Below are 51,546 nucleotides of genomic sequence, written 5' to 3'. Positions count from 1 at the left end.
CCCTCCTCGGCCCGGCGCCCGCGGCGCGTACCTGGCCGTCCCTGTTCACCGCGGTGGGGCTCGCGGCCTGGGCGGCGGCAGCGGGGGCTGCGGCTTCCGCCATGTCGTCGGCGAACTCCGCCGTCACGATGGTCCTCATCCTGCACGCGGCCACCCCGCTCTGAGCCGCCAGGAACTGTTTCGGGCCGACAGGACCTGGCGTACCCGGTTTGCCGTTCCTTTACAGTGTGTGTAGAAGCAACACCGCTTCCACGCCACCGCCCTCGTACGACACCGCGTACGAGTACGAGAAGGAGCCACGGACCCGCAATGGGTGAGCCTCCCAGTACGAACCGTGCCATTTCCCGCCCGCTGTCCGAGCGTGAGGGAACGGGGGTGGCACGGTGACCGAGATCCTGCTTCTGCTGCTCGCCCTGCTCCTCACACTCGCCTGCGCGCTGTTCGTCGCGGCCGAGTTCTCCCTGACCACCGTCGAGCGCAGCGACCTGGAGCGCGCCGCCGAGGCGGGGGAGAGGGGTGCCGATGGGGCCCTGAAGGCGGTCCGGCGCCTCACTTTCCAGCTGTCCGGCGCCCAGCTCGGCATCACTGTCACGTCCCTGGTGATCGGCATGCTCGCCGAGCCTTCGCTCGCTGCTCTGCTGCGCGGGCCGCTCGAAGCGGCCGGGCTCGGCGGAGCCGCGTCCCCGGTGGCGAGCGTTCTCGGCGTGATCGTCTCCACCGTGGTCCTGATGGTCGTCGGCGAGCTGGTGCCCAAGAACTGGGCGATCTCCCGTCCCCTTGCCGTCGCCAAGGTGGTGGCGGCGCCGCAGCGCGGCTTCACCGCCGCCTTCGGCCCTTTCATCCGGCATCTGAACAACACCGCGAACCACGTCGTACGCCGCTTCGGCCTTGAGCCCGCCGAGGAGCTGGCCTCCGCGCGCACCCCCGAGGAACTGGTCGCCCTCGCCAGGCGCTCGGCCGCCGAAGGCGCCCTGGAGGCGGACTCCGCCGAACTGTTCGTCCGCACGCTGCACTTGAGCGAACTGACTGCGGAGAACGTGATGACCCCGCGCGTGGACGTACGCGCTCTTGAAGCGCACGCCACGGCCGCCGACGCCGCGAACCTGACGCACGCCACGGGCCTGTCCCGTTTCCCCGTCTTCCGCGACAGCCTGGACGAGGTCATCGGCACCGTGCACATCCGCGACGTGCTCGCCCTCGCCCCCGAGAAGCGGCAGCTCACCCCGGTCACCGAGCTGGCCACCGAGCCCCTCCTCGTGCCCGACAGCCTGCCCGCCGACCGGCTTCTCGAGCGGCTGCGGGAGACCCGCACGATGGCCGTCGTGATCGACGAGTACGGCGGCACGGCCGGTGTGGCGACGGTGGAGGACATCGTCGAGGAGGTCGTCGGCGAGGTCCGCGACGAGCACGACCCCGTCGAGGTCCCCGACCTGCTGCCCGCACAGGCCGCCCCGGACGGCCGCACGGTGTGGGAGGCCGACGGCGGCGTCCGCATCGACCAGCTCGCCGCGATAGGACTCACCGCCCCCGAAGGACCGTACGAGACCGTGGCAGGCCTGATCGCCACCCGCCTGACCCGCATCCCGGCCAAGGGCGACGCCCTCGACCTCGACGGCTGGCAACTGTCCGTTCTGACGGTCGAGCACCACCGCGCCGACCGGATCAGCATCACCGAACCGGCACTCCAGGTGCCCCGCCAGGCCGTGGAGGAGGCACGATGACCACGATCCAGCTCACCATCGGCGCCCTGACGCTGCTCACCAACGCGTTCTTCGTCGGCGCCGAGTTCGCCCTGATCTCCGTACGCCGCAGTCAGATCGAACCCCGCGCCCAGGAAGGCGACAAGCGCGCCCGCATCACCCTGTGGGGCCTGCAGCACATCTCCGCGATGATGGCCACCGCCCAACTCGGCATCACCGTCTCGTCGTTGGTGCTCGGCGCGGTCGCGGAACCCGCCATCGCGCACCTCCTCGAACCCGGCTTCGAGGCGATCCACATCCCGCACGCGCTCGTGCACCCGATCGCCTTCGTCATCGCCCTGACCGTGGCGACGTATCTGCACATGCTGATCGGCGAGATGGTCCCCAAGAACATCGCGCTCGCCGCGCCCGCCCGTACCGCCCTGCTGCTCGGGCCGCCGCTCGTGGCCCTCACCCGCGCCCTCAAGCCGGTCATCTTCGGCATCAACGCCTTCGCCAACACCCTGCTGAGGCTGCTGCGGGTCGAACCGAAGGACGAAGTCGAATCCGTCTACACGGACGACCAGCTCGCCCGCATGGTCATCGACTCCAGCGCGGCCGGGCTCCTGTCGGCGGCCGACGGCGAGCGGCTGCGCGACGCCCTGGAGCTGGGTACCCGGCCGGTGGGCGAGATCCTCGTGCCGATGGCCAGGATGCGTACCGTCGAACACTCCGTCACCCCGGCGCGCCTGGAGCGGGTGGCCGCGGACGCGGGCTTCTCCCGCTTCCCGGTGACAGGGCCGGAGGGCACCCTGCTCGGCTACCTCCACATCAAGGACACCCTGGGCATCGCCGAGCGGGACCGGCCCTTCCCGCGCGGCGCCCTGCACGCGGTCACGCGGGTGCACATCGACACCCCGCTCGACGACACCCTCACCGCGCTGCGGGCGGCGGGCAGCCATCTGGCCGCGGTCACCGGCGAGAGCGGCACGGTGCTCGGGTTCGTCACCATGGAGGACGTCCTGACAGAGCTGGTCGGTCCCTCTCCGGCGGCGTTCGGCTGATTCACAGGTGGCGTGACTGTACGTGCGGGGGCTTCGGTGGCTAGGGTGCCGGTGATGTTCTACACAGGTGTAGCACCCGCAACCGACGTAAGACGCGAGACCGCGGGCCCGGGTTCCCCCGGGAGGTCCCGTGAGTGAGCCTGTCCGGTCGATGGACCAAGCCGGGGCGCTGCGGACGCCGTTGCCCGCCGCGCGCAGTGCCCCGCCGGCGGCGCCACAGGCCCCCACCGTGGCGCCGAAACCGCCGGTCAAGCGGCGGGACGCGTTCTTCGACAACGCGAAGTACCTGGCGATCGTGCTGGTCGCGATGGGCCACGCGTGGGAGCCGCTGCGCGGTGACAGCCGGGCGGCGGCCGCGCTCTACATCACCGTCTACACCTTCCACATGCCGGCGTTCATCGTCATCTCCGGCTACTTCTCGCGGAGCTTCGACGCGAGCCCCGGCCGCCTCAAGCGCCTGGTGACCGGCATCGCCGTGCCCTACGTCATCTTCGAAGTCGCGTACACCTTCTTCAAGCGCTACGCGGACGACGACCCCACGTACCCGATCAGCCTGCTCGACCCCTGGTACCTCACCTGGTTCCTGATCGCGCTCTTCATCTGGCGGCTCACCACCCCGCTGTGGAAGCTGGTCCGCTGGCCCCTGCCGCTCTCGCTCGCCATCGCCGTGCTCGCCTCGGTCTCGCCGGACATCGGCGACGACCTGGACCTCCAACGGGTGCTGCAGTTCCTGCCGTTCTTCGTCCTCGGCCTGTGCCTGAAGCCCGAGCACTTCCAGATCGTGCGCCGTCGCGAAGCCCGGCTGATCGCGTTGCCCGTCTTCGCGACGGTCCTGCTGTTCGCGTACTGGGCGGCGCCGCGCATGAACGCCGCCTGGTTCTACCGCAGGGACAGCGCACAGGAGTTGGCCGCGCCCGGCTGGACCGGGGGCGTGATGACGCTCGCGATGTTCGGCTGCTCGGTGGTCCTCGTCGCGTGCTTCTTCGCCTGGGTCCCCGGGCGCAAGCTCTGGTTCACCGCCCTCGGCGCGGGCACGCTCTACGGCTATCTGCTGCACGGCTTCCTCGCCAAGGGCTCCCGCTTCTGGGACTGGTACGACATCGACTGGCTGCACACGCCGCTCGGCGAGATCACGGTCACGCTCGCCGCGGCGACCGTTATCACGGCGCTGTGCACACCGCCGGTCCAGCGTCTCTTCCGGTTCGCGATGGAACCCGACATGGAGTGGGCGTTCAAGAAGGACGCGAAGGCCCTGGCCCGCGGCCGGGGCACGCACCGGCGGTGAGAGGCAGGTAGCCGGGCCCTGCATCTACCTCCTCGGCACGCTCAGCCGTGCGCAGGCAGTTGCAGGGCGAAGCGGCGGACGGCATCGGTGAAGGCGGCCGGGTCGTCGAAGTTCGCGAGGTGTCCCGCCCGCGGGATCAACTCGACGCGGGCGTGCGGATGCGCGCGGACGAAGTCCCTCTCGCCGGTCCGGAAGACGGTGTCCTTCTCGCCGTTCAGGATGAGCACGGGAGCCGCCACATGACGCATCGCGTCCGCGTCGAAGCGGCCAAGTACCTCGCCCCAGGCGTGCGGCAGCGTGTGGAAGGCGTAGCCGGAGCGGATGGTGGCGTCCACCACCTCGGGAGGATAGAGCCGACGCAGCAGCCTGTCGTTCCAGCGGGTCAGCCGGTCCTCCGGTATGCGGGGGACAAGCCCGGCGGCCCACCGGTACGGCGTCGCCCACGGACCACGAGTCGAGGAGCTGGCCCCCGCGAGCACCAGCCCCCGCAGCCGCTCCGAGCATCGCCGCGCGAACTCCAGCGAGGCGTACCCGCCGAGCGAGTGCCCGACGACCAGGGCAGGCCCATGGCCGAGGGAGTCCACCGCGGAGGCGATGATTTCCGTCGCCGCGTTCAGACTCCAGGGCTGGGCAGAGCGGGCACCGTGGCCCGGTAGGTCGACGGCGGCTACGCGGAAGTCCTTCTGGAGCGCGGCGAGCTGTGGGCTCCACTGTCCCGCGCTGAACCGCGTCCCGTGCACGAAGACGATGGGCGGTTGTACGAAGACAATGGGCGGTGCGTCCGCAGCCGTCATAGTTCCCCCGGATCAGAGTGATGTCAGCCCGCGTCAGTCCGGCGCGGGCCCGAATCGGCGTCGGTACGCCGAAGGCGTCAGTCCCGTCCCGCGACGCATCAGGGCGCGCAGATTGGCGGTGGTGCCGAGCCCGCTGCGCCGGGCGACCGTCTCGAAGGGGGCCACACCCCGCTCGATCAACCGGCAGGCCAGCGTAAGGCGTTCGCCGGTGAGCCAGGCAAGCGGTGTGGTGCCCAGTTGGGCCTGGAAGCGGCGGTGCAGGGTCGCGGGGCTGAGTGCGGCACGTGCGGCGAGACCCGGCACGGAGAGGGCCGAGTCGAGCCGTTCCTGGGCCCAGGCGAGGACCGGGGCCAGGGACTCGTCCGGCACTTCGGGCACAGGGCGTTCCACGAACTGCCGCTGTCCGCCGTCCCGGTGGGCGGCGAAGACGAGGCGGCGGCTCACCGCGTTGGCGACCTCGGCGCCGTGATCGCGGCGGACCAGGTGCAGTCCGAGGTCGAGCGCGGCGGCGCTGCCCGCTGCGGTGAGGATGTCGCCGTCGTCGACGAAGAGCACGTCAGGTTCGAGACGTACGCCGGGGAAGCGGGCCCGGAAGTCGTCCGCCCACTGCCAGTGCGCGGTGGCGCGGCGCCCGTCGAGCACTCCGGCCTCCGCGAGCGTGAAGGCACCGCTGCAGAAGCCGACGAGCCGGGCTCCCCGGGTGTGCGCCCGGCGAACGGCATCCAGGACGGCCGGGCGGCGGGGGACCTCGACGTCGGGACGGTTGGGCACGATCAGGGTGTCCGCCGAGTCGGCCGCGTCCAGTGCGGCGACGCCCGTGAGCGTGAAGAAGCCGTCCCGCATCAGGGTGCGCGGCTCGGGCGCACAGAGGCTGAACTCATAGAGGTCGCGCCCGAGTTCGGGCCTGCGAAGGCCGAACACCTCGGTGGCGCAGCCGAGCTCGAAGGGGTTGGAGTTCGCGTCGACGATGACGACGACGCGGTGCAGGGGCCCTTCTGCTGCAACCTGAGAGGATCCTTGCGGCATAAGCTATTTCTACCACTCACGGGGTGGGCGGCGACCACCGGATGCTGGACCCATGAGCAACGAACCCATCGCCCTCAGCAAGGCCCTCGCCTCCTTCGACGCCCTGTGGAGCCCCCGCATCGTCACCCGCGTCAACGACTACGACGTACGTGTGGCAAAGGTGGAAGGCGACCATTTGTGGCACGTACATGACGACACCGACGAGTTCTTCCTCGTCCTTGAGGGCGAACTGCTCATCTCCCTGCGCGAGCCGTCCGGCGAACGCACGGTCACCCTCCCCAAGGACGCCGTCTTCACGGTCCCGCGCGGCACGGAACACAAGCCGTCGGCCCCGTCCGGCGCAAAGATCCTCGTCTTCGAACCCACGGGCACCCCGACGGTCGGCGACCGCCACGAGGAGGTCCCGGACCACGTCGACGCGACGACGGGTCACAGCCTCGATCTCTGAGAGCGGCCCGGTGACCCCCTGGGCACCGGTACCTGACAGCGGTATGCCAGGTGTTGACCCGTCAATCACGAGAGGGTGGGCCAGACATGTGGACCGCTGGATTCTGGAAGGCCACCGCGGAGCGAGCGCTCCGTACCTTCGCGCAGTCGCTCGCCGCCGTCCTGGTCGCCGGGGCGACCACGCTCCTGGACGTCGACTGGAAGGCGGCGCTCGCCACCGCGGGGATGGCGACGCTGCTCGCCGTCCTCACGGCGGTCGGAGCCGCGAACTTCGGGTCGCACGGGCCCGGCCTCACGGAGACGCCGACCGCCCGCGCGAGCAAGACCGCACCCTGAGAGACCTCAGGCCTCAGGCCTCACGACCGGACCAGTCGGCCTGACTCCACCGAGATCCGCTCGCCCCGGAACCGCTCCCGCAGCCTCCGGTCGTGCGACACCACGACCAGCGTGCCCCGGTACTCCGCCAGAGCCTCGTCGAGTTCCTCGACCAACGCGGGGGAGAGGTGGTTCGTCGGCTCGTCGAGCAGGAGGAGGTCGGCCGGGCGCGTCACCAGGCGTGCGAGCGCCAAGCGGCGGCGCTGGCCCACCGAGAGCCCCTTCACCGGCACGACCAGGTCCTCCTCGCGGAAGAGGCCGAGGGAGAGCAGCGCCTGCGCGTGGTCCTCCGGCAGTCCCGCGAGGCCCGCCGCGAAGGCGTCGAGCAGCGGCCTCGCCGTGTCCTCGTAGGACCCGGTGATGTACTCGATCTCCTGCGGCAAGTAGCCGACGCGGGAGGGGATGTGGGCCTCCCCGCGATCCGGGGAGAGCACCCCGGCCAGGACACCGAGCAGCGTCGACTTGCCCGCGCCGTTCACCCCGGTCACCAGCGTGCGCGACCCCGGTTCGAGGTGCAGGCGGTCGACGGCGAGGCGCTCGCCCACTACGACATCCGTCAGCACTGCCGGGCGTACGAAGGGGTGGTCGCCGCCCTCGATGCCCTCACCCGGCGTGAAGTGCAGCGGGTCGGGCGGGCGCGGCACCGGCTCCGCGTACAGCCTGCGAAGCCGCTCGCGCGCGTTGCGCACGATGCCGGAGAGCTGGCCCTCCACGGACCGCTGATGGCCCGCGAAACGAGGGCTCTCACTCATCCGCCAGCCCACAGAGAGCCGGTCGGAACCGCCCTCCGCGAGCCGCTCCTGGCGCGCGACCTCCTCGCTCCACTCGCGGTAACGCTCTTCCCAGCGCCGCCGGGCCGTGGCGCGCTGCTCCAGATAGCCGTGCCAGCCGCCGCCGAAGCGGGCCACGGTCCTGCGGTCGCCGTCGACCTCGACGATCACCTCGGCGACCCGGTCGAGGAAGACACGGTCGTGGGTGACGGCGACGACCGTGCCCCGGTGGGCGCGCAGCCGCTCCTCCAGCCAGCCGAGCGCCTGGTCGTCCAGGTGGTTCGTCGGCTCGTCGAGGAGGAGCAGCTCGGGCTGCGGGGCCAGGACGCAGGCGAGCGCGAGGCGCGCGGCCTCGCCGCCGGACAGCGATCCCAGGGTCCGGGAACGCTCAAGGTGCGGTACGCCGAGACCGTGCAGGGCCGCGTCGAGGCGCGCGTCGGCGCGGTAGCCGTCACGCGCCTCGAACGCGGCGATGAGGTCCCCGTACGCGGCGAGTTCGGTCTCACCCGCCGAGCCGAGCGACTCCTCCGCCTGCCGGATCCGCCGCTCCAGATTCCGCAGTTCGGCGAGCGCGTCGTCCACCGCGTCCTGCACGGTGGCATGCGGCGGTAGGCGCAGGGTCTGTGCGAGATAGCCGGTGCCGCCGTCCGAGACGACGGCCACCTCGCCGTCGGCGGGCACGAACTCGCCCGCCATCAGGCGCAGGAGCGTCGACTTCCCCGAGCCGTTCTCGCCGATGACACACGCCTTCTCGCCGGGCCGCACCGACAGGGAGACCTGTTCGAGCACAGGCCGCTCCGGATAGCCGTACGACACGTCGCGCAGGACGAGTTGACTCACGGTGCGCATCCCCCTCGCTTCAGAGCTTCAGCTTCACACGGGCTGACCGAACAGCTCCCGCAGTACGTCCTCCATCGTGACCATGCCGGCCAGCCTGCCGTCCGAGCCGAGCACCGCCGCCACATGTGTGCGGCTGCGGCGCATCGCGGTCAGCACGTCGTCAAGGGGTGTGGTCTCGCGCACCTGGGCGATCTTCCGCATGTCCGGCACCCGGAACGGCAGATCGCGCGGCATCCGGTCGAGCGCGTCCTTGACGTGCAGATAGCCGACGATACGAAGGCCGTCGTCCACGACGGGGAAGCGCGAGAAACCGGACTCCGCCGAAAGCCGCTCCAGCTCCTCAGGCGTCACACCCACCCGGGCGTAGACCACGCTCTCCAGCGGGAGCACCACATCCCTGACGGGACGGCGGCCCAGCTCGAGGGCGTCGTGCAGCCGCTCCTGGGCACGGTCGTCGATCAGACCCGCCTCACTGGAGTCCTTGACCATACGGGCGAGCTCGTCGTCCGAGAAGGACGCGCTCACCTCGTCCTTCGCCTCGACCCTGAGCAGCTTCAGAAGGCCGTTGGCGAACGCGTTGATCGCGAAGATGACCGGGCGAAGGCCTCGCGCGATCGCGACGAGCGGCGGACCGAGCAGCAGCGCCGTGCGCACCGGCTCGGCCAGCGAGATGTTCTTGGGGATCATCTCGCCGAGCAGCATGTGCAGATAGGTCGCCACGGTCAGGGCGATGATGAACGAGATCGGGTGGACCATGCCGTGTGGCACCCCGACCCCGTCGAACAGCGGCTCCAGGAGATGCGCGATCGCGGGCTCGGCGACGATGCCGAGCACCAGCGTGCACAGGGTGATGCCGAGCTGGGCGGCGGCGAGCAGCGCGGATACGTGCTGAAGACCCCACATCACGCTCTTGGCGCGCCGGTCGCCGTCCTCGGCACGCGGCTCGATCTGGCTCCTCCGTACGGAGATGAGGGCGAACTCGGCGCCCACGAAGAAGCCGTTGACCACGAGGGTGGCAAGGCCGATCAACAACTGGACGGCGATCATCGCTCCTCCTCCTGGTGGTCGTCGTGCAGGGGCGCGTGCAGCAGGACGCGGGCCGCGCGGCGGCCGCGGGCGTCCACGACGTCGAGCCGCCAGCCGTCCACGTCGAGGCTGTCGCCCTCGGCCGGGATACGGCCGAGCTCGGTCGCGACGAGCCCGGCCAGGGTCTCGTAGGGCCCGTCGGGCGCGCGCAGGCCGACGCGGGCCAGCTGGTCGGTGCGGGCCGAGCCGTCGGCGGAGTACTGCGTCCGGCCGTCGTCGTCCGTGCCTGCTGCGGCGATGTCGGACGTCTCGTGCGGGTCGTGCTCGTCCCGCACCTCGCCGACGACCTCCTCGACGATGTCCTCCAGGGTCGCGACACCCGCCGTGCCGCCGTACTCGTCGATGACCACGGCCATCGTGCGCTTGCCGGAGAGCCGGTCGAGCAGCCGGTCGACGGTGAGCGTCTCCGGTACGAGGAGGGGCTCGCGCATCAGCTCGGCCACGGGATAGCGGGCCCTGCGCTCGGCCGGTACCGCGAGGACGTCCTTGATGTGCGCGACGCCGACGACGGAGTCGAGGTTGCCGCGGTAGACGGGGAAGCGTGACAGACCCGTCGCCCTGGTGGCGTTCGCGACGTCCTCACAGGTGGCCATCACGTCGAGGGCCATCACCTGGACGCGCGGCGTCATCACGTTCTCCGCGGTGAGGTCGGCGAGGTTCAGGGTGCGGACGAACAGCTCGGCGGTGTCCGCCTCGAGGGAGCCCTCCTTGGCGGAGTGCCTGGCGAGCGCCACCAGCTCCTTGGGGCTGCGCGCGGAGGCCAGCTCCTCGGTGGGCTGGATGCCGAAGCGGCGTACGGAGCGGTTCGCGGTGTTGTTCAGATGCGCGATGAAGGGGCGGAACAGGGAGCTGAACAGGCGCTGCGGGGTCGCCACCCGTTTGGCGACGGCCAGCGGTGACGAGATCGCCCAGTTCTTGGGGACCAGCTCGCCGACGACCATCAGGAAGACCGTCGACAGGGCCGTGCCGATGACCAGGGCCACCGATGAGGCCGCCGACGAGGGGATGCCCATCGAGCGCAGCGGGCCCGCGATCAGCTTGGCGATGGAGGACTCGGAGAGCATGCCGACGACCAGGTTGGTGACGGTGATGCCCAGCTGGGCCCCGGAGAGCTGGAAAGTGAGGTTCTTGACGGCCTTGAGGGCGCCTGCGGCGCCGCGCTCGCCGCGTTCGGAGGCTCGCTCCAGTTCGCTGCGTTCGACCGTCGTGAGGGAGAACTCGGCCGCGACGAAGACGCCGCAGGCCAGCGAGAGCAGCACCGCCACGAGGAGCAGGAGCACTTCGGTCATCGGGTCACCTCCGTCCCATGATCGGGCAGGGACCGGGGGAATGCGCGATGTCGGGTACTGGGAGGCTCGCCCATGGGCGGACGCTCACACCTTTCGTTGACGTTCGAGTGGTCCGTCCATTTTAAAGGATCAGCAAAGCCCACTCCTGCGGCTTCCCGGGCCGGCCGGGCTGTCTGCGGGTACCCATGGCTCGGCCGCTCAGTCGGCGAGATGCTTCACCCAGCGGCTCCACTGGGGCTGGGGCGCGTAGCCCGCGGCATACCACGTGTGATGGGCCTGCTCATTGCGGTCCAGGACCATGGCGTCGCCGCGCCGCCCGCCGAGCCCCACGAAACGCTCCTCGGCCGCGGCGAGCAGCGCGGAGCCGATGCCCTGGCGGCGGTGGTCGGGGTGCACGGCGAGACGGTAGAGGTGGCAGCGCCAGCCGTCGAAGCCGGCTATCGCGGTTCCGGCGATGAGGCCGTCGCGCTCCGCGATCAGCAGGGCCCCGGGGTCCCGTGCGACGAGGCGGGCCACGCCGTCGTGGTCGTCGCTGATGCTCGTGCCTTCCGCGGATTCACGCCAGAACCGCAGCACGGTGTCGATGTCCGAGGGGGTCGCGTTGCGGATGTGGAGATCGCTCATGGGAGAGATGTAAGCAGTGCGTCCGCCTGCCTGGCGAGCGGTTTCCGCGGGCCGGGCCCGTGTGCTGTCCAGAGCGCCGTCAGGTGCCCGCTCTCACTCGCCGCGCAGCTCCTCGATGACCGGACCGAACGCCTCAAGGTACGGCTCGAGGACGGTGATGTACGAGAAGCCGTACCGCTCCCGCTGGGCGCGCAACTGGTCGGCGATCTGCCGGACGGTGCCGATCAGCAGGAGTGGCAGGGCGAGCGCCGCGTCCTCGGTGAGATGCGGGATGTATTCGAGGACCGGCTGTATCGCTCCCCGGCGGTCGCCGGTCACCTCGACCAGCTGGATCAGCAGGTTCAGCTCCGCCGGTTCTGAGCGGCCCGCGGCGAGACGCCGGTAGGTGGCGATCCGCTCGTCCAGCTCCTCGGGCGTGAGGTGGCTCATCTTCCCGCTGCTGTCACCCGGGGCCACCTTGGCGCCGGTGAACGCCGCGATGTCGGCGTGCTCGGCGGTCAGCTTCAGCATGCGGTCGCCGTTGCCGCCGACAAGGAGCGGTGGCCGGGGCTTCTGCAGGGGCTGCGGTCGGTGCTCGTCGGAGCCGAAGAGTCTGCCCAACTCCTCAATGGTGCGCCGGAGATGGTCCACGCGCTCACCGGGGGTGCCCCAGGGCAGTCCGGCCGCGTCGTGCTCCGGTTTGACGTAGCCCGTGCCGAGCCCCAGCTCGAGGCGGCCGCCCGTGAGCGCGTCCGTGGTAGCCACCTCGCGGGCGAGCAGCATGGGGTTCCAGAACCCGGCGTTCAGTACGAACGTCCCGACGCGGGGCCGCTCGGTGGCCTCGGCGGCGGCGACGACCGAGGGGAACGGGGCGGGCATGCCGAGATGGTCGGCGACCAGGATGACGTCGTAGCCGAGCGCCTCTGCCTTGCGGCACTTCTTGCGCCACTCGTCCCCGGTGGAAGCGGTGACCATGTTGACCCCGAAACGGAACGGGCGGGCCATGAACTCTCCTCATGAGTACGGACAGTTGGGCACAGCCGCCCCAGTTCATCACTCGTGCGCGATGGCCGCCAGCACATTCATGCGCGATGCACGCAGCGCGGGCAGCAGCGCCGCCGCGAGGCCGACGACCACCGATCCGATCAGGACCGCGATCACCGTCGTCCAGGGGATCGCGAACGCCGTCATGCCCTGCAGCGCGAGCACCTGCTGTGCCGCGACGCCCCACACCAGACCGAGCGCAAGGCCGAGCAGCGCGCCGAACACCGCGATCACCACCGACTCCAGGCGGATCATCCGGCGCAGTTGTCGCCTGGCGAGCCCGATGGCGCGCAGCAGACCGATCTCGCGGGTGCGCTCGACGACGGAGAGGGCCAGGGTGTTGACCACGCCGAGCACCGCGATGATGATCGCGAGGCCGAGCAGCGCGTAGACGAGGTAGAGCATCACGGCGATCTGCTCGCGGATCAGATCCTTGTAGTCGGCCTGGTCGCGGACCTGCACCTGCGGGAACGGATCCAGCGTCTTCTCAAGACGGTCGCGCAGCGTGTCGGGCCCCGTGCCCGGGGCCGCGTTCACGTACAGCGCGGAGTCCTGGCCGCCCGGCACGAACTCCTCGACGGTCTCCATGCCGAAGAAGAGCCCGCCCTCGACGCCGAACCCCTCGGCTCCCGGCTGGTCGGTGAGCGCGCCCACCGTCAGCTCCGTCTTGCGCCCGCCGGGGAACTCCACGGGCAGCTTCGAGCCCATCCGGATCTTGTGGTCCCGCGCGAAGTCCCGCTGCATGGCGATGTTTCCGGGCGCGAGCGCCTTGGAGGTGTCGCCTGAGACGTACGTGACGTGGGCGACGTCGTCGAGGCGCGGGTCGTAGCCTGCCGCGGTCGTCTCCACGCTCTTGCCGTCCGGCATGGACACCTTCACCGGCGCGAACCGCTGACGCACGACGAGCCCCGCGCCCTCGGTGTCCCGCACCTTCTCGGTGATCTCCCGCGAGAACGGCACGAAGTTGCTGTTCTGTACGACGAAGTCGGCGCCGAGGGTCTTGTCGATCTGTTCGTCGAACGACTTGGTCATCGACGCGCTCGCCACCGACATGCCGCTCACCAGGGCGAGACCCACCATGAGGGCGGCGGCCGTTGCGCCCGTGCGGCGCGGGTTGCGCAGCGCGTTGCGCTGGCTCATCCGGCCGACCGAGCCGAACAGCGCGGGGAACGCGCCGCCGAGCACCCGGATCACCGGGCGGACGAGGAGCGGTCCCGCGATCACGGTGGCGATCAGGGTGAGGACGAGGCCGAGCCCGAGCAGGGACGCGGCCGTGGACGTCTGCTCCGAGGCGGCGCAGCCCACGAGCGCGGCGGCGCCCGCGGCCCCGACGACCACGCCGATCGCCGCGCGGATCTTCAACGGCCTTCCCACGCCCGCGATCTCCGCGTCGGCGAGCGCCGCCATCGGCGAGACATGGGCCGCACGCCGTGCCGGGAGGTACGCCGCGACGAACGTGACGCCGACCCCGACCACGTACGAGGCGACGGGAGTTCCCCACCCGATGACCATCTCGGTGGACTTCAGGTTCATCCCGAACAGGCCCATCAGCTCGATGAGACCGGCGGCGAGACCGATCCCCGCCGCGAGGCCGACCGTCGAACCGACCACACCGAGCAGGACCGCCTCGGTGAGCACGGAGCGGCGGACCTGCCTGCGGTCGGCTCCGAGCGCGCGCAGCAGGCCCAGTTCGCGGGTGCGCTGCGCGATCAGCATCGAGAAGGTGTTGACGATCAGGAAGATGCCGACCAGGACGGCGATGCCCGCGAAGCCGAGCATCACGTACTTGATCACGTCCAGGAAGCCGCCGAGGTCGGACGCGGCCGAATCGGCCTGTTCGTCGGCGGTCTTCAGGTCGTATCCCGAGCCCAGTTCGGCGGCGATACGCCGCTTGAGTTCGGTGTCGCTCACACCGGGGTCGGCGTCCACCGAGATGCCCGTCGCCGCGTCCTTGTTGCCCAGGAGCTCGCGCTGGGCGGCCGGAGTGTCCAGGAAGACCAGGGCCGCGCCGGGGTTGGTGGTGGTGAAGGTGACGATGCCGACGACCTTGACCTTGAACGAGCCGGGCGCGGCGAGCACCGTGAGGGTGTCGCCGATCTGCACGTCCTTCTTGTCGGCCGTGTCCGCGTCGAGCAGCGCCTGGTGCTTGCCGCGAGGGGCGTGCCCCGAGGTCAGATCGACGGGGCTGCGGTCGGTGACCTGCCAGTTGGTGGCGATGGTGGGGGCGCCGGTGGTGGGGCCCACCGGGTCGTTCTTGCTGTCGACGACCGTGATGTTCTCGACGGCCGCGTCGACACGGGTCCGGGCGACCCCGTCGATCTCGGCGACACGCCCTGCGAGCTTCGCGGGGATCGTCGGCGTCTGGCCCGACGGCACCGCCTCGTCGAGGTTCTCCCTCGGCTCGACGGTCACATCGGCGGACGTCGAGGCGAAGAGCCGGTCGAAGGTGCGGGCCACCGTGTCCGAGAAGATGAGGCTGCCCGCGACGAACGCCACCGAGAGAATCACGGCGAGTGCGGAGAGCAGCAGCCTGCCCTTGTGCGCGAGGAAGCTCCTGAGCGTCGCCTTCAGCATGGCCGCGGACCGCCTCAGTCCCGTTCCGGCTTGCTGTCGACCTTGCTGCCGAGGCCCTGACCGCCGTCGGCGTCGCCGCGGCTCTCCTGCGGCTGCGGCAACGCGTGAGCGGCGTCGAACCGCTTGAGGCGTTCCAGGACCGATTCCGCCGTCGGACGCGGCATCTCGTCGACGATCCTGCCGTCCGCGAGGAAGAGCACCAGGTCGGCGTGGGCGGCCGCGCCCGGGTCGTGGGTGACCATGACGACGGTCTGCTCCAGCTTGTCGACGGCCTCGCGCAGGAAGCCGAGCACTTCGAGGCCCGCGCGGGAGTCGAGGTTGCCGGTCGGCTCGTCCGCGAAGATCAGCTCGGGGCGCGACGCGAGCGCCCGCGCGCAGGCCACGCGCTGCTGCTGGCCGCCGGAAAGCTGGGCGGGCCGGTGCTTCAGGCGATCGCGCAGGCCGAGCGTATCGATGACGTACTCGAGCCACTCGCGGTCGGGGCGCTGGCCCGCGATGTCCATCGGCAGCGTGATGTTCTCGACGGCGTTGAGGGTGGGGATGAGGTTGAAGGACTGGAACATGAAGCCGATGCGGTCCCGCCGCAGCTGTGTCAGCTCCCGGTCCTTGAGCCCCGTGATCTCGGTGTCACCGAGCCACACCTGACCTGCGGAGACCGTGTCGAGCCCGGCGAGCAGGTGCATGAGCGTGGACTTGCCCGAACCGGAGGGGCCCATGACCGCCGTGAAACGGCCGCGTGCGATGTCCACGTCGACCGAGTCGAGGGCGATCACGGCGGTCTCGCCGGAGCCGTACGCCTTGGTCAGTGCGCGTGCGCGTGCGGCGACCCCGGTGGGCTCCGCAAGGCCTGTGGCCGGTGCCGAAGCAGGTGTGGACAAGGCCGCCTCCTGGGTCGTGGCCGTTCCAACTCCCTTAATCCTGCCGAGAGTAGAGGGTCGGCAATGGGGTCGGTATCCCTCCAAGGTCGTGAACCGGATACGTGTGTAAGGGACACTGGCCCGGTGCTCACCCGGCCCTCGTGTGCGCCCCTGCGCTCTCCCGTGCTCTCCCATGCCCTCTTGTCGGTGCTAGCGCTGCGGCGCTAGCTTGAACGTATGGCGAAGACTCAGCTGAACGTGCGGGTGGACGAAGGCACCGCCAGGGCCGCTCGGGAGCGTGCCCTCGCCCGCGGGATGAGCGTGAACCGCTACATCGAGGAACTGGTCAAACAGGACGCCGGCGAAATCGGTCACACCTTCGTCGAGGCCGCCGCCGACTTTATGAAGCAGTACGAATCCGTCTTCGCCGAAGAGTTCGGTCCCGAGCGCGAGGGTCGTCGTTGAGCCCTTGAACCTCAGAATCGATCTTGCCTGGCTGTTGATGATCGCCGAACACAAGACGCCCGGAGACCCGCAGGTCACCGACTGGGGTGCCCTGGTGGCCGCCGTCAGTCGGCACGAGGCGGAGATTTTCGGCGTGCCCGTCTACGAAGGTCCCCACGACCGCGCCGCCGCCCTGCTGCAGGTCCTCCTGCACATCCCCGCCCTGGAACGCTCCAACGCCCTCTTCGCCTCGTCCGCCGCCTACGCCTATCTGGTCGCCAGCGGCATGAAGGTCGTCACCTCGCCCGAGCAGGTGCGCGAACTGGCCCGGCTCGTGAAGGAGGACGGGGCGAGCGTGCACGCCATCGCGGAGGAGCTGCGGAAGTGGAGCTTGTAGCCCCCGCCCGGCGTCGGTCCCCGGGCGGGTGAACTCCGCGCCCCCTGAGGCCAGTTCACACACCGTTGATCATGCGGCGAGGATAGGTTCGGCGAGAGAGAGCCGTACTTCAGGAGGACGTCCATGCCTGCCGCCATCCAGCCGATGATCATCACCCCTGAACTCGACCGCCTGCTGCGGTTCTACCAGGAGTTGTTCGGGGCCGAGGAGGTGTCGAGGAGTCCGGAGGAGGGGCCCGCGTTCTTCGTGGACCTGCGCATCGGCGACTCGCAGCTCGGCGTCGTCTCGGACGCGAGCGTGCCGCTCGGCACGCCGCAGCGCATTCTGCTGAGCGTGGCGGTGGAGGCGGTGGACGACCTCCTCAAGCGGGTGGACGCCCTCGGCGGCGAGGCGCTCGGACCCGCCAACGACATGCCGTGGGGGCAGCGCGTCGCGCACATCAAGGACCCGGACGGCAACGCGGTCAACCTCACGCAGGTGATCTGACGCCCGGCGCCGGGCGCCCGTCGGCGCGGGGCGATTCAGTCGTTCTCCGGCCGCCGGGCCGTACCGAGCACGCAGTACGAAGAGGGCAGCCGCGGACCCTTCGGGGGCACCAGAAGCCTTCGGTACGGGCCGATCTCGAATCCCGCGGAGCGCAGGGCGCCCACCGTGTCCCGGGCGACATGACAGCCGCCGAAGAGCAGGGGCCAGACCGTGCGGTCCAGGGCCCGCTGCGCGGTCGCCATCGCCGCGCCCGGAGCCACGCCGTGCTCGAAGAACCGCAGTTCGCCGCCGGGGCGCAGGACGCGCCGCAGCTCGCCGAGGGCGCGGGGTACATCGCGCACGCTGCACAGCACCAGTGAGGTCACGGCGCCGTCGAAGGCCTCGCTCTTGACGGGCAGCGCCTCGGCGACGCCGGGTACGACGTCGACCGGTACGTCGACCCGTACGGCCGTGGACGCGGCCAGTTGCCGCAGGGTGCGCTCCGGTTCGATGGCCACGACCTCGGACACCGCCGGGGGATAGTGCGCGAAGTTCAGACCGTTCCCCGCGCCGACCTCGATCACACGACCGGAGAGACCGGAGAGCAGCTCCTTGCGGTACGCGGCGATCACACGCTCGGCGGCCACGCTCTGGCGGGCGTAGAAACGGGCGAAGACGGGGTGGTGCACGGCGTCCCGGGACGCGGCCTTGGCGGAGCGAGATGACATGGGACCTCCTCGAAGGGGCGAGCGGATACCGGAATGGTGCCCAGGTCGCGCCGCTTTCCCCCACGCGGATGCTTGCTGGTCGACCGCTCTGGAGCACCTGCGTGCGTGCCGATGGTGCCTGCGTGCGGCGTGTTCGGCGGTGGTGCGACGGTCGAGCACTGAGGTTCACTCGACCGGAATGGCGGGAAGCCTGCCGGGGCCGTGTGAGGGCGGCAGGGGAGCCGCACGGACTCGCGGGGGGAGTCTTATGGGAACCGGGGTGGCGCCCCACGAGTACCTCGGCGAAGTCGTACGAGAACCGCGTAGGCGCCGCCCGGGGTATGCGCATGACAACCGCGGCGCCGCCGCGTGAGGGACCGGCCGCTGGAGGACCGCAGCGGAGGCCCACGAGAACCTCGGCAGAGTCGCACGACAACCGTGAGGGAGCCCCCGTATCCGCACCGAAACCGCAACACAGCCGCGCCGGAGGCCGCAGGAGGACCGCAGCGGAGTCGCACGAGAGCCGCAGCCGCGCCCGCCGGTGTCGCTCCGGCAGGCTCAGTGCCCCGGCGTCCTCAGAGCCCCGGCGCCTACCGCGCCCCCGGCGTCTCCCGTGCCGTGAACGCCGCGCTGTTCCAGGTGCCCCCCAGCTCCGGCCCCAGCCAGCCCCCGGCCCGGGCGCGGAAGTCGTCCGGCGCGAGTGCGCCCGCGCCCTGCGGCACCGCGCCGAGAAGCGGTGCGCCCGCCGCCTGTGGCAGGTCCGCGAGGTTGCAGTGCGAGGCCAGGTCCGGTGCGGCGGGCCAGCTGCCGATCGTCACCCCCAACGGCTCCAGGGCGCGGGCCCGCAGCGCCTCCGCGGTGAGTGCCGTCGTGTTCAGCGTGCCGAGGCCCGCCGGCGCGACCATGAGGACCGGGGCGGTGAGCAGGCGTGCGGCGTCGGCGAGGGTGGCGCCCTCGTCGTCGTAGCGCACGAGCAGGCCGCCCGCGCCCTCGATCAGGACCAGGTCGTGCCCGGCCGCCAACTTCTGCGCCGCCTCGGCCACTTCGTAGGGACGGACCGGCGCCATGCCTGCCCGCCGCGCGGCGGTGTTCGGCGCCAACGGCTCGGGAAAGCGGGCGAGTTCGAGGGTGGTGATCTCGTCGCCCGCGAGACGCGTCACCTCCTGCGCGTCGCCCGGCTCGCCGGGTGCCACCCCCGTCTGCGCGGGCTTGAGCACCGCGACACTGCGCCCCGCGGCGAGCGCCAGGGCGGCCACGGCAGCCGTCGTGACCGTCTTGCCGATCTCGGTGCCGGTACCTGACACCACGATGACCGTCATCTCAGCCCTCCTTCGCGGCCGCGCACACCGCGCGCCCGATCCGTGCCACGTCGTCGTCGCTCGTGACGAACGGCGGCATCGTGTAGATGAGGTCGCGGAACGGCCGCACCCACACCCCCTCGCGCGTCGCGGCGCGCGTGGCCGCCGCCATGTCCACGTCGTGGTCGAGCTGTACGACGCCGATCGCGCCGAGCACCCGTACGTCCCGTACGCCCGGCAGTCCGGCGGCTTCGGCCAGCGCGCCGCGCAGGCCCGCCTCGATGCGCTTGACCTCGGTCCGCCAGTCCTGCCCGAGCAGCAGCTCGATCGAGGCGCAGGCCACCGCGGCGGCGAGCGGATTGCCCATGAACGTCGGGCCGTGGGCCAGGACAGGAACCTCGCCCCGCGAGATGCCGTCCGCGACCCGCGGCGTGCACAGCGTGGCCGCCAGCGTCATATAGCCGCCGGTCAGCGCCTTGCCCAGGCACATCACATCGGGCGTGACACCCGCGTGGTCCGCGGCGAACAGCGCGCCCGTGCGACCGAACCCCGTGGCGATCTCGTCGAACACGAGCAGCACGTCGTGCTCGTCGCAGGCCTCCCGCAACACCCGCAGATAGGCGGGGGAGTGGAACCGCATACCCCCCGCGCCCTGCACCACGGGCTCCACGATCACGGCGGCAAGCTCGTCGGCATGGCCGGCGATCACCTCGCGCAGATGGTCGGCGTACGCGTCGTCGTACGCCTCGTAGCCGGCGGGCGGCATGTCCGCGAACACCTGCTGGGGCAGTGCCCCCTGCCACAGCTCGTGCATGCCGCCCTCGGGGTCGCACACCGACATGGGCTGCCAGGTGTCCCCGTGGTAACCGCCGCGCCAGGTCAGCATCCGCCGCTTGGCCGGGCGGCCGAGGGAACGCCAGTGCTGCAGGCACATCTTGATCGCGACCTCGACCGACACCGAACCGGAGTCCGCGAGGAAGACATGCTCGAGGCCGTCCGGCGACATATCGACAAGGTGCTTCGCGAGGCGGACCGCGGGCTCATGGGTGAGCCCGCCGAACATGACATGGCTCATCCGGTCCAGCTGGCCGCGCACGGCGTCGTTGAGCACCGGGTGGTTGTAGCCGTGGATCGCCGACCACCAGGACGACATGCCGTCGACCAACTCACCCCCGCCGCCCGCGAGCCGCAGCCGTACGCCGCTCGCCGACTCGACGACCAGGGGCTCCTGGCGGCCGGGCATGGGGCCGTACGGATGCCACACATGGCGTCGGTCCAGGTCGAGCAGTTCGGGTACGGAGAGGCCGGAGAGGTCAGGCATTGGGCGCCAGGTCCGTTCCCGCGCCCCTGCGGCGTACCGCCACCAGATCCGTGCGTGCCTCGGACGCTTCGGTCTCCGTGGCCTCGGCCGGTGCCGTTTCGGACGAGGACGAGGAGCCGCACGGTCCGCAGCCGCCCCCGCCGTCCCCGTGCGACCCGCATCCCGCCGCCGCGATCGCGTCGGCGCGGTGTTCCGGCAGCGTCACCGTGCCCGCGCCCTCGACCTCGAAACCGGCGTCCGCGATCATCTCCAGGTCGGTCTTGCCCGCCTGGCCCTCACTGGTCAGGTAGTCGCCCAGGAAGATCGAGTTGGCGAGGTGCAGGGCCAGGGGCTGCATCGTGCGCAGGTGCACCTCGCGGCCACCCGCGATGCGCACCTCCACGTCGGGGCAGACGAAGCGGACCATCGCGAGGATGCGCAGGCAGCGCTGCGGGGTGAGGTTCCACTCCTTGGCCAGCGGGGTTCCCTCGAAGGGGATCAGGAAGTTGACCGGAACCGAGTCGGGGTCGAGGTCGCGCAGCGCGTAGACCACGTCCACCAGGTCCTCATCCGTCTCGCCCATGCCCGCGATCAGACCCGAACAGGCGGAGAGGCCCGCGGCCTGCGCCTGCTGCACGGTGTCTACGCGGTCGGCGTACGTGTGGGTCGTGGTGATCTGGCCGTACGTCCCCTCGGACGTATTGAGATTGTGGTTGTACGCGTCCGCGCCCGCCGTGCGCAGTTTGTCCGCCTGGCCCGCGGAGAGCAGCCCGAGGCACGCGCACACCTCGACGCCCTCGTTCTGCTCCTTGATCGCCTCGATGGTCTGCGAGACGCGGTCGACGTCACGGTCGGTCGGGCCGCGGCCGCTTGCGACCAGGCAGACTCGCTTGGCGCCGCCCGCCACCCCGGCCGCCGCGGACTGCGAGGCCTCGTCGGGCTTCAGCCAGGTGTACTTCAGGATGCCCGCCGTCGAGCCGAGACGCTGCGAACAGTACGAGCAGTCCTCCGGGCAGAGACCCGACTTGAGATTGACCAGATAGTTGAGTTTCACCCGGCGCCCGAACCACTGCCGCCGTACCTTTCCGGCAGCGGCAACCACGTCGAGAAGCTCGTCGTCGGAGGTGGCCAGCACGGCCAGCGCCTCTTCGCGGGTCGGCAGCTCGCGCCGAAGCCCCTTGTCCACCAGCGTGTTCAGCAGATCCATGGCGCTGATCCTTACGTACGAGAGCCTCCCTTTCCAAGGAGAGTTCGCACAACAGAAAGGCTGAGAGGTGTGGGTATTGCCACATCCTGGCCCGGTGGCCGGACGGCTAGGGTCTGTGCACTGTCTACAAACCGGCCAGTGCTCACGACCCGGAGGAACCCCCATGGCGAGCTCGCCGTTCGACTGGATCGACGAGCAGGCGAGCCTGCGCGCCAGGGCCGGACTCGTCCGCACCCTGCGCCCCCGCCCCGCCGACGCCGGCGGCCTCCTCGACCTGGCGAGCAACGACTATCTGGGCCTTGCGAGGCACCCCGAGATCACGGAGGGCGCGGCGGCCGCGGCCCGGCGCTGGGGCGGCGGCGCGACCGGCTCCCGTTTGGTGACGGGCACCACCGAGCTGCACGCGGAACTGGAGCGGGAGCTCGCCGAGTTCTGCGGCTTCGAGGCCGCCCTGGTCCTTTCCTCCGGATATGCCGCGAACCTCGCCGCCGTCACGGCCCTCGCCCCGCACGGGTCGCTCATCGTCTCGGACGCGGGCAACCACGCCTCGCTGATCGACGGCTGCCGCCTCGCGCGCGGTACGACGCAGGTGGTGCCGCACGCCGACCCCGAAGCGGTGCGCAAGACGCTCGACGGCCACGCGGGTCCTGCGGTTGTCGTGTCGGACACGGTCTTCTCGGTCGACGGAGACGCGGCTTCACTGACCGAACTGGATTCCGTTTGTGCGGAGTTCGGTGCCGGACTCATCGTCGACGACGCCCATGGGCTCGGGGTGCTCGGAGACGGCGGACGAGGAGCCCCGCAGGCGGCCGGGCTCGCGGGCGCCGCCCATACGGTGGCCACGGTCACCCTGTCGAAGTCCTTCGGCAGCCAGGGCGGCGCGGTCCTCGGCCCCGCCAAGGTCATCGACCACCTGGTCAACGCCGCCCGTACCTTCATCTTCGACACGGGGCTCGCCCCGGCCGCCGCGGGAGCGGCACTCGCGGCTCTGCGCCTGCTGCGCAGGGAGCCCGAGCGCGCCGCACGGGCCCGCGCGGTCGCGGCCGAGCTGCATGAACGCCTTACGGCGGAAGGTCTCTCGGCGGTAAGTCCGGACGCCGCCGTCGTCTCCGTGCGTGCGCCGTCACCGGAAACGGCCGTGCGATGGGCCGCCGACTGCAGGAACGCGGGCCTCGCCGTCGGCTGCTTCCGTCCGCCGTCGGTACCCGACGGTATCTCGCGGCTGCGGCTGACCGCCCGTGCGGATCTCACCGACACAGAGATCGCCGATGCCGTACGAGTGATCAGCCGCAGCGCACCCCGGTAGTCACCGGAGGCCGTGGACGAAGGCCTCCCATGTGGCGGGTGAGAAGAGCAGGGCGGGCCCTGCCGTGTTCTTCGAATCGCGCACGGCGAACAGCCCCTGCTTCGGCCCTGAAGCGAGCGGGGCTGTCTCCACGCAGTTGTTCATGCCGTTGCTGTGGCTGCTGCGGTGCCACCGTGCGTCGTGCAGAGACGTGCTTGAAGGTACGTGCCGAGGCAGTGCAGTCATGGTGCCCCCTTACGCGCCGTCACGTATCCCGGCGATGTGATCCGTTGATTCCTCGGGTGAAAGTGCCTTTCGTTGAAGGGAGTTGAAGGCATCCGTGTACGCCTGGAGGTCCTCTCTCCGTTCGAGGTAGAGGCTACTCGTCAAGTGGTCGAGAACAACCACATCCAGATCAGCAATGTTCGGAAATGAGAAAATAACGAAAGAGCCGATGAGACCCACATGCTCCCCGGCGGCGAACGGCAGCACCTGAATCCGCACGTGAGGGAGGCGCGAGGCTTCCAGTAACCGTTTCAACTGGCCCGCGAGCACCTGGCTGCCGCCCACCGGCCGGTGCAGCACGGCCTCGTCCAGGACCACGCTCAGGCGCAGCGGCGGAGCCGTGCGCAGCACGTCCTGGCGGGCCAGCCGTACCTCGACCAGCGCGTCCACCTGCTCGTCCGGCCTTCCGTCGAGCGCTGCCCGCGTCACCGCACGCGCGTAGTCCGGAGTCTGCAGCAGGCCCGGCACGACGGTGGTCTCCAGGGTGCGGACCCGGCAGGCCTGCGACTCCAGGCTGATGAAGTCGCGGTAGGCGGGCGGCAGCAGCTCGCGGTAGGCATGCCACCAGTGGCGGCGCCCGCCGTCGTCCTCGGAGCCCGCAAGCGCGACCAGCAACTGACGCAGTTGCGGGTCCTTCACCTCGTACGCCTCGAGCAGCAGGCGTACGTCGGCCGCCTTGGCGCCGCTACGCCCCGTCTCGATCCGGCTGACCTTCGACTGATGCCAGCCGACCCGGTCCGCCGCCTGGCCGCTGGTGAGTCCGGCGTGCGAGCGCAGCGCGCGGAGCTCGGCACCGAGTTTCCGGCGGCGCACCGCGGGACCGTACCGCATGTCCGTCTCCTTCCCGACGGAGCCTCTGTCCCGGACTCCTCAGGCCTTTCACCGGCGACAGTAGAGGAAGCGTCGGCCTCGCGCCCAAATACGGTCTTCCGTAGCAGAGTTCACCGCTTCGAGCGACAGATATATGCACATCTTGGTGGATGGCCACCTGTGAGCACCCCAGGAGTGGCAGGCTGGCGCAAAGCACCATTCCGGGACTGTCCTCGTGCCTTCCGCTACGAGTCGGAGCCGAGCCCCGGTGGGAAAGGGACCGCGTCGCCATGGCAGACCTTCAGGAAGCATCCGTCACCCTGCCGAGCGATCCTGCCTCGGTCTCCGCTGCCCGGAAGTACGTCTTGAACGTCCTGTCCGAGTGGGGCCTCCCGGGCGACACGGAAGTGGCTGACACGGTCCGGCTCATCGTCTCCGAACTCGCCACGAACGCCGTCCAGCACACCCGGGGCCAGTCGCCCACCTTCACGGTCGAGATCGAGCTGGACCGGGAGGAGCAACTGCGCATCGGCGTCACCGACAGCCACCCCCGCTACCCGAAGCGGCTGCCCGCCGCGGTCCAGCAGGACAACGGCCGCGGCCTGGTGATCATCCGCTGGCTGACCATGGAGTGCGGGGGCAGGCTCTCGGTCACGCCCACTCCCGAGGGCGGCAAGACGGTCTGGATCGCGCTGCCGTGGACCGCGACGATCAGAGGTGACACCACAGCGGCTCCGTCGGCTTCGCCCTCACCCCGCTGAGCGTCCGAAGGCCCCACGGAGCAGCGCCCGGAAGGTGTCCGCCGCGGGATGCGATCCGTCGGAGCGGTGGACGACCGAGATCGTACGGCGCAGATCCCCCGGCTCAAGCGGCCTGACCCCCACCGGGGTGACCGCCGTCCGCGCCACCATCTCCGGTACGACGGCGACGCCGAGCCCGGCGCTGACCAGCGCGCACACCAGTGCGTACCCCGGAGTCTCGACCAGGACCGCGGGGGTCGCCCCGGCCCGGACTAGCGCGGACTCCACGCCCTGTCGGGGTGGATGCGTCGGCGCCATGCTGATCAGCGGCTGACCGGCGAGCTCGCTCAGGGGCAGTCGTGACGAGGCGCTCGCGAGCGCGTGTCCTGGCGAGGTCACCAGGACCAACTCCTCGACAAGGACCGGCTCCGCTGACACGGACGCGGGCAGAGGCACCGCATCCGCGGGCTCATAGGTGTGCGTGAGGGCCAGGTCGACCTCGCCCGCAGCCACGGCCGCGACGCCGAGCGGCGGTTCATAGTCCCGCACCGTCAGTTCGATGTCCGGATGAGCGCGGCGGAACGCGGTGAGGGCGGGCGGCATCAGATGGATCCCGGCGGTGGTGAAGGTCCCCACGCGCAGGCTGCCGCCGGACAGGCCCGCCAGCTGGGCCAGTTCGTGCCGGGCCTGCTCCATCTCGTCGAGGACCCGGCGTGCCCGCGCCAGAAGCAGCTCACCCGCGCCGGTGAGCCGTGCCCCGCGGTGATGCCGGACCAGGAGCGAGGTGCCCGCCTCCCGTTCGAGCTTGGCCAGCTGCTGGGAGAGGGCGGGCACGGTGTAGCCGAGGCGTTCGGCGGCGCGGGTGATCGACCCGGCCTCGGAGACCGCCACCAGTGCGGCGAGCCGCGTCGGGTCGTACATGGAAGTCTCCCGGTGCCGGGGGGGCTAAACGCCTGCTTAAGGCAGACCCAGGATATTCCACATACCTGCTGAAGGCAGAAGGAAGGCAGCCTTGAGGCCATGGACGCTCAACTGGTCGCCTTCACCGGAGTCGCCGCGGGCATGGTCGCCGTGCCGGGCGCCGACTTCGCCGTGGTGGTACGCAACGCCCTCGCATCGCGCCGCGCCGGAATCGTCTGCGCGATCGGTGTCGCGGGCGGGCTCGTGGTGCACACGGTGCTCGCGGTGGCCGGGGTCGCGGCCGTCCTGGCGGCGGTCCCCACGCTGTTCCGGGTGCTGCAGATCATGGGCGGGGCTTATGTGCTGTACCTCGGGTACCGCGCGCTGCGGTCGGCGGCGCGTGCGCCGCAGAGCTTCGGCGCGCCGGAGGGTGAGGAGCGGTCAGCAGCCGGGGGCAGTCTGCGGCAGGGCTTCCTCACCAACGCCCTCAACCCCAAGGCACCCATCACCTTCCTCAGCGTGCTGCCCCAGTTCGTACCCGCGGGCAGCCCCGCGATGCCCAGGACACTGCTGCTCGCGTCCATCATCGTGGCCCTGGCCCTGGTGTGGTTCCCGGTCGTCGCGCTCCTGGTGGACCGGCTCGGCCGATGGCTGCGGAGGCCGCGTACGGCTCGTGCGATCGAGGGCGGCACGGGCGTCGTGCTCAGCGTCCTTGGCCTGGTGCTCCTGGCCGAGGCCCTGACGGCGTGACGCCGTCCGACCCGCCGGTGCCGCTGCCGGTGTCGTCGTCGTACTCGCCCTTGCCCGCGCCGCGCACCAGGACGGGAAGCAGGCCCCAGAGGCCCGCACACACCACAAGGGTGCCCGCGCTCGCGATGATCCCACCGGTGCGGCCCACCGCCACGTCCACGACCAGGAGCACGGAACCGGCGAGCGCGAACACCAGGACCACCATGCCGAAACCGGCGAGGCGGGACGACACCCGCACGATCCGCGGCTTGGAGTGCTGCCCGAACAGCGACCTGTGCACGGCGGCCGGTGCGGTGAACAGCGCGGCGGACAGGACGGCGAGCAGCAGTGTGGTGACGTACGTGGCGCGCTGCACCGTGTCGAGCGAGGGGAAGCGTTCGGTGAAGGCGAGCGTCAACAGGAACGCGAAGAGGATCTGCACCCCGGCCTGTGTGACGCGCAGCTCCTGGAGGATCTCGGAGAAATTGCGGTCGGCGCGCTCGAAGCTCGTCTCGTTGCGCGGAGGCGGGTCGCCTGCGATGGGGGCACCGTTGTTTTCGGCCATGGCGCACGAGTATCCGTGTGGGCGCCGTCCACGCCTGGCGGGCGCGCCGATCAGAGGGCCTGGCGTGGGCCGGGCGAGGGCCGGCAATGGATCGGCCGAGCGGCGGCGGCAGCCGTGAGGCCCCCGCCGCCGTCCGACAGCTGACGTTCAGTGACGGGTGATCAGCGCACCCTGCCGTACCAGACGCTCTTCGTCCAGATCTTCTCGAGCCGCACCACGGTGTTCGACTTCGGGGCGTGCCAGATCCGGCCCTTCCCGGCGTAGATGCCGACGTGGTAGACGTTCCGGCCGGAGTGGAAGAAGACCAGGTCGCCGCGGGAGCGTTTCGACGCCGAGACATGGCGGGTCTTGTTGTACTGCTGTGCGGCGGTGCGAGGCAGCTTCTTGCCCGCGCGCTTGAACGAGTAGAGCGTCAGGCCGGAGCAGTCGAACCTGTGTGGCCCCGTCGCTCCCCAGCGGTACGGCGAGCCTTTCTTGGAGGCGGCGATCTTGAGCGCTTTGGTCCCGTGCGTCGCGGCCTCTGCCTCCGTCGTGAGCCCTGGGGCCACGAGGGTGCCGCCTACGACGGCGAGCGTGAGGACCGATACGGAGCCGGCCCTGGCGAGCAGCGACGGAACATGATTCAGCGCGGTCATGCGCAACCCTTCGTCAGCCGCCTGTGAAGGATGACCTGTCGGATTCGGGCTGGCGAAGTTGCCCGGCCGCGGTGTGCGGCTTCACCCCAAGGGTCGGCGTCCGGACCTTCCGGACCGACCCGTCATGCCTGGGTCCTCCACTCCTGCCGATGCACCGATGTCGACCGGTCATCCGGGTGGCGGCAGGACTCGGCGTCCGCCCGGACCGCCCCGCCGCTGTGGCGGGGGCTTGTCGTCGGAAGGGATCTTGACCCGTCAAGGGTGCGAATTCCGAGCCGAAACGGCGTTTTGTGAGGCTCCTCACGGCTGAACCGTTCGGGTGGACAAGGTCTGATTCGGGACCGGACCGAGGAACCCGACGATCGTTCGACCAGCACCGGAACGAGGAATTCCGGCCATCGCGTACACATCTGACGCAACTGCAGACGGCACAAATGACTACGAACGTCTACGCCGAACGAGGTAGCCCGTTTGGTTCGTTTGAGCCCCGTCCCGGACGGTTCGGGCGTCAGAGCTGTGGTGATGGGTGCTCAGGATGCCGACGGGGGTGGCACGGTGACCCGCCCGGCTCGCCGCTCGCCGTCGAGCACACGTAGCGCTCGGGCCAGCGTCGGCGCGTGCACGGCGCTCTCGCCCCGCTGGTGCATGAGCGTCAGGGCGTCCCGCAGTGCGGTTGCGCTGCCCACCAGGGCCTGGGCCGCGCGCAGCCCGCCGTAGGTGTCCGAGGCGCGCGCCGGGTTGATCCGGCCGACCAGGTCGACCACTTCGAGGTATCGGTCGATCAACTCGCCCTCGGCGCGGGTGAGTGCGGGCAGGGGAGGAAGCTCGGGCGGCAGCACCGGTGGCTCACCTCGCGCCCGGGGTGCGCGGGGATGACTTGCGGCTCGCGATGATCCGGTCCACCAGGCCGTACTCGACTGCTTCGGGGGCGCTGAGGATCTTGTCGCGCTCGATGTCGGCCGCGACGCGCTCCGGGCTCCGGCCCGTGTGCCGGACGAGCAGCTTCTCCAGTTTGGCCCGGGTGCGCAGGAGCTCTTCGGCCTGGATCGCCAGGTCGGTCGCCTGACCGTGGACCGGCTCGGCGAGCGAGGGCTGATGGATGAGGACCCGGGCGCCGGGCAGCGCGCATCGCTTGCCGGGGGTGCCCGCGGCAAGGAGGACGGCGGCCGCCGACGCGGCCTGGCCCAGGCAGGTCGTCTCCACGTCGCACGTGACGAACTGGATCGTGTCGTAGATGGCCGTCATCGCGCTGAACGAGCCGCCGGGGGAGTTGATGTAGAGCGAGATGTCGCGGTCGGGCGCCTGGTGTTCGAGGTGCATGAACTGCGCCATCACGTCGTTGGCGGAGGTGTCGTCGATCGGCGTCCCGAGGAAGACGATGCGCTCTTCGAGCAGCTTCGAGTACGGATCGACGGTCCGCTGTCCCGTGCTGGTGCGCTCGGTGAACTCGGGCAGGACATAGCGGGCGAACGGTCGGTTCATGGCACGTCTCTCCTCTACCGGGGGTCGGCTGCCCCAAGGCTTCCTGTAAAAAACGTACAGGACGTACGTAACGTCGTGGTGAGGAGCATGTTCGGGTGATCCGCCGGAGTCAACAGACGGGCCGTGTTTCAGCCGCTCGCTGAAAGCGCATGCCGAGAACGCGGCAACGAACGCCAGCAGCCCACCGCCCCGAGCCGAAAGCGTCGTATGAGCCCTGAAGAAGCCCACCGAGTCCCCGGCGCCGCGGAGCTCGTTCACCTCACCGCCCGCGAGCTCGCCGCCCGGATCCGCACCCGCGAGCTGTCCGCGCGAGAGGTCGTCCAGGCGCACCTGGACCGGATCGAGCAGGTCAACGGCGCCGTGAACGCCGTGGTGACCCTCTCGGCGGAGCGCGCGCTCGACGAGGCGTACACCGCCGACGAACAGACAGCGCGCGGTGAACCGCTCGGCCCGCTGCACGGGCTGCCCATCGCCCACAAGGACACGCACGACACCCGCGGAATCCGGACCACCTACGGGACGCCGCTCCTGGCCGACAACGTCCCGGACCGCGACGAGCTGATCGTCGAGCGCATCCGCGCCGCCGGGGCGATCACCATCGGCAAGACCAACGTGCCCGAGTTCGCGGCCGGTTCGCACACCGTCAATCCGGTCTTCGGCGCCACCCGCAACCCGTACGACCTTCAGCGGTCGGCGGGCGGCAGCAGCGGGGGAGCGGCGGCGGCGCTCGCGTGCGGAATGCACCCCCTGGCCGACGGCAGCGACATGGGCGGCTCCCTGCGCAACCCCGCGTCCTTCTGCAACGTGGTGGGCCTGCGCCCCTCGCCGGGCCGGGTGCCGAGCTGGCCGGACACCACCCCGTGGTCGACGATGGCCGTGCAGGGGCCGATGGCGCGCACGGTCGCCGACGCCGCCCTGCTGCTGTCCGTCGTCGCCGGGCCCGACCCTCGCTCGCCGATCGCCCTGGAGACACCGGGGAGTGCGTTCGGCGGATCACTGGAGCGGGATCTGACGGGGCTGCGGATCGCCTGGTCGCCTGACCTGGGCGGAGCGGTGCCGGTCGACCGCGAGGTCACCGACGTGTTCGCGCCCGCTGTCACGGTCTTCGCCGACCTCGGGTGCACGGTCGAGGAGGCGTGCCCTGATCTCTCCGGCGCCGACGAGGTGTTCCGCACCTTCCGCGCCTGGCAGTTCCATCTGGCGCTCGGCGAGCTTGTGGAGACCGCGGCCGACCGGATGAAGCCCAGCCTGGTCCGGAACGTACGGCAGGGGCGAACGCTCACCGGCATCGACCTGGAGCGGGCCACCGTGCTGCACGGCGAACTGTTCCACCGCGTAAGGGAGTTCTTCGAGCGGTACGACGCCCTGATCCTGCCGACCAGCCAAGTGGTGCCATTTCCCGTCGAGTTGGAGTACCCGGCCGAGGTCGGCGGGGTGTCGATGTCCGACTACCTGGAATGGATGCGCTCGGCGTATCTGGTGTCCGCGACCGGCAGCCCGGCGCTGTCGGTGCCCGCCGGCTTCACCCCGGCCGGACTGCCGGTCGGGCTGCAGATCGTCGGGCCGCACCGTGCCGATCTACGGGTTCTGCAGATCGGTCACGCCTTCGAGCGGGCCACCCGGCACGGCCGGCGCAGGCCGGAGTGCGGCGTTACGCGTTCGGGCGGCCGGGTACTCGGACGCAATGAATCGCTTGGAGCAACTGGAGCATCCGGACAAGAGTCTCGTCGATGAACTGACGCGAGCAGCCCGCGAGGCCGTACGCGACGAGCTGAGAGAGCAGACACGAAAACAGCGCCGCAAGGCCGCGCTGTACGCGGGGGCGGGTGCCGTCGGCTTCTACGCGGGTGCCGCACTGGCGCTCGCGTTCGGCCTCGTGCTCGCCCTTGGGCTGCCCGACTGGGCGGCCGCGCTGATCACCGCGGTGGTACTCGGTGTCGTGGCCTATCTGCTGCGCGGGGCGGCCCGTCCTTCCGTGGCTCCTCCGCCCATGTCACCGCCGACGGCGCCTGAACGGCCGGTGACACCGCCGACCGTGGACGCGACGCATCCGGGTGTGGATCCCGAGGTGCCGCACCGTTGGGGCCAGTGAGCCGAGGTACCTCGCTGTGGATGTTTGGCCAACGAATTACGGGCCACCCGTGAAGAAGAGGTGGCCAACGTGAACACATCGTCAGATCCAGCGAAGAGGAAGACGAGTTCGCAGAACTCGCGAAACTCAACTGAACGCGCGGAAAGCGGGAAGACCGAACGCGCGGAGAACAGCAGGACCGAACGCGCGGAAAGCGGCAGGGCGAACAGTCGGCCAGGCCCCATGGAGGTGCTGCGCACGGCGCGCACCCAGCTCGCCGAGCTCACCGGGATGGCCGCCGAATCCGTGTCGTCCTTCGAACAGACCGAGGACGGCTGGACGTTGGAGATCGAAGTCCTGGAACTCACCCGGGTACCGGACACGATGAGTCTCCTCGCGAGCTACCAGGTGGAGTGCGACCCGCAGGGCGAACTCCTGGGCTACCGGCGCACCCGCCGCTACGAACGCGGGCGCGCCGACTCCACCAAGGCCGGAGGCCGTTAGAGCCCGCGCCGCGCGGGATTCCGCAGCTCTCTTCACAGAGCGGCTCCCTCCACGGAGCGGCTCTCACCCCAGACTTCCCAGACTAAGGAGGGTCGGTCGGCATGACCGTAGTCCCTGCACAGCAAGGAGGCGGATCGGGAGGCACCAGTGGCCTCTACGACGTCCTGGAGCTCGTACTTGACCGCGGGCTCGTCATCGACGCCTTCGTGCGTGTCTCGATCGTCGGCATCGAGATCCTGAAGATCGATGTGCGTGTGGTCGTCGCCAGCGTCGACACCTATCTGCGCTTCGCCGAGGCGTGCAACCGCCTCGACCTGGAGGCAGGCCCGCACAAGAGCCCCGGACTCCCCGACCTCGTGGGCGAGATGACCGAATCCGGTGCGCGCGGCAAGTCCAAGGGTGCACTGTCCGGTGCCGCCGAGACCATCTCCGACGCGTTCAAGCAGTCGCGTGAAGAGGGCCAGTCGGAGCCCCGCCCGCGTGCACGCAAGAGCACGTCCGCGCGCAGGAAGGAGGAGCAGGAATGAGTACGTACGTCTACGGAATCACCGCGAGCTCGCACCCTTCGCTCCCCGAAGGAATCGGCGGCGTGGGAAAGCCGGCACGCCCTGTGCGCATCATCAAGGAGGGCGACCTCGCGGCCATCGTCAGTGACGCGCCCGAGGGGCTCCGCGCCAAGCGCAATGACCTGCTGGCCCATCAGAACGTGCTGAACGAGGCGGGCGCGGCAGGTCCGGTCCTTCCCATGCGGTTCGGCAACGTCGCTCCGGACGACACGGCCGTCGCGAGCGTGCTCGCGGAACGCGCCGAGCACTATCGCGAGCGGCTCACGACACTGGCGGGCAAGGTCGAGTACAACGTCAAGGCCAGCCACGACGAACAGGCCGCGCTGCACCGCGTGATGGCCGACAACGCCGAGGTGCAGTCCCTCGCCGAGAGCAACCGGCAGGCGGGCGGCGGCAGTTACGAACAGAAGTTGCAGCTCGGCGAGATGGTGGTGGCCGCGCTCCAGAGCCGGGAGGCCGAGGACGCGGTGGAACTGCACCGCCTTCTGGAGCCGACGGCGCACGCCGTCAGCGTGGGCCCCGAGTCCACCGGTTGGCTGGCCAACCTGTCGCTCCTGGTGGAGCGTGACTCGGCCGGGGCGTTCCTCGACGCCGTCGAGGAAGCGCGCAAGAGCCATCCGCACGTCGAACTGCGTGTCAACGGCCCACTGCCGCCCTACAGCTTCGTAGAGCCAGGACCCTCCGATCCTGCGGGAGCCACGCCGGAGGCCATGGGCTCGCAGAGCGGCCGGGAGTAAGCACATGGGACTGATCGGTGAAGTACTGATGCTGCCGTTCGCCCCGGTGCGCGGCGGCCTCTGGGCGGTGAGCCAGGTACTCGCCGAGGCCGAGCGCCTGTACTACGACCCGGCCACCGTCCGGTCCGAACTCGCCCTTCTCGAGCAGCAGCTCGAGTCGGGGGAGATCGGTGAGGAGGAATTCGACAGCCGGGAGGACGAGTTGCTCGACCGCCTGGAAATAGGCCTGCGCACCGGCGCGGGAACTGACAACGGGACCACATGATGAATCGAGTGGGATTGGGCCTCGCCATAGGGGCCGGATACGTCCTAGGGCGTACGAAGAAGATGAAGCTGGCCTTCGCGGTCGGCACCATGGTGGCCGGCAAGCGGATGAATCTGAGCCCGCGTGCCCTTGGGGACCTGCTGTCCCAGCAACTGCAGAACAACCCGCAGTTCAAGGAGATCGGCGACCAGCTGCGCGGGGACCTGCGCGGGGTCGGCAAGGCGGCATCCGGAGCGCTGGTCGAGCGGCAGATCTCGAGCCTCGCCGACCGGCTGCACGGACGTACGGCAGATGTGCGGGACCACCTCGCGGGCGTGACACCGGACGTACCGGGGCGCGACAGCGAGGACGAGGCCGCCGAGGAGCCGGACGACGCGTACGAGGAGTACGACGACGACCGGGATGACCGGGACGACGAGGAGTCCGCGGAGGCGCAGCCCGAGGAGCGCGAGGAGAGCGAGGAGAAGCCCCGGCCGAGGAAGAAGGCGCCCGAGCAGAGGGCCGCCCCCAGGAAGGCGCCGGCGAAGAAGAGCCCCGCCCGTAAGACAGCGGCACAGAAGAGCCCTGCCAGGAAGACGGCGAAGAAGGCTCCGGCCAGGACCGCGGCGAAGACCTCCGCGGGCCGCGCCACCGGAGCCCGGTCGCCGAAGGAGGGCGGTCGTGATGAGTGACACCCTGAAGTCCGCGAAGGACGGCGCCAAGGAGAATCCGCTCGCCGGTATCGCGCAGAGCGAAGCCGCCGACCGGCTGAAGTCGGAGGTCCAGGACTATCTCGGAGCCCAGGCCCAGCGTCTGCTCGTCGGAGTGGGTCACAAGCTCGGCGAGACGACGGGCAAGCTCAACGACATCGCCGAGGGCAACAGCCCGGGGTTCGCCAAACTCGCCCTCGACGGCGGCCGCAAGATGGCCGAGGGCAAGGGGCCGCTGCGGTCCGCCATCGAGGTCGGTGCGGGGCGTGCCAAGGACAATGTGATCGGCGCCTTCAAGAACATGACCGGCGGCAAGGGCCGCCGCAAGGGCGGGGCCGGCCAGAAGCCGACGGTCATCATGGAGTTCGTGGACGTCGGCGTGCCGCTGCGCACGGCGTACGACCAGTGGACCCAGTACCAGGAGTTCAGCACCTTCGCCAAGGGCGTCAAGAGCGCGAACCGCGCCGACGACACCACATCCGACTGGCAGGCCAAGGTTTTCTGGTCCAGCCGGAGCTGGAAGGCCCACACCACCGAGCAGGTGGCGGACGACCGGATCGCCTGGACCTCGGAGGGCGCGAAGGGTACGACGAAGGGCGTCGTCTCCTTCCACTCGCTGGCCGCGAACCTCACGCGTGTCCTGCTGGTCCTGGAGTACTACCCGAAGGGGCTCTTCGAGAAGACCGGCAACATCTGGCGCGCGCAGGGCCGCCGGGCACGGCTCGACCTGAAGAACTTCGCCCGCTTCATCACCATCAAGGGCGAGGCGGAGGACGGCTGGCGCGGCGAGATCCGCGACGGCGAGGTCGTCCAGAGCCATGAGGACGCGCTCGAGGAGGAGCAGGGCGAGGGCGAGGGCGAATCGGAGGACGTCGCCGAGGACGAGTACGAGCGCGACGACGAGGAAGCGCCCGAGGAGACCGAGGAGCCTGAGGAGTCCTACGAGGACGAGCAAGAGGACGAGGAGGACGAGGACGAGGCGAGGTACGAGGAAGACGAAGGGGAAGAGGGAGAAGAGGGAGAAGCAGACGAGGGCGAGGACGAGGCGAAGTACGAAGAAGAAGAGCCCGCGATGAGCGGGAGTCGCCGATGACCATGGCCGGTCGGATGCCCGAGCCGTACGGGCAGGGCGGCGGCGCGAACCTGGCCGACATCCTGGAGCGAGTGCTCGACAAGGGCATTGTGATCGCGGGTGACATCAGGATCAACCTGCTCGACATCGAACTGCTCACCATCAAGCTGCGGCTCATCGTCTGCTCCGTCGACAAGGCGAAGGAGATGGGGATCGACTGGTGGGAGGACGACCCCGAGCTGTCCTCCCGCGCACACAGCAAGGAACTCACGCGTGAGAACGCCGAGTTGCGTGCCCATGTCGCCGAGCTGGAGCAGCTGGAGCAAGGCAGGTCGGAGCGACGGAAGCCGGCGCGACGCAAGGTGGAGCAAGGCAAGACGGAGCAAGGCAAGACGGAGGAAAGCACATGAGCGGACTGCGGTACGTCTACGCCATCTGCCGTCCCTTCGACGCGGCGCTCCAGGCCCAGGTGACCGGGGTGGACGGCGCGCCCCCCGGTCAGCTGCCGCACCACGGCCTGATCGCCGTGGTCGGCACCGTGCCGGAGCGGGACTTCGCCGAGGAACCGCTCCGGCGCCATCTGGAGGATCTGGACTGGCTGAGCGCGACCGCGCGCGCCCACCAGGCCGTGATCGACGCGCTCACCGCCGTCACCACTCCGCTGCCGCTGCGGCTCGCCACCGTGTTCCGGGACGACGCGGGCGTGCGCGCGATGATGGAGGAGCGGGAGGACTCGTTCCGCAGGACGCTGGAGCGGCTCGACGGCCGCGTCGAATGGGGCGTCAAGATCTATGCCGAGGCCGAGGCGGCCCGCCCGGCCGAGGAGCCGGAGAAGGCCGCTACGGGGCGGGACTATCTGCGCCAGCGCCGACAGCGCAACAGGGCTCACGAAGAGATGTGGGAGAGCGCCGAGAAGTTCGCGCGCCGGCTGCACGACATGCTCTGCGGGCACGCGGAGGGAGCCCGACTGCACGCGCCTCAGAACTCCGCGCTCTCCCGGGAATCGGGCCGCAACGTACTCAACGCGGCTTATCTGGTGGCGCGTTCGGACTCGGAGGCCTTCGTGGAACTGGTGCAAGGCGTACAGAGCGAGGAGTCAGGTCTGCGCGTGGAACTCACCGGACCGTGGGCCGCGTACTCCTTCGCGGGTGTGGATGCCGACGAGGACGGCACGCCGGACGGCGTGGCGGGGGAGGCGGGACTGTGACCGTCGTCGAACGCCGGGAGGTCGCCCTGGTCGACCTGCTCGACCGGTTGCTCGCGGGCGGGGTCGTCATCACCGGGGACCTCACCTTGCGTATCGCGGACGTCGACCTCGTCCGTATCGACCTGAACGCACTCATCAGCTCGGTGAACGAGCAAGTCCCCTCACCTTTCGAGGAGTTTCTGTGAGCGAGCGGGCGCAGGGGAAGACGGCAGGGAAGACGGCGGGGAAGAACCGTCTCGAACTCGAACCGGACACGGTGGAACGTGACCTGATCAAGCTCGTCCTGACCGTCGTGGAGCTGCTGCGTCAGCTCATGGAGCGGCAGGCCGTACGTCGTTTCGACACCGGGGAGCTCGACGAGGACCAGGAGGAGCGCATCGGGCTCACTCTGATGCTCCTCGACGACCGTATGGCCGAACTGCGCGAGCGCTACGGCCTGCGGCCCGAGGACCTGAATCTGGACCTCGGGCCGTTGGGGCCGCTGCTTCCCAGGGAGTAGCTCCAGCTCCTCGCTGAGCACACAAGCACACAGCGGACAGCAGGCAGCAGGCAGCTGTTCTGGCCGACGACTGCTCTCAGGAAGCGGTCGGCTTTGCGAACTCGTTCAGGAACGCCTCACAGAACGCCTTCAGATCGTCGGGCTTACGGCTGGTGATCAGTGTGTTGGGCCCGTCGTGGCAGATCTTCACCTGCTCGTCCACCCAGGTGCCGCCGGCATTGCGGATGTCCGTGCGCAGGCTCGGGAACGAGGTGAGCCCCCGGCCCGAGACGACGTCCGCCTCGACGAGGACCCACGGGGCATGGCAGATCGCGGCGACCGGACGGCCGCTGTCGAAGAAGCCGCGCACGAAGGACACGGCCCCTTCGTCGAGGCGCAGGGCGTCCGGGTTGGCCACGCCGCCCGGCAGGACGAGTCCGTCGAAGGAGTCGGCCGACACCTCGCCGACGACCTCGTCCACGGGGAACGTGTCGGCCTTGTCGAGATGGTCGAAGGCCTGGATGCGGCCCGGCTCCGTCGACACGAGGACGGGCTCGCCGCCGGCGTCGGTCACCGCCTTCCAGGGGTCGGTGAGTTCGATCTGCTCGACGCCCTCCGGCGCCATCAGGAATGCGATACGCATGGTTGCTCACTCTCCTCGCGGGGCCCCGGACCGTTACGCCCGTGGCCCGTTCCTTGGTCGGTTCACCGGTTCCCTGGTCCCGGGAAGGTCAATCAAAGTGACTGTGGTGACTGACCTGTGGCCAGATGGGTACTCAGAGTCACATGCGAATGAGTGTGATGGATGTGGGCGCCAACGCGGTCCGGCTGGTCGTCGTGGACGCCGAGGGCGGTGTGCCCTTGCCGGTCCACACCGCCAAGTGGAAGGTGAGACTCTCCGAGGAGGTCGGGCCGAGCGGGGTGATCCCCGAGGAATCCGTGGGACAGCTCGTCACGGCGGTCACCGACGCCGCCAAGGCCGCCCGGCGGTGGGGGTCGGCCGAGCCGCTGGCCTTCGCGACGACGGTCGTACGCAGCGCGCCCAACCGTCTTGAGGTGCTGCGGACCATAGGCGAGGAGACCGGCGTACGGCTGTGCACGCTGCCGGGAGAGGTGGAGGCCGAGCTCACCTTCCTCGGGGCCCGCCGGTGGATGGGCTGGCGGGCCGGACCGCTCGCGCTCTTCGACATCGGCGGCGGCTCGCTCGAAGTGGCCTTCGGGCGCGGGCGGCTGCCGGACTATGTGGCTTCGCTGCCCCTCGGTGCACGGCGGCTGGGCCGGGAGTTCTTCGACGGCGAGGATCCGCCGACCGAGCAGAGCGTGAAGGAGCTGCGGCGCAAGGTGCGCCACCAGCTGCGGGACGTCGCCGCACGGATCCGCTGGGAGGGGCCGCGCACCGCTGTGGCGACGTCACGGACGTTCCAGCAGCTGGCGCGGCTCGGAGGTGCCGCCCCCGGCCGTCACGGACCGTTCATGGCCCGGCAGTTGAGCCGTGCGGACCTGCGCGAGTGCCGCGACCGGCTCGCCAAGCTGCCGGCGGCCGAGCGGGCCGGGCTGCCGGGAGTCTCGGCGCCACGGGCCGTGCAGAGCCTGGCCGGGGCGATCGTGGGGCACACGGCGATGAAGCTGACGGGCGTCAAGACGGTCACCATCTGCCCCTGGGCCATCCGCGAAGGCGTCCTGCTGCGGCATATGGAGGACGGCGGGGCGTGGTGGGCGGAGGCCAGTACGCGGGAAGAGATGGCAGGGCCCGTGGCACGGCCGGTGGCGCTGCGGATCGCGGCTCTGCAGAACTGAGTCGCGGCCCCGCGGAACTTTCGCGGCGCTGCGGAACTACATCGCGCCCCCGCGGAACTACCGCGACTCTGCGGAACTGAGGTGTGCGCGTGCGGAGCTGTCGGCCTTGCGGCGCAGCACCGCACGCTCCTCCGCGTTGGCCCCGCCCCAGACGCCGAACGCCTGACCGCTGTCGAGAGCCCAGGAGAGGCAGGGCCGGAGCACCGGGCACCGCAGGCAGATCCGCTTGGCCGCCAGTTCCTCGCGCAGCGCGGGTCCTGCCGCGCTGACGGGGAAGAACAACTCGGGGTCCTCTCGCGCGCAGAGCGCCCCGTTCACCCACTCCATCAACGCCTCCCATCTGGGGTGGAGTCCACCTCTGACCGATGCGGAACTGGGGCACGGGTGCCCCCGCCGCGCGGACGGAAACCGAAGAGCGCCGGGAGAGGGAAGGGGCCGGTGGTGCGCCGGGCTCATGCCTCGTCGGCTGCCCCGCAGGATCCCTCGTCGGCGCCAGGTGCCGCCGGTGACCAGTGGAGCTGGGCGACCGTCGCGGCCAGTTTCCGTCGGAACGGCTTCGAGATCTCCCCTCCCGTGACGGCGCCGACCAGTTCGTCGGCCACGACATGCAGCTTGGTGTTCGTGTTCTGGGAGACGGAGACCAGGACCTCCCATGCGTCCTCGGCGCTCAGGCCGAAGGAGGCCATCAGAACTCCACGCGCCATGTCGATGACGGGCCGCGTCTGCATGGCTCGCCGCAGCTGACCGAGTTCGACGCTCGGGTCCAGCTCGCATCGGGCGCGCGGGTCCTGCTCGACGTCGTTGTCCGGAGCGACCTCGCCGCCCGGAGCGACTTCGCTGTCCTGCGCGAGCTGCGCGGGAAGTGCGCGTTCTGTCATGGCGGCCACTCCGTAGGCGTCCGTGCGTCGTCACCTCACCCAGAGTCGGGCCGTCGAGGTTCACCCGTCAAGAGATACCGGAAATTTAGTTCGTCCTTTTGAATGCCTGAATCAAACACCCTATCTTGGTGTGATGGATGCAGTACCTGAACCACACAGCGGGTGGACGTTTCTCACCAACCACGCCCGTGTCCTTGCCGCGATCGCCGATGACCCCGCCACCCGCATCCGGGACATCGCCGCGCGCTGCCGACTCACCGAGCGTGCGGTACAGAAGATCGTTGCTGATCTGGAGGGGGGTGGATATCTCTCCCACACGCGTCAAGGCCGCTCCAATACGTATCGCATCGAAGCGGGAACCATCTTGCGTCACCCCGCCGAATCAGGTCTTGCCGTGGCGGAACTCCTCACGCTTCTGGCCAAGCACGACGCCGAAAACGGCGAAAGACCCCGGCAGTAGCACCCCGGCCGACGTGGGCGCGGTCATGGCCACGGCGCGCGCCGACCCTCGCGGATGCGGACGGCGCCCCCTCTGACCTGCGGCGCATCCGTTTCGCGCGCACCGGATGGCCGTGCCGGGTGCCGGTTAAGCTGGGGAGCATGGCCTACGAGATTCCGGTGACGCAAGCCCGAGCAGAGCTCGCCGATCTGATCAACCGCGTCGTCTACGGGGACGAGCGGGTGGTCGTCACCCGTCATGGCAAGCCACTTGTGGCCCTTGTCTCCGCCGCTGACCTGGAGCGACTCGAGCAGTTGCCCAAGACCGACGAGGAGCAGGTGGTCAGCTCCGTCTCGTCGTTGCGCTCGTCCTCCTCCCCGTCCTCCGGGGCGGGGGAGCGGCAGCGTTTCGGTATCGCCGCCGAACACCGGGGCCCCAACGCGACCTAGCCGTACGGCACGTGGGCGCGGGAAATGGCCGTACGCCCCCGTCCGCTACAGCGGAGGCGTACGGCCGTCTTGTGGGGTGCCGGGTCAGGCGACCGGCACCGCTTCCCTCTGTGCCGGTGTCTCGTCGCGCGCCGCAGCAGCGGGGCGGCGGCGCAGTGCGCCGAGCAGCACGGCCGTCAGGCCGAGCAGAACCCAGACCGCGAGGGTGAGGGCGGGGCCCGTGACGCGCGCGCCGTCGAAGAAGGAGACCGAGCGCAGCAGGGTGCCTCCGGCGCCCGGCGGCAGCAACTGGCCGATGAATCCGACCGGTTCGGGCAGCAGCTGTGGCGCGGACGTGACGCCGGAGAACGGGTTGCCGAGCAGCACCATCGCCATTGCGCCGACCCCGATGCCCGCTGGACCGAGGAGCGCGGCGCACCCGGCGACGGTCGCGGCCACCGCGAGAGTCGAGAGCCCCAACACCCCCGCTTCCGCCCACCAGTTGCCCGTGAGCACGCCAAGCCAGCTGTGCGTAAGGGCGGCGGCGACCGCGCCGACAAGGGCGGCGGCCAGGACGAGGGAGAACGCCGCGCGGATGCCGCGCAGGCCGAGCAGTGTCACGAACGCACCGGCCGCGACACCCGCGATCGCCAGCGGCAGGACGCTCGCGCCGAGGGCGGCCCCCCGCGGATCGGCGGCGGGCGCGGCCACCACATCGGTGGTGGTCACCTGGGTCCCCTCCGGGGCCTGAACGGTCACCGCCTGCTCCAGGAGCTGGGCGACCACCGGGCTCGCGGCCGTCGCGGTGAGCAGTTTCATTCCTTGCGGCGTGACGACGACCGCTCCGTACACCGCGCGGTCCTCGATGGCGTCGCGGGCCGCGGCCTCATCGGCGTACTCATGGATCTCGAACGCGCCCTTGTGCTGCCCCAGTTGGGTCTGGAGGGGAGCCGTCGCGGCGGCGGGCCCCGCGACGCCGAGCGGCAGGTCACGGGGAGCGGTCCTGGTGGCGGGCCAGGCGAAGGCCCACAGGGCGAGGGCCACGAGCGCGGAGACCAGGATGGCCACCGCCACCATGCGGCGGCCCTGCGGGGGCGGGGTGGCGACCGACGTGGACATGAGCTGAGCTCCTCCTGGAATCTGCGTGATCTGCGTGATCTGCGGGATCCGCGCGCCGACGACCTTCCACGACCTCCGGCCGAATTAAAGAGAAGGATCGTTCGTTTTACGGGATGCTCCGACTGTGCTTCCGGGCGCGACGCTTGTCAAGAAGGAATGTTCGTTTTATTTTTGGAGACATGGCCCGCGTATCCCAGGAGCACCTCGACGCACGCCGCCGCCAGATCCTCGACGGCGCCGCCCTCTGCTTCGCCCGCAATGGCTTCCATGCCACATCGATGCAGGACGTGCTCAAAGAGGTCGGCCTCTCGGCCGGAGCGGTCTACCGCTACTTCCGGGGCAAGGAGGAGCTGATCGGGGCGATCGTCGGCGAGGTCCTCGAGTGGATCCGGGCGACCTTCGAGGCTGCTGCCGAGGAGACCCCACCGCCGCCTCCGGACGTCCTTGTCGGCCGCGTGCTGACCCAGGTGCTCGGCCGGAAGCCGGGAGGCGAGCAGGGGGAGGCTTCGTACTTCCCGCGGCTGATCGTTCAGGTGTGGGCGGAGACCCTGCGCAACGAAGAGCTCGCCACCCTGATGAAGACGGGATACGCCAAGGTGCGGGTGGCCTGGGTGAAGATCGTCGAGGGGTATCAGGCGGCGGGCATGATGCGTGACGACATCCCGGCCGACCATGTCGCGCGGGTGATGGTCGCCGCGGCCCAGGGGTTCGCCGCGCAGCTCGCGCTGTTCGACGAGGTTCCGGTGGAGGCGCTGCAGGACGGCCTGCGCGGCCTGATGAGTATGGGTCAGCCCAGCTGATAGGTATGGGTCGGCCCAGCTGATGGTCATGAAGCGGTCAAGCGCTGGTTAACCTCGTTGAAACTCCTCCCAACTAGCCTGCAATGCCACGCCACCAGGGGTTTTCGTAACCGGGGTGCGCAAGATCAAGCGTACTTCCTGTGTGTTACATCTATATCCGTCGCGGTGGCCGCGGCAGCCGGACCCCGCACGGTCCGGAGCGAGGACTGTGAGGTGGGACGCGTGCAACTGACCCCGCACGAGCAGGAGAGACTGCTCATCCATGTGGCCGCGGACGTGGCCGAGAAGCGAAGGGCGCGGGGGCTGCAGCTCAACCACCCCGAGGCGATCGCTCTCATCACGTCCCACATTCTTGAAGGCGCCCGCGACGGCCGCACCGTCGCCGAACTCATGTCATCGGGGCGCAAGGTGCTCACCCGTGACGACGTCATGAGCGGCATCCCCGAGATGATCCACGACGTCCAGGTCGAGGCCACCTTCCCGGACGGCACCAAGCTCGTCACCGTCCACGATCCGATCGTCTGACGGGGGCCGGCCAGATGAGTCCAGCGCAGCCCGTGATCCCCGGCGAGATCCTCTTCGCCGACGAGCCCGTCGCCTACAACGTGGGCCGCGAGGTCACCCCCCTCACCGTCCTGAACGCAGCCGACCGCCCCGTCCAGGTCGGCTCCCATTACCACTTCGCCGAGGCCAACCCCGGTCTCGACTTCGACCGTGCCGCCGCGCACGGCAAGCGGCTCAACATCGCCGCCGGCACCGCCGTGCGCTTCGAGCCCGGAATCCCCGTCGACGTCGAACTCGTCCCCCTGGCCGGTCTGCGGATCGTGCCAGGGCTTCGCGGCGAGACCGGAGGTGCCCTCGATGCCTGAGCTGTCCCGCGCCGCGTACGCGGACCTGTTCGGCCCCACCACCGGCGACCGGATCCGGCTCGCCGACACCGACCTCCTCGTCGAGATCGAGGAGGACCGCTCCGGCGGCCCCGGACTCTCCGGCGACGAGTCGGTGTTCGGCGGCGGCAAGGTCATCCGCGAGTCGATGGGGCAGTCGCGCACGACGCGCGCCGAAGGAGCCCCCGACACCGTCATCACCGGCGCCGTGATCATCGATCACTGGGGCATCGTCAAGGCCGACATCGGCATACGTGACGGCCGGATCACCGGCATCGGCAAGTCCGGCAACCCGGACACGATGGACGGCGTACATCCCGATCTCGTCATCGGCCCCGAGACCGAAGTCCTCGCGGGCAACGGCAAGATCCTCACCGCGGGCGCCATCGACACCCACATCCACTTCATCTCGCCGACCATCGTCGACGAGGCGCTCGCCTCCGGGGTCACCACTCTCTTCGGCGGCGGCACCGGACCGGCCGAGGGCAGCAAGGCCACCACGATCACCCCCGGCTCGTGGCATCTGGCCCGGATGTTCGCGGCGATGGAGTCGAGCCCGGTCAACATCGGCTTCCTCGGCAAGGGCAACACGGTCTCCAGCGAGTCCATGCACGCTCAACTGCGGGCCGGGGCCGTCAGCTTCAAGATCCATGAGGACTGGGGCGCGACACCCGCCACCATCGACGCCTGCCTGAACGTCTGTGAGGACACCGGAGCCCAGCTCGCCGTCCACAGCGACACTCTCAATGAAGCGGGCTTCGTCGGCGACACGTTCGCCGCCGTCGCGGGCCGCACGCTGCACGCCTTCCACGTCGAGGGCGCGGGCGGCGGGCACGCCCCGGACATGATCACGGCGGTGTCCCTGCCGAACATGCTGCCGAGCTCCACCAACCCGACCCGACCGCACACCGTCAACACCATCGAGGAACACCTCGACATGCTGATGGTCTGTCATCACCTCAACGCGGCGGTCCCCGAGGACCTCGCCTTCGCCGAGTCGCGGATCCGGCCCACCACGATCGGGGCCGAGGACATCCTGCACGACCTCGGTGCCATCTCGATCATGTCGTCGGACTCGCAGGCCATGGGGCGTATCGGCGAGGTCGTCATGCGGACGTGGCAGACCGCGCACGTGATGAAGCGACGGCGTGGCTTCCTGCCGGGGGACTCGCGCGCGGACAACCGGCGTGCGCGTCGCTATGTCGCCAAGTACACGATCAACCCGGCGGTCGCGCAGGGCATCGACCACGAGCTCGGCTCGGTCGAGAGCGGCAAGCTCGCCGACCTGGTGCTGTGGGACCCGGTGTTCTTCGGCGTCAAGCCGCAGGTGGTCATCAAGGGCGGGCAGATCGCATACGCGCAGATGGGCGATGCCAATGCCTCCATCCCGACGCCGCAGCCGGTGCTTCCGCGGCCCATGTTCGGCGCTCACGGGAAGGCGCCGGGGCTTAACTCGGTCAACTTCGTGACTCAGTCAGCTCTGGACGACGGACTCCCGGAACGGCTCGGTCTGGCCAAGGAGTTCACCGCGATCCGCTCGACGCGCGGGCGCACGAAGGCGGACATGCGCGAGAACGACGCCCTACCGAGGGTCGAGGTCGCACCCGACAGCTTCGCCGTCACCATCGACGGGGAGCTCGTCGAGCCGTCGCCCGCCGCCGAACTGCCGCTCGCGCAGCGGTACTTCCTGTTCTGACGGGCGCCGTTATGTCCAGAGCCGCACTACTCGTGCTGGCCGACGGCCGGTTTCCCGCCGGAGGGCACGCTCACTCCGGCGGGGCCGAGGAAGCCGTCAAGGCGGGGCGCATCACCGGCGGAGCCGACCTGGAGGAGTTCTGCCGGGGGCGGCTGCACACGACGGGGCTCGTGTCGGCCTCACTGGCGGCGGCATCCGCGCTCGGGCTCGATCCGCTGGAGTTGGACGAGGCCGCCGATGCGCGGACGCCATCGGCCGCGCTGCGGGTCGCCGGGCGGCGGCTCGGCCGGCAGATGATGCGGGCCGCGCGGGCCGCGTGGCCCGATCCCTCGCTGGACCGGCTGGCCGCGGCCCGGCCCAAGGGGGCGCACCAGCCCATCGTTCTGGGGCTCGCCGCCCGGGCGGCGGGTCTTGAGGCGCAGGACGCCGCGTACTGCTCCGTGTACGAGTGTGTCAGCGGGCCCGCGACGGCGACCGTGCGGTTGCTGAGCCTCGACCCGTTCGACGCGACGGGTGTGCTTGCCCGCCTTGCGCCCGAGCTCGACCTGGTGGCTCGGGCTGCGGCGGAGGCGGCGCGGGAGGCGCTGGTCGACGGGGTCGACGCGCTGCCTGCGGCGTCCGCGCCGCTGCTTGAAGTCGGGGCGGAGGCGCACGCGGCCTGGCCTGCACGGTTGTTCGCCTCGTAGGGGCGGATCTCCCCGCACCCGCCCCTTCCCGAAGCTGGGGCTCCGCCCCAGACCCCGGTACTCAAACGCCGCCAGACCCCGGTCCTCAAACTCCCCCAAGCTCTTAAGGAGCAGGGGGGACCCCCACGACGGGCTGAAACCCGTGAACTGCTGAACATAGGAGCCGCACCATGCACCTCAATCACTCCCACGACGAGTCCGCCGCCGTGAGCGCCGACGCCCACCGCCCCGACGGGCGCCGCCGTGCGCTGCGGATCGGGCTCGGCGGGCCCGTCGGGTCCGGCAAGACCGCCACCGTCGCCGCGCTCTGCAAGGAGCTGCGGGACGAGCGTTCCCTCGCCGTCGTCACGAACGACATCTACACCCGCGAGGACGCCGAGTTCCTGCTGCGCGAGGCCGTGCTCCCGCCCGAGCGGATCACCGCCGTCGAGACCGGCGCCTGCCCGCACACCGCGATCCGTGACGACATCTCCGCCAACCTGGAGGCCGTGGAGGACCTGGAGGACGAGGTCGGGCCGCTGGACCTGATCCTCGTCGAGTCCGGCGGGGACAACCTCACCGCCACCTTCTCCAAGGGACTCGTCGACGCGCAGATCTTCGTGATCGATGTCGCGGGCGGCGACGACATCCCGCGCAAGGGCGGCCCCGGCGTCACCACCGCCGATCTGCTCGTCGTCAACAAGACCGACCTCGCCCCCTATGTCGGCTCCGACCTCGCCGGCATGGCCGCGGACGCCAAGGCCCAGCGCGCCGAACTGCCCGTGATCTTCCAGTCGCTGAGGTCCGACGTGGGCATCGGGCCCGTCGCCGCCTGGGTGCGTGCCCAGTACGCCGCCTGGACCGCGTCCGCATGACCGTGCACGCCGTCGCCGCATCCGGGGTGCGCGGCACCGCCCGCATCACCGCGCGAGGTGACGGGCGGGGCGGCACCGTCCTGCCCGTGCTCGACGGGCACGGGCCGATCGTCCCGCGCCGCACCCGGTCGGCCGGAGCCGGCGCCCATGTCACCCTCGTCGGAGCGATGAGCGGCCCCCTCGGGGGTGATCACCTCACCGTCGAGGCCGCCGCCCACGAAGGGGCCCGGCTGCGCATCGGCTCGGCCGCCGCCACGCTCGCCCTGCCGGGGCAGTCGAAGGAGCAGGCGCGGTACGACGTGCGGATCACGGTCGGTGACGATGCGGAACTGTGCTGGCTGCCGGAGCAGTTGATCTCCGTACGCGACAGCGATCTGCGGGTCACCACGCGGGCCGATCTTGCCGGGAGCGCGAGCCTCGTCCTGCGGGAGGAGCAGGTGCTCGGGCGGATCGGTGAAGACTCGGGACGTCTCACCAGCCGCCTCACCGTGCGCCGCGCCGGTCGGCTCCTCCTGGACCAGGAGCTCTCCTGCGGGCCCGGCGCGCCAGGGGGATGGGACGGCCCCGCCGTCCTGGCGGGCAATCGCGCCGTCGGGCAGCTCGTCGTCGTACGGCCGGAGTTCGAGCACAGCCGCCCCGGGCCCGCGCTGCTCGGCGACGCGGCCGCGCTCACCCCGCTCGCCGGACCCGCCGTGCTCGTCACCGCGGTCGCGCCCGATGCGCTGCGCGTACGGCGCACTCTCGACCAGGCGCTGCGCACACTCACCTGAACAGGGGCATAACCGCTCAGCGGGGTTCAGTGCACCGTCTATCGGATTGGTAAAGAAATACCCGCTCCGTCTGTCGCACTGAACGGGTTGAACGACAGGATCCTCCTACTGTTCGAAAATCGACAGGTAAATCGACAGGGGGAGGAACCAGTTGAGACGCACCACAGCATTCGGCGCAGCCGGCACGCTGATCACGGGCTCGCTCATAGCGGGCGCGATCATGGCGCCGGTCGCCAATGCCGATGCCCGTCAGGGCAGCGGCAGCGCTGATGCCCGCCAGCGGACCAGCTCCGAGGCGCGCGGTGTCGCGCTCGCCGCGCAGCGTGCCGCCAAGGCAGGCATCGACTGGCAGGCGTGCCCCGACGACTGGGGTCTGGACAAGGCGATCAAGTGCGGCTGGGTCACCGTCCCGCTCGACTACGCCAAGCCCAACGGCAAGAAGATCAAGCTTGCCGTCGACCGCATCGGCAACACCGGGACGAAGAAGGAGCGCCAGGGCGCTCTTCTCTACAACCCGGGCGGTCCCGGCGCCTCCGGTCTCCGCTTCCCCGCTCGCGTGGTCACCAAGGCCAAGCTCTGGGAGAAGACGGCGAAGGCGTACGACTTCGTGGGCTTCGAGCCGCGCGGTGTCGGTCACTCGGCGCCCATCTCCTGCGTCGACCCGCAGGAGTTCGTCAAGGCCCCCAAGCAGGACCCGGTGCCGGACTCCGAGGCGGACAAGCGCGCCCAGCGCAAGCTGGCCGCCGAGTACGCGGACGGCTGTGCCGAGCGCAGCGGCGACATGCTGCCGCACATGACGACGCCGAACACCGCACGTGACCTGGACGTCATCCGGGCCGCGCTCGGTGAGAAGAAGCTGAACTTCCTCGGCGTCTCCTACGGCACCTACCTCGGCGCCGTCTACGGGACGCTCTTCCCGTCGCACGTGCGCCGTATGGTCGTCGACTCGGTGGTCAACCCGTCGAAGAAGAAGATCTGGTACGAGGCCAACCTCGACCAGGACGTCGCCTTCGAGATCCGTCTCAAGGACTGGATGAAGTGGGTCGCCAAGTACGACGCCACCTTCCACCTCGGGAACACCGCCGAGAAGGTCAGCAAGAACTGGGACAAGCTGCGTGCCGCCGCGAAGAAGGAGCCCCTGGGCGGAGTGGTCGGCCCCGCCGAGCTCATCGCCTATTTCCAGAGCGCTCCGTACTACGACTCCGCCTGGGTGGAGATCGCGACGAACTTCAGCAAGTACGTCGCCGGTGACGCCAAGCCGCTGATCGAGGCAGCAAGCCCCGACCTGTCGGACACCGCGGGCAACATCGCCTCGGAGAACGGCAACGCCGTCTACACGGCCGTCGAGTGCGCGGACGCCAAGTGGCCCACCAGCTGGAAGAAGTGGGACCGCGACAACACCCGCATCCACCGTGACAACCCGTTCATGACGTGGTCGAACGCCTGGATGAACCTGCCCTGCGCGACCTGGAAGAGCAAGCAGCACGAGCCGGTCGAGGTCAAGACCGGCAAGGGCCTGCCGCCCGTCCTCATCGCGCAGTCGACCCGTGACGCCGCAACGCCGTACGAGGGCGCTGTCGAGCTGCACAAGCGGTTCAAGGGCTCGCGTCTGATCACGGAGAAGGACGCCGGTTCGCACGGCATCACGAACCTGGTCAACCCGTGCCTCAACGACCGTGTCGAGGCCTACCTGCTCACCGGCAAGCTGGACAGCAAGGACGTGACGTGCACCCCGCACGCCACGCCCAAGCCGTGACAGCCTGCCGCTAGGCATCTCAGCAAGGGGCGACCGGGATCCTCCGGTCGCCCCTTCGCTCTGCCGTCACCTGCGCGAGACCGTACGTCAATGCGTCAACTCAGCGGCATCCGGGGGAATTTCCGCCTGCTCGCCGCGGCGTCCCGCTCGGCCTCCTCCGCCTTCACGACCGCGGCGTACTTGTCGACGTACTCCTGTCCGGAGAGCCCGAGGATGGCGTACATGATCTCGTCCGTGACCGCGCGCAGGACCGCCTTCTCGTTCTCCATGCCCGCATAGCGCGAGAAGTCCAACGGAGCGCCGAAGCGGACGGACACCCGCTGGAAGTTCGGCACCTTCTGGCCCGGCGGCTGCGCCTCGAACGTGCCGATCATCGCGCACGGGATCACCGGCACCTGGGCCTTGAGCGCCATCGCGGCGACGCCGACCTTCCCCTTGTAGAGGCGCCCGTCGTGCGAGCGGGTGCCCTCCGGATAGATGCCGAGCAGCTCCCCCTTGCGCAGCACGCCGAGGCCCTCGCGGATCGCGGCCTGGCCCGCCTCCTTGCCGGAACGGTCCACCGGGATCTGCCCGGCGCTGTGGAAGAACGCGGCCGTGAGGCGGCCTCTGAGGCCGGGCCCCGTGAAGTACTCGGCCTTCGCGAGGAAGGTGATCCGCCGCTTGATGATGGCGGGCATCAGGAAGTGGTCCGAGAACGAGAGGTGGTTGCCCGCCACGATCGCCGCGCCGGAATCCGGTATGTGCTCGAGCCCCTCGATGCGCGGCCGGAACATGAGCCGCAGCAGCGGCCCCAGGACGACGTACTTGAGCAGGTAGTAGAACACCTGTTGCTCCTTGACGTAGGTGGACCGGCCTGGGTGCTGCGTCGTCGCAGGTCACGGGTCCTCGCGCAGCGGTCAGTTTAGGTGCGCCGTCCCGACGGGAGAAGGGAGCGACGAAGCCGGTGGCCTGGACCCTTCGACTGACAGGAGCCCCATCCGGACCTCGTACCGGACTCATACGGGTGACCGCACGGCGTGTCGGCTCGGTGAGCGGCGGCAGCGGGGGTGGCCTGGCCTCTCTCCGACGCAGCACGTCACCGTCCCAGGAGGTCCCCATGAGGTCCCGTCCCACGTCCCGCCTGAACCCGGCCCTGGCCACCGCCGCCGCGCTGATCTCCCTCGCCGCCGCCGCGCCCGCCCACGCGGCCGATGACGCGGCCCCCGCCCGGTCGAGCGGCGTCTTCCTCACCGTCACCGGGGACGACAACGCCTGGGTGCGCGGGGTGCTGCTCGACTGCGTGACCCAGCAGCCCGGCCACCATCCGCATGTGGCCGAGGCCTGCGCGGCGATCGACGCGGCGGGCGGCGACTTCGACGCGCTGCCGGCGAAGAAGGGAATCTGCACCAAGCAGTACGCCCCGGTCACCGTGAGCGCGACGGGGACCCACCGCGGCAGGCCGGTCAGCTGGCAGAAGACGTACGGCAACGCCTGCGAGATGGGGTTCTCGACAGGCGCCGTCTTCCGTTTCTGACGCTCTTCCGTTTCCGACCGCTTCCGGGCGGGCGTCGTCGCGCCCCGCGCCTTTCCTCGCTGCCGCGCGGCGCCCCTCAGGGGGTGCTGCGCGAGAGCACCATCGCCAGCGTGAGCATCCCGATGACGACCCAGCCGAACCACAGCCAGCCGTTGCTTCCGAGCGCGACCGTGTACGCGGTCACCGCGACCAAGCCTCCGATGGTGAACACACCCATCGTCTTCGTAGAATCAGGCATCGCCCTGCCTCCTCCCGGCAGCCCCGACGCCTCGACGCCAAGACCGCGGCCTAAGGCCATCCTGACCCGCGAATACCCTTTGCCGCTAGCGCCCGCGCGCGGCCAGTGAGGCGAGATAGGCGTTGTACGCCTCCAGCTCCTTGTCCCCGTCACGGTCAGCTGCCCGGTCCGTACGCCGTGCCTGGCGCTGATCGGAGCGGTACCACTGGAAGAGCAGCGCGAGCAGCACGAGCACCGAAGGCACCTCGCTGAACGCCCACGCGATGCCGCCCGCGGCGGTCTGATCGGCGAGCGCGTCGATGCCCAGTGAGGCGGGCGGGTTCTTGTAGGTGCCGACCATCGGCTCGGACGCCATCATCAGCGCGATGCCGAAGAACGCGTGGAAGGGCATGCCCGCGAACAGTTCCAGCATCCGCATGATGTAGCCGGGCCGGTGCGGGCCGGGGTCGACGCCCATGATCGGCCAGAAGAAGACCAGGCCGACCGCGAGGAAGTGCACCATCATCCCGATGTGGCCGACCTTGGACCCCATCAGGGTGTCGAAGATCGGGGTGAAGTACAGCGCGTACAGGCTCGCGATGAACAGCGGGATGGTGAACGCGGGGTGCGTGATGATCTTCATGTAGCGGCTGTGCAGGATCCACAGCAGCCACTCGCGCGGGCCCTTGTGCCCGCGGCGGGCCGCGACGGGCAGCGCGCGCAGGGCGAGGGTGATCGGGGCGCCCATCAGGAGCAGGATCGGCGAGAGCATGCTGATGATCATGTGCTGCACCATGTGCACGCTGAACATGACCATGCCGTAGTCGTTCAGCTTGGTGCACATCACGAGCAGGATGGTCAGCACGCCCACCACGAAGGAAAGGGTGCGGCCGACCGGCCACTTGTCACCGCGTCGCACGAGCCGCACCACGCCCCAGGCGTAGAGGGCCAGGGCCACCAGGCAGCTGATGAGGAAGAAGGGGTCGGCCGAGAGTTCGAGCCCGCGCCCCAGCGTGAACGGCGGCAGATCCATGTTCATGCCGTGCCCGCTGTGATCCATCCGCTGGCTCCTGATTCGTGCGGTTGTGCGCTGTGTGTCCGCACCAGACTAGAACGGCCCCCGGACGCGGATGCG

Annotated in this window: 63 protein-coding genes and 1 riboswitch (1 of these 64 only partly in view); of the genes, 36 read left to right on the top strand and 27 right to left on the bottom strand. The window is 70.1% G+C overall.

Annotation, left to right across the window (positions count from 1 at the left end):
- The 4 genes from ACFQ7F_RS20420 to ACFQ7F_RS20405 form a co-directional block, all read left to right on the top strand.
- Positions 1–164, top strand: partial view of a M56 family metallopeptidase gene (locus tag ACFQ7F_RS20420; RefSeq protein ID WP_383272285.1) — the 3' end only. 769 nt of this gene lie to the left of the window's left edge; 164 of the gene's 933 nt are visible here — the last part of the coding sequence; its start codon lies beyond the left edge, outside the window; it ends in the stop codon at positions 162–164.
- Positions 165–383: 219 nt separating this feature from the next.
- The gene (locus ACFQ7F_RS20415) at positions 384–1,721 is read left to right on the top strand and encodes a hemolysin family protein (RefSeq protein ID WP_383272283.1); all 1,338 of its coding nucleotides are present in this window, start codon (positions 384–386) and stop codon (positions 1,719–1,721) included.
- On the top strand, positions 1,718–2,743 hold the full coding sequence (locus ACFQ7F_RS20410; protein ID WP_383272281.1) for a hemolysin family protein: 1,026 nt from the start codon (positions 1,718–1,720) through the stop codon (positions 2,741–2,743). The genes ACFQ7F_RS20415 and ACFQ7F_RS20410 overlap by 4 nt, the downstream gene beginning before the upstream one ends.
- Positions 2,744–2,894: 151 nt before the next feature.
- Positions 2,895–4,028, top strand: a complete 1,134-nt coding sequence (locus ACFQ7F_RS20405; RefSeq protein WP_383272305.1) for an acyltransferase family protein — start codon at positions 2,895–2,897, stop codon at positions 4,026–4,028.
- A gap of 41 nt (positions 4,029–4,069) precedes the next feature.
- Here ACFQ7F_RS20405 and ACFQ7F_RS20400 read toward each other — a convergent pair whose 3' ends face one another.
- On the bottom strand, positions 4,070–4,822 hold the full coding sequence (locus ACFQ7F_RS20400; RefSeq protein WP_383272279.1) for an alpha/beta fold hydrolase: 753 nt from the start codon (positions 4,820–4,822) through the stop codon (positions 4,070–4,072).
- Between the two features lie 33 nt (positions 4,823–4,855).
- Positions 4,856–5,848: a GlxA family transcriptional regulator gene (locus tag ACFQ7F_RS20395; RefSeq protein ID WP_383272277.1), complete on the bottom strand. Its 993-nt coding sequence runs from the start codon at positions 5,846–5,848 to the stop codon at positions 4,856–4,858.
- Positions 5,849–5,900: 52 nt separating this feature from the next.
- Between ACFQ7F_RS20395 and ACFQ7F_RS20390 the strand changes: the two genes are divergently transcribed.
- On the top strand, positions 5,901–6,296 hold the full coding sequence (locus ACFQ7F_RS20390) for a cupin domain-containing protein (protein ID WP_383272275.1): 396 nt from the start codon (positions 5,901–5,903) through the stop codon (positions 6,294–6,296).
- An 86-nt stretch (positions 6,297–6,382) separates the two neighbouring features.
- The gene (locus ACFQ7F_RS20385) at positions 6,383–6,631 is read left to right on the top strand and encodes a holin (RefSeq protein ID WP_383272273.1); all 249 of its coding nucleotides are present in this window, start codon (positions 6,383–6,385) and stop codon (positions 6,629–6,631) included.
- Between the two features lie 20 nt (positions 6,632–6,651).
- On the opposite strand, the gene ACFQ7F_RS20380 is transcribed toward ACFQ7F_RS20385, so the two are convergent.
- The 7 genes from ACFQ7F_RS20380 to ACFQ7F_RS20350 form a co-directional block, all read right to left on the bottom strand.
- Complete coding sequence (locus ACFQ7F_RS20380) at positions 6,652–8,289, bottom strand: ABC-F family ATP-binding cassette domain-containing protein (protein WP_383272271.1); 1,638 nt, start codon at positions 8,287–8,289, stop codon at positions 6,652–6,654.
- Positions 8,290–8,313: 24 nt separating this feature from the next.
- Positions 8,314–9,327: a hemolysin family protein gene (locus ACFQ7F_RS20375; protein WP_383272269.1), complete on the bottom strand. Its 1,014-nt coding sequence runs from the start codon at positions 9,325–9,327 to the stop codon at positions 8,314–8,316.
- Positions 9,324–10,655: a hemolysin family protein gene (locus ACFQ7F_RS20370; RefSeq protein WP_383272267.1), complete on the bottom strand. Its 1,332-nt coding sequence runs from the start codon at positions 10,653–10,655 to the stop codon at positions 9,324–9,326. Before ACFQ7F_RS20370 ends, ACFQ7F_RS20375 begins: the two co-directional genes overlap by 4 nt.
- A 198-nt stretch (positions 10,656–10,853) precedes the next feature.
- Positions 10,854–11,279, bottom strand: a complete 426-nt coding sequence (locus ACFQ7F_RS20365) for a GNAT family N-acetyltransferase (protein WP_383272265.1) — start codon at positions 11,277–11,279, stop codon at positions 10,854–10,856.
- A 93-nt stretch (positions 11,280–11,372) separates the two neighbouring features.
- Positions 11,373–12,263: an LLM class F420-dependent oxidoreductase gene (locus ACFQ7F_RS20360; RefSeq protein ID WP_383272262.1), complete on the bottom strand. Its 891-nt coding sequence runs from the start codon at positions 12,261–12,263 to the stop codon at positions 11,373–11,375.
- A 48-nt stretch (positions 12,264–12,311) separates the two neighbouring features.
- On the bottom strand, positions 12,312–14,876 hold the full coding sequence (locus ACFQ7F_RS20355) for an ABC transporter permease (RefSeq protein ID WP_383272260.1): 2,565 nt from the start codon (positions 14,874–14,876) through the stop codon (positions 12,312–12,314).
- A gap of 14 nt (positions 14,877–14,890) precedes the next feature.
- The gene (locus tag ACFQ7F_RS20350) at positions 14,891–15,754 is read right to left on the bottom strand and encodes an ABC transporter ATP-binding protein (RefSeq protein WP_383272258.1); all 864 of its coding nucleotides are present in this window, start codon (positions 15,752–15,754) and stop codon (positions 14,891–14,893) included.
- A 216-nt stretch (positions 15,755–15,970) separates the two neighbouring features.
- Here ACFQ7F_RS20350 and ACFQ7F_RS20345 point away from each other — a divergent pair, with 216 nt between their 5' ends.
- The 3 genes from ACFQ7F_RS20345 (at position 15,971) to ACFQ7F_RS20335 (ending at position 17,060) form a co-directional block, all read left to right on the top strand.
- Entirely contained in the window at positions 15,971–16,198 is a 228-nt protein-coding gene (locus tag ACFQ7F_RS20345; protein WP_383272256.1) for an antitoxin, read from the top strand.
- Between the two features lie 4 nt (positions 16,199–16,202).
- Positions 16,203–16,574, top strand: coding sequence for a fic family toxin-antitoxin system, toxin component (locus ACFQ7F_RS20340; protein ID WP_383272254.1), 372 nt, complete (start codon positions 16,203–16,205; stop codon positions 16,572–16,574).
- A gap of 123 nt (positions 16,575–16,697) precedes the next feature.
- Entirely contained in the window at positions 16,698–17,060 is a 363-nt protein-coding gene (locus tag ACFQ7F_RS20335; RefSeq protein ID WP_383272252.1) for a VOC family protein, read from the top strand.
- Positions 17,061–17,095: 35 nt separating this feature from the next.
- Here ACFQ7F_RS20335 and ACFQ7F_RS20330 read toward each other — a convergent pair whose 3' ends face one another.
- The 4 genes from ACFQ7F_RS20330 to bioB form a co-directional block, all read right to left on the bottom strand.
- On the bottom strand, positions 17,096–17,767 hold the full coding sequence (locus ACFQ7F_RS20330; protein WP_383272250.1) for a class I SAM-dependent methyltransferase: 672 nt from the start codon (positions 17,765–17,767) through the stop codon (positions 17,096–17,098).
- Positions 17,768–18,336: 569 nt separating this feature from the next.
- Positions 18,337–19,065, bottom strand: a complete 729-nt coding sequence (gene bioD, locus ACFQ7F_RS20325; protein ID WP_383272248.1) for a dethiobiotin synthase — start codon at positions 19,063–19,065, stop codon at positions 18,337–18,339.
- Position 19,066: 1 nt separating this feature from the next.
- Positions 19,067–20,365: an adenosylmethionine--8-amino-7-oxononanoate transaminase gene (locus ACFQ7F_RS20320; RefSeq protein ID WP_383272246.1), complete on the bottom strand. Its 1,299-nt coding sequence runs from the start codon at positions 20,363–20,365 to the stop codon at positions 19,067–19,069.
- Positions 20,358–21,551 carry a biotin synthase BioB gene (bioB, locus tag ACFQ7F_RS20315; protein ID WP_383272244.1) on the bottom strand — a complete coding sequence of 398 codons (1,194 nt, stop codon included), beginning with the start codon at positions 21,549–21,551 and terminating at the stop codon, positions 20,358–20,360. Before bioB ends, ACFQ7F_RS20320 begins: the two co-directional genes overlap by 8 nt.
- A 163-nt stretch (positions 21,552–21,714) precedes the next feature.
- Between bioB and ACFQ7F_RS20310 the strand changes: the two genes are divergently transcribed.
- Positions 21,715–22,857: an 8-amino-7-oxononanoate synthase gene (locus ACFQ7F_RS20310; RefSeq protein WP_383272242.1), complete on the top strand. Its 1,143-nt coding sequence runs from the start codon at positions 21,715–21,717 to the stop codon at positions 22,855–22,857.
- Here the strand turns inward: ACFQ7F_RS20310 and ACFQ7F_RS20305 are convergent, their stop codons facing one another.
- Positions 22,858–23,082 (bottom strand): DUF397 domain-containing protein, encoded by a 225-nt coding sequence (locus tag ACFQ7F_RS20305; protein WP_383272240.1) that lies wholly within the window; start codon positions 23,080–23,082, stop codon positions 22,858–22,860.
- A 9-nt stretch (positions 23,083–23,091) separates the two neighbouring features.
- Positions 23,092–23,952: a helix-turn-helix domain-containing protein gene (locus ACFQ7F_RS20300; RefSeq protein WP_383272238.1), complete on the bottom strand. Its 861-nt coding sequence runs from the start codon at positions 23,950–23,952 to the stop codon at positions 23,092–23,094.
- Positions 23,953–24,221: 269 nt separating this feature from the next.
- Between ACFQ7F_RS20300 and ACFQ7F_RS20295 the strand changes: the two genes are divergently transcribed.
- Complete coding sequence (locus ACFQ7F_RS20295) at positions 24,222–24,692, top strand: ATP-binding protein (protein WP_383272236.1); 471 nt, start codon at positions 24,222–24,224, stop codon at positions 24,690–24,692.
- On the opposite strand, the gene ACFQ7F_RS20290 is transcribed toward ACFQ7F_RS20295, so the two are convergent.
- A complete protein-coding gene (locus ACFQ7F_RS20290) occupies positions 24,681–25,592 on the bottom strand; it encodes a LysR family transcriptional regulator (protein ID WP_383272234.1) in 912 nt (303 codons plus the stop codon). The genes ACFQ7F_RS20295 and ACFQ7F_RS20290 overlap by 12 nt on opposite strands.
- Positions 25,593–25,691: 99 nt before the next feature.
- On the opposite strand from ACFQ7F_RS20290, the gene ACFQ7F_RS20285 reads away from it, so the two are divergent.
- Positions 25,692–26,321 (top strand): LysE family translocator, encoded by a 630-nt coding sequence (locus tag ACFQ7F_RS20285; protein WP_383272232.1) that lies wholly within the window; start codon positions 25,692–25,694, stop codon positions 26,319–26,321.
- Here the strand turns inward: ACFQ7F_RS20285 and ACFQ7F_RS20280 are convergent.
- From ACFQ7F_RS20280 to ACFQ7F_RS20265, 4 genes are all read right to left on the bottom strand, one after another.
- Positions 26,275–26,865: a DUF6328 family protein gene (locus ACFQ7F_RS20280; protein WP_383272230.1), complete on the bottom strand. Its 591-nt coding sequence runs from the start codon at positions 26,863–26,865 to the stop codon at positions 26,275–26,277. The genes ACFQ7F_RS20285 and ACFQ7F_RS20280 overlap by 47 nt on opposite strands.
- A 161-nt stretch (positions 26,866–27,026) precedes the next feature.
- Positions 27,027–27,500 carry a C40 family peptidase gene (locus tag ACFQ7F_RS20275; protein ID WP_383272228.1) on the bottom strand — a complete coding sequence of 158 codons (474 nt, stop codon included), beginning with the start codon at positions 27,498–27,500 and terminating at the stop codon, positions 27,027–27,029.
- A 3-nt stretch (positions 27,501–27,503) separates the two neighbouring features.
- Positions 27,504–27,676, bottom strand: a riboswitch (cyclic di-AMP (ydaO/yuaA leader).
- A gap of 354 nt (positions 27,677–28,030) precedes the next feature.
- Positions 28,031–28,339, bottom strand: coding sequence for a hypothetical protein (locus ACFQ7F_RS20270; protein ID WP_383272226.1), 309 nt, complete (start codon positions 28,337–28,339; stop codon positions 28,031–28,033).
- Positions 28,340–28,346: 7 nt separating this feature from the next.
- Complete coding sequence (locus tag ACFQ7F_RS20265; protein WP_383272224.1) at positions 28,347–28,982, bottom strand: ATP-dependent Clp protease proteolytic subunit; 636 nt, start codon at positions 28,980–28,982, stop codon at positions 28,347–28,349.
- A gap of 207 nt (positions 28,983–29,189) precedes the next feature.
- On the opposite strand from ACFQ7F_RS20265, the gene ACFQ7F_RS20260 reads away from it, so the two are divergent.
- The 12 genes from ACFQ7F_RS20260 (at position 29,190) to ACFQ7F_RS20205 (ending at position 36,592) form a co-directional block, all read left to right on the top strand.
- Positions 29,190–30,716 carry an amidase gene (locus tag ACFQ7F_RS20260; RefSeq protein WP_383272222.1) on the top strand — a complete coding sequence of 509 codons (1,527 nt, stop codon included), beginning with the start codon at positions 29,190–29,192 and terminating at the stop codon, positions 30,714–30,716.
- Complete coding sequence (locus tag ACFQ7F_RS20255) at positions 30,667–31,074, top strand: phage holin family protein (protein ID WP_383272220.1); 408 nt, start codon at positions 30,667–30,669, stop codon at positions 31,072–31,074. Before ACFQ7F_RS20260 ends, ACFQ7F_RS20255 begins: the two co-directional genes overlap by 50 nt.
- 69 nt (positions 31,075–31,143) lie before the next feature.
- Entirely contained in the window at positions 31,144–31,557 is a 414-nt protein-coding gene (locus ACFQ7F_RS20250) for a gas vesicle protein (RefSeq protein WP_383272218.1), read from the top strand.
- A gap of 101 nt (positions 31,558–31,658) precedes the next feature.
- Positions 31,659–32,084: a gas vesicle structural protein GvpA gene (locus ACFQ7F_RS20245; protein WP_383272216.1), complete on the top strand. Its 426-nt coding sequence runs from the start codon at positions 31,659–31,661 to the stop codon at positions 32,082–32,084.
- Positions 32,081–32,860: a GvpL/GvpF family gas vesicle protein gene (locus ACFQ7F_RS20240; RefSeq protein WP_383272214.1), complete on the top strand. Its 780-nt coding sequence runs from the start codon at positions 32,081–32,083 to the stop codon at positions 32,858–32,860. The genes ACFQ7F_RS20245 and ACFQ7F_RS20240 overlap by 4 nt, the downstream gene beginning before the upstream one ends.
- A 4-nt stretch (positions 32,861–32,864) precedes the next feature.
- A complete protein-coding gene (locus ACFQ7F_RS20235) occupies positions 32,865–33,125 on the top strand; it encodes a gas vesicle protein GvpG (RefSeq protein WP_383272212.1) in 261 nt (86 codons plus the stop codon).
- Positions 33,125–33,796, top strand: coding sequence for a DNA primase (locus ACFQ7F_RS20230; protein ID WP_383272303.1), 672 nt, complete (start codon positions 33,125–33,127; stop codon positions 33,794–33,796). The genes ACFQ7F_RS20235 and ACFQ7F_RS20230 overlap by 1 nt, the downstream gene beginning before the upstream one ends.
- On the top strand, positions 33,789–34,907 hold the full coding sequence (locus ACFQ7F_RS20225; RefSeq protein WP_383272210.1) for an SRPBCC family protein: 1,119 nt from the start codon (positions 33,789–33,791) through the stop codon (positions 34,905–34,907). Before ACFQ7F_RS20230 ends, ACFQ7F_RS20225 begins: the two co-directional genes overlap by 8 nt.
- Entirely contained in the window at positions 34,904–35,296 is a 393-nt protein-coding gene (locus ACFQ7F_RS20220) for a gas vesicle protein (RefSeq protein WP_383272208.1), read from the top strand. Before ACFQ7F_RS20225 ends, ACFQ7F_RS20220 begins: the two co-directional genes overlap by 4 nt.
- A complete protein-coding gene (locus tag ACFQ7F_RS20215; protein ID WP_383272206.1) occupies positions 35,293–36,093 on the top strand; it encodes a GvpL/GvpF family gas vesicle protein in 801 nt (266 codons plus the stop codon). Before ACFQ7F_RS20220 ends, ACFQ7F_RS20215 begins: the two co-directional genes overlap by 4 nt.
- Positions 36,090–36,278 carry a gas vesicle protein gene (locus tag ACFQ7F_RS20210; protein ID WP_383272204.1) on the top strand — a complete coding sequence of 63 codons (189 nt, stop codon included), beginning with the start codon at positions 36,090–36,092 and terminating at the stop codon, positions 36,276–36,278. The genes ACFQ7F_RS20215 and ACFQ7F_RS20210 overlap by 4 nt, the downstream gene beginning before the upstream one ends.
- The gene (locus ACFQ7F_RS20205; RefSeq protein ID WP_383272202.1) at positions 36,275–36,592 is read left to right on the top strand and encodes a gas vesicle protein K; all 318 of its coding nucleotides are present in this window, start codon (positions 36,275–36,277) and stop codon (positions 36,590–36,592) included. The genes ACFQ7F_RS20210 and ACFQ7F_RS20205 overlap by 4 nt, the downstream gene beginning before the upstream one ends.
- 76 nt (positions 36,593–36,668) lie before the next feature.
- Here ACFQ7F_RS20205 and ACFQ7F_RS20200 read toward each other — a convergent pair whose 3' ends face one another.
- A complete protein-coding gene (locus ACFQ7F_RS20200; protein WP_383272200.1) occupies positions 36,669–37,214 on the bottom strand; it encodes a type 1 glutamine amidotransferase domain-containing protein in 546 nt (181 codons plus the stop codon).
- Between the two features lie 143 nt (positions 37,215–37,357).
- Between ACFQ7F_RS20200 and ACFQ7F_RS20195 the strand changes: the two genes are divergently transcribed.
- Complete coding sequence (locus ACFQ7F_RS20195) at positions 37,358–38,368, top strand: Ppx/GppA family phosphatase (protein ID WP_383272198.1); 1,011 nt, start codon at positions 37,358–37,360, stop codon at positions 38,366–38,368.
- Between the two features lie 57 nt (positions 38,369–38,425).
- Here ACFQ7F_RS20195 and ACFQ7F_RS20190 read toward each other — a convergent pair whose 3' ends face one another.
- Together ACFQ7F_RS20190 and ACFQ7F_RS20185 are read right to left on the bottom strand one after the other, a co-directional pair.
- The gene (locus tag ACFQ7F_RS20190) at positions 38,426–38,695 is read right to left on the bottom strand and encodes a WhiB family transcriptional regulator (protein ID WP_383272196.1); all 270 of its coding nucleotides are present in this window, start codon (positions 38,693–38,695) and stop codon (positions 38,426–38,428) included.
- Between the two features lie 125 nt (positions 38,696–38,820).
- Positions 38,821–39,246, bottom strand: coding sequence for an ANTAR domain-containing protein (locus ACFQ7F_RS20185; RefSeq protein WP_383272194.1), 426 nt, complete (start codon positions 39,244–39,246; stop codon positions 38,821–38,823).
- Between the two features lie 133 nt (positions 39,247–39,379).
- On the opposite strand from ACFQ7F_RS20185, the gene ACFQ7F_RS20180 reads away from it, so the two are divergent.
- On the top strand, positions 39,380–39,706 hold the full coding sequence (locus ACFQ7F_RS20180; RefSeq protein ID WP_383272192.1) for a MarR family transcriptional regulator: 327 nt from the start codon (positions 39,380–39,382) through the stop codon (positions 39,704–39,706).
- A 140-nt stretch (positions 39,707–39,846) separates the two neighbouring features.
- Positions 39,847–40,134 (top strand): type II toxin-antitoxin system Phd/YefM family antitoxin, encoded by a 288-nt coding sequence (locus tag ACFQ7F_RS20175; RefSeq protein WP_383272190.1) that lies wholly within the window; start codon positions 39,847–39,849, stop codon positions 40,132–40,134.
- Between the two features lie 84 nt (positions 40,135–40,218).
- Here ACFQ7F_RS20175 and ACFQ7F_RS20170 read toward each other — a convergent pair whose 3' ends face one another.
- On the bottom strand, positions 40,219–41,232 hold the full coding sequence (locus ACFQ7F_RS20170; RefSeq protein ID WP_383272188.1) for an ABC transporter permease: 1,014 nt from the start codon (positions 41,230–41,232) through the stop codon (positions 40,219–40,221).
- 179 nt (positions 41,233–41,411) lie between these two features.
- Between ACFQ7F_RS20170 and ACFQ7F_RS20165 the strand changes: the two genes are divergently transcribed.
- The 8 genes from ACFQ7F_RS20165 (at position 41,412) to ACFQ7F_RS20130 (ending at position 48,681) form a co-directional block, all read left to right on the top strand.
- Positions 41,412–42,032 (top strand): TetR/AcrR family transcriptional regulator, encoded by a 621-nt coding sequence (locus ACFQ7F_RS20165; RefSeq protein ID WP_383272186.1) that lies wholly within the window; start codon positions 41,412–41,414, stop codon positions 42,030–42,032.
- A gap of 222 nt (positions 42,033–42,254) precedes the next feature.
- Positions 42,255–42,557, top strand: coding sequence for an urease subunit gamma (locus ACFQ7F_RS20160; protein WP_361184827.1), 303 nt, complete (start codon positions 42,255–42,257; stop codon positions 42,555–42,557).
- A gap of 32 nt (positions 42,558–42,589) precedes the next feature.
- A complete protein-coding gene (locus ACFQ7F_RS20155) occupies positions 42,590–42,901 on the top strand; it encodes an urease subunit beta (protein WP_383272301.1) in 312 nt (103 codons plus the stop codon).
- A complete protein-coding gene (locus ACFQ7F_RS20150) occupies positions 42,894–44,615 on the top strand; it encodes an urease subunit alpha (protein ID WP_383272184.1) in 1,722 nt (573 codons plus the stop codon). Before ACFQ7F_RS20155 ends, ACFQ7F_RS20150 begins: the two co-directional genes overlap by 8 nt.
- A gap of 11 nt (positions 44,616–44,626) precedes the next feature.
- Positions 44,627–45,301 (top strand): urease accessory protein UreF, encoded by a 675-nt coding sequence (locus ACFQ7F_RS20145; RefSeq protein WP_383272182.1) that lies wholly within the window; start codon positions 44,627–44,629, stop codon positions 45,299–45,301.
- A gap of 170 nt (positions 45,302–45,471) precedes the next feature.
- Complete coding sequence (ureG, locus tag ACFQ7F_RS20140; RefSeq protein ID WP_383272180.1) at positions 45,472–46,155, top strand: urease accessory protein UreG; 684 nt, start codon at positions 45,472–45,474, stop codon at positions 46,153–46,155.
- Entirely contained in the window at positions 46,152–46,925 is a 774-nt protein-coding gene (locus ACFQ7F_RS20135; RefSeq protein WP_383272177.1) for an urease accessory protein UreD, read from the top strand. The genes ureG and ACFQ7F_RS20135 overlap by 4 nt, the downstream gene beginning before the upstream one ends.
- A gap of 151 nt (positions 46,926–47,076) precedes the next feature.
- Positions 47,077–48,681 (top strand): alpha/beta hydrolase, encoded by a 1,605-nt coding sequence (locus ACFQ7F_RS20130; protein WP_383272176.1) that lies wholly within the window; start codon positions 47,077–47,079, stop codon positions 48,679–48,681.
- A gap of 95 nt (positions 48,682–48,776) precedes the next feature.
- On the opposite strand, the gene ACFQ7F_RS20125 is transcribed toward ACFQ7F_RS20130, so the two are convergent.
- Positions 48,777–49,505 carry a lysophospholipid acyltransferase family protein gene (locus ACFQ7F_RS20125; protein ID WP_383272174.1) on the bottom strand — a complete coding sequence of 243 codons (729 nt, stop codon included), beginning with the start codon at positions 49,503–49,505 and terminating at the stop codon, positions 48,777–48,779.
- Positions 49,506–49,777: 272 nt separating this feature from the next.
- Here ACFQ7F_RS20125 and ACFQ7F_RS20120 point away from each other — a divergent pair, with 272 nt between their 5' ends.
- On the top strand, positions 49,778–50,194 hold the full coding sequence (locus ACFQ7F_RS20120) for an SSI family serine proteinase inhibitor (RefSeq protein ID WP_383272172.1): 417 nt from the start codon (positions 49,778–49,780) through the stop codon (positions 50,192–50,194).
- A gap of 76 nt (positions 50,195–50,270) precedes the next feature.
- On the opposite strand, the gene ACFQ7F_RS20115 is transcribed toward ACFQ7F_RS20120, so the two are convergent.
- On the bottom strand, positions 50,271–50,432 hold the full coding sequence (locus tag ACFQ7F_RS20115) for a hypothetical protein (protein WP_190078913.1): 162 nt from the start codon (positions 50,430–50,432) through the stop codon (positions 50,271–50,273).
- A gap of 85 nt (positions 50,433–50,517) precedes the next feature.
- Positions 50,518–51,471, bottom strand: a complete 954-nt coding sequence (locus ACFQ7F_RS20110) for a cytochrome c oxidase assembly protein (RefSeq protein ID WP_383272169.1) — start codon at positions 51,469–51,471, stop codon at positions 50,518–50,520.
- Between the last annotated feature and the right edge of the window lie 75 nt (positions 51,472–51,546).

The organism is Streptomyces sp. NPDC056486 (genome assembly GCF_042795295.1).
In the GTDB taxonomy this organism is placed as follows: Bacteria; Actinomycetota; Actinomycetes; order Streptomycetales; family Streptomycetaceae; genus Streptomyces.
Note: the sequence above shows the minus strand (reverse complement) of the source record. Positions and strands in the feature narration are given on the sequence as shown.

Bases quoted from the DNA above. Each gene is read 5' to 3' on its own strand.
- ACFQ7F_RS20410 (WP_383272281.1), top strand. From the start codon at position 1,718: ATGACCACGATCCAGCTCACCATCGGCGCCCTGACGCTGCTCACCAAC.
- ACFQ7F_RS20405 (WP_383272305.1), top strand. From the start codon at position 2,895: ATGGACCAAGCCGGGGCGCTGCGGACGCCGTTGCCCGCCGCGCGCAGT.
- ACFQ7F_RS20400 (WP_383272279.1), bottom strand. From the start codon at position 4,822: ATGACGGCTGCGGACGCACCGCCCATTGTCTTCGTACAACCGCCCATC.
- ACFQ7F_RS20395 (WP_383272277.1), bottom strand. From the start codon at position 5,848: ATGCCGCAAGGATCCTCTCAGGTTGCAGCAGAAGGGCCCCTGCACCGC.
- ACFQ7F_RS20390 (WP_383272275.1), top strand. From the start codon at position 5,901: ATGAGCAACGAACCCATCGCCCTCAGCAAGGCCCTCGCCTCCTTCGAC.
- ACFQ7F_RS20385 (WP_383272273.1), top strand. From the start codon at position 6,383: ATGTGGACCGCTGGATTCTGGAAGGCCACCGCGGAGCGAGCGCTCCGT.
- ACFQ7F_RS20380 (WP_383272271.1), bottom strand. From the start codon at position 8,289: ATGCGCACCGTGAGTCAACTCGTCCTGCGCGACGTGTCGTACGGCTAT.
- ACFQ7F_RS20375 (WP_383272269.1), bottom strand. From the start codon at position 9,327: ATGATCGCCGTCCAGTTGTTGATCGGCCTTGCCACCCTCGTGGTCAAC.
- ACFQ7F_RS20370 (WP_383272267.1), bottom strand. From the start codon at position 10,655: ATGACCGAAGTGCTCCTGCTCCTCGTGGCGGTGCTGCTCTCGCTGGCC.
- ACFQ7F_RS20365 (WP_383272265.1), bottom strand. From the start codon at position 11,279: ATGAGCGATCTCCACATCCGCAACGCGACCCCCTCGGACATCGACACC.
- ACFQ7F_RS20360 (WP_383272262.1), bottom strand. From the start codon at position 12,263: ATGGCCCGCCCGTTCCGTTTCGGGGTCAACATGGTCACCGCTTCCACC.
- ACFQ7F_RS20355 (WP_383272260.1), bottom strand. From the start codon at position 14,876: ATGCTGAAGGCGACGCTCAGGAGCTTCCTCGCGCACAAGGGCAGGCTG.
- ACFQ7F_RS20345 (WP_383272256.1), top strand. From the start codon at position 15,971: ATGGCGAAGACTCAGCTGAACGTGCGGGTGGACGAAGGCACCGCCAGG.
- ACFQ7F_RS20335 (WP_383272252.1), top strand. From the start codon at position 16,698: ATGCCTGCCGCCATCCAGCCGATGATCATCACCCCTGAACTCGACCGC.
- ACFQ7F_RS20330 (WP_383272250.1), bottom strand. From the start codon at position 17,767: ATGTCATCTCGCTCCGCCAAGGCCGCGTCCCGGGACGCCGTGCACCAC.
- bioD (WP_383272248.1), bottom strand. From the start codon at position 19,065: ATGACGGTCATCGTGGTGTCAGGTACCGGCACCGAGATCGGCAAGACG.
- ACFQ7F_RS20320 (WP_383272246.1), bottom strand. From the start codon at position 20,365: ATGCCTGACCTCTCCGGCCTCTCCGTACCCGAACTGCTCGACCTGGAC.
- bioB (WP_383272244.1), bottom strand. From the start codon at position 21,551: ATGGATCTGCTGAACACGCTGGTGGACAAGGGGCTTCGGCGCGAGCTG.
- ACFQ7F_RS20310 (WP_383272242.1), top strand. From the start codon at position 21,715: ATGGCGAGCTCGCCGTTCGACTGGATCGACGAGCAGGCGAGCCTGCGC.
- ACFQ7F_RS20305 (WP_383272240.1), bottom strand. From the start codon at position 23,082: ATGACTGCACTGCCTCGGCACGTACCTTCAAGCACGTCTCTGCACGAC.
- ACFQ7F_RS20300 (WP_383272238.1), bottom strand. From the start codon at position 23,952: ATGCGGTACGGTCCCGCGGTGCGCCGCCGGAAACTCGGTGCCGAGCTC.
- ACFQ7F_RS20295 (WP_383272236.1), top strand. From the start codon at position 24,222: ATGGCAGACCTTCAGGAAGCATCCGTCACCCTGCCGAGCGATCCTGCC.
- ACFQ7F_RS20290 (WP_383272234.1), bottom strand. From the start codon at position 25,592: ATGTACGACCCGACGCGGCTCGCCGCACTGGTGGCGGTCTCCGAGGCC.
- ACFQ7F_RS20285 (WP_383272232.1), top strand. From the start codon at position 25,692: ATGGACGCTCAACTGGTCGCCTTCACCGGAGTCGCCGCGGGCATGGTC.
- ACFQ7F_RS20280 (WP_383272230.1), bottom strand. From the start codon at position 26,865: ATGGCCGAAAACAACGGTGCCCCCATCGCAGGCGACCCGCCTCCGCGC.
- ACFQ7F_RS20275 (WP_383272228.1), bottom strand. From the start codon at position 27,500: ATGACCGCGCTGAATCATGTTCCGTCGCTGCTCGCCAGGGCCGGCTCC.
- ACFQ7F_RS20265 (WP_383272224.1), bottom strand. From the start codon at position 28,982: ATGAACCGACCGTTCGCCCGCTATGTCCTGCCCGAGTTCACCGAGCGC.
- ACFQ7F_RS20260 (WP_383272222.1), top strand. From the start codon at position 29,190: ATGAGCCCTGAAGAAGCCCACCGAGTCCCCGGCGCCGCGGAGCTCGTT.
- ACFQ7F_RS20255 (WP_383272220.1), top strand. From the start codon at position 30,667: ATGAATCGCTTGGAGCAACTGGAGCATCCGGACAAGAGTCTCGTCGAT.
- ACFQ7F_RS20245 (WP_383272216.1), top strand. From the start codon at position 31,659: ATGACCGTAGTCCCTGCACAGCAAGGAGGCGGATCGGGAGGCACCAGT.
- ACFQ7F_RS20240 (WP_383272214.1), top strand. From the start codon at position 32,081: ATGAGTACGTACGTCTACGGAATCACCGCGAGCTCGCACCCTTCGCTC.
- ACFQ7F_RS20235 (WP_383272212.1), top strand. From the start codon at position 32,865: ATGGGACTGATCGGTGAAGTACTGATGCTGCCGTTCGCCCCGGTGCGC.
- ACFQ7F_RS20230 (WP_383272303.1), top strand. From the start codon at position 33,125: ATGAATCGAGTGGGATTGGGCCTCGCCATAGGGGCCGGATACGTCCTA.
- ACFQ7F_RS20225 (WP_383272210.1), top strand. From the start codon at position 33,789: ATGAGTGACACCCTGAAGTCCGCGAAGGACGGCGCCAAGGAGAATCCG.
- ACFQ7F_RS20220 (WP_383272208.1), top strand. From the start codon at position 34,904: ATGACCATGGCCGGTCGGATGCCCGAGCCGTACGGGCAGGGCGGCGGC.
- ACFQ7F_RS20215 (WP_383272206.1), top strand. From the start codon at position 35,293: ATGAGCGGACTGCGGTACGTCTACGCCATCTGCCGTCCCTTCGACGCG.
- ACFQ7F_RS20200 (WP_383272200.1), bottom strand. From the start codon at position 37,214: ATGCGTATCGCATTCCTGATGGCGCCGGAGGGCGTCGAGCAGATCGAA.
- ACFQ7F_RS20195 (WP_383272198.1), top strand. From the start codon at position 37,358: ATGCGAATGAGTGTGATGGATGTGGGCGCCAACGCGGTCCGGCTGGTC.
- ACFQ7F_RS20190 (WP_383272196.1), bottom strand. From the start codon at position 38,695: ATGGAGTGGGTGAACGGGGCGCTCTGCGCGCGAGAGGACCCCGAGTTG.
- ACFQ7F_RS20185 (WP_383272194.1), bottom strand. From the start codon at position 39,246: ATGACAGAACGCGCACTTCCCGCGCAGCTCGCGCAGGACAGCGAAGTC.
- ACFQ7F_RS20180 (WP_383272192.1), top strand. From the start codon at position 39,380: ATGGATGCAGTACCTGAACCACACAGCGGGTGGACGTTTCTCACCAAC.
- ACFQ7F_RS20175 (WP_383272190.1), top strand. From the start codon at position 39,847: ATGGCCTACGAGATTCCGGTGACGCAAGCCCGAGCAGAGCTCGCCGAT.
- ACFQ7F_RS20170 (WP_383272188.1), bottom strand. From the start codon at position 41,232: ATGTCCACGTCGGTCGCCACCCCGCCCCCGCAGGGCCGCCGCATGGTG.
- ACFQ7F_RS20165 (WP_383272186.1), top strand. From the start codon at position 41,412: ATGGCCCGCGTATCCCAGGAGCACCTCGACGCACGCCGCCGCCAGATC.
- ACFQ7F_RS20150 (WP_383272184.1), top strand. From the start codon at position 42,894: ATGCCTGAGCTGTCCCGCGCCGCGTACGCGGACCTGTTCGGCCCCACC.
- ACFQ7F_RS20145 (WP_383272182.1), top strand. From the start codon at position 44,627: ATGTCCAGAGCCGCACTACTCGTGCTGGCCGACGGCCGGTTTCCCGCC.
- ureG (WP_383272180.1), top strand. From the start codon at position 45,472: ATGCACCTCAATCACTCCCACGACGAGTCCGCCGCCGTGAGCGCCGAC.
- ACFQ7F_RS20135 (WP_383272177.1), top strand. From the start codon at position 46,152: ATGACCGTGCACGCCGTCGCCGCATCCGGGGTGCGCGGCACCGCCCGC.
- ACFQ7F_RS20120 (WP_383272172.1), top strand. From the start codon at position 49,778: ATGAGGTCCCGTCCCACGTCCCGCCTGAACCCGGCCCTGGCCACCGCC.
- ACFQ7F_RS20115 (WP_190078913.1), bottom strand. From the start codon at position 50,432: ATGCCTGATTCTACGAAGACGATGGGTGTGTTCACCATCGGAGGCTTG.
- ACFQ7F_RS20110 (WP_383272169.1), bottom strand. From the start codon at position 51,471: ATGGATCACAGCGGGCACGGCATGAACATGGATCTGCCGCCGTTCACG.